General features: G+C 54.5%; 51 protein-coding genes and 3 pseudogenes. 16 read left to right on the plus strand and 38 right to left on the minus strand.

Going from position 1 to position 57,671, the window contains the following annotated elements:
- The 19 genes and pseudogenes from BAA01_06995 to BAA01_07085 all read right to left on the minus strand — a co-directional run.
- On the minus strand, positions 1-862 hold an 862-nt coding region (locus BAA01_06995; protein OUM90727.1), incomplete at its 3' end, for an isovaleryl-CoA dehydrogenase.
- Between the two features lie 49 nt (positions 863-911).
- Positions 912-2,630 (minus strand): acyl-CoA synthetase, encoded by a 1,719-nt coding sequence (locus tag BAA01_07000; GenBank protein OUM90728.1) that lies wholly within the window; start codon positions 2,628-2,630, stop codon positions 912-914.
- A gap of 6 nt (positions 2,631-2,636) precedes the next feature.
- Positions 2,637-3,050 carry a hypothetical protein gene (locus tag BAA01_07005; protein OUM90835.1) on the minus strand — a complete coding sequence of 138 codons (414 nt, stop codon included), beginning with the start codon at positions 3,048-3,050 and terminating at the stop codon, positions 2,637-2,639.
- 43 nt (positions 3,051-3,093) lie between these two features.
- The gene (locus BAA01_07010; GenBank protein OUM90729.1) at positions 3,094-4,266 is read right to left on the minus strand and encodes a thiolase; all 1,173 of its coding nucleotides are present in this window, start codon (positions 4,264-4,266) and stop codon (positions 3,094-3,096) included.
- 29 nt (positions 4,267-4,295) lie between these two features.
- Positions 4,296-5,696, minus strand: a complete 1,401-nt coding sequence (locus BAA01_07015) for a peptide ABC transporter substrate-binding protein (GenBank protein OUM90836.1) — start codon at positions 5,694-5,696, stop codon at positions 4,296-4,298.
- Positions 5,697-6,001: 305 nt separating this feature from the next.
- Positions 6,002-6,900 (minus strand): annotated as a pseudogene (locus BAA01_07020) (ABC transporter permease).
- A 20-nt stretch (positions 6,901-6,920) separates the two neighbouring features.
- A complete protein-coding gene (locus BAA01_07025; GenBank protein OUM90730.1) occupies positions 6,921-7,904 on the minus strand; it encodes a glutathione ABC transporter permease GsiC in 984 nt (327 codons plus the stop codon).
- A gap of 25 nt (positions 7,905-7,929) precedes the next feature.
- Positions 7,930-8,901: a hypothetical protein gene (locus BAA01_07030; GenBank protein ID OUM90731.1), complete on the minus strand. Its 972-nt coding sequence runs from the start codon at positions 8,899-8,901 to the stop codon at positions 7,930-7,932.
- Complete coding sequence (locus tag BAA01_07035) at positions 8,901-9,938, minus strand: peptide ABC transporter ATP-binding protein (GenBank protein OUM90732.1); 1,038 nt, start codon at positions 9,936-9,938, stop codon at positions 8,901-8,903. Before BAA01_07035 ends, BAA01_07030 begins: the two co-directional genes overlap by 1 nt.
- Positions 9,939-10,132: 194 nt before the next feature.
- Positions 10,133-11,047 (minus strand): hypothetical protein, encoded by a 915-nt coding sequence (locus tag BAA01_07040; GenBank protein ID OUM90733.1) that lies wholly within the window; start codon positions 11,045-11,047, stop codon positions 10,133-10,135.
- Between the two features lie 132 nt (positions 11,048-11,179).
- Complete coding sequence (locus BAA01_07045; protein ID OUM90734.1) at positions 11,180-12,109, minus strand: lipase; 930 nt, start codon at positions 12,107-12,109, stop codon at positions 11,180-11,182.
- Positions 12,110-12,312: 203 nt separating this feature from the next.
- The gene (locus BAA01_07050) at positions 12,313-13,383 is read right to left on the minus strand and encodes a hypothetical protein (GenBank protein OUM90837.1); all 1,071 of its coding nucleotides are present in this window, start codon (positions 13,381-13,383) and stop codon (positions 12,313-12,315) included.
- A 23-nt stretch (positions 13,384-13,406) separates the two neighbouring features.
- Positions 13,407-14,564 (minus strand): acyl-CoA dehydrogenase, encoded by a 1,158-nt coding sequence (locus tag BAA01_07055; protein ID OUM90735.1) that lies wholly within the window; start codon positions 14,562-14,564, stop codon positions 13,407-13,409.
- Positions 14,565-14,578: 14 nt separating this feature from the next.
- Entirely contained in the window at positions 14,579-15,394 is an 816-nt protein-coding gene (locus BAA01_07060; GenBank protein OUM90736.1) for an enoyl-CoA hydratase, read from the minus strand.
- Positions 15,395-15,479: 85 nt separating this feature from the next.
- Positions 15,480-16,490 carry an alcohol dehydrogenase gene (locus BAA01_07065; GenBank protein OUM90737.1) on the minus strand — a complete coding sequence of 337 codons (1,011 nt, stop codon included), beginning with the start codon at positions 16,488-16,490 and terminating at the stop codon, positions 15,480-15,482.
- Between the two features lie 28 nt (positions 16,491-16,518).
- The gene (locus tag BAA01_07070) at positions 16,519-17,259 is read right to left on the minus strand and encodes a hypothetical protein (protein ID OUM90738.1); all 741 of its coding nucleotides are present in this window, start codon (positions 17,257-17,259) and stop codon (positions 16,519-16,521) included.
- A 235-nt stretch (positions 17,260-17,494) separates the two neighbouring features.
- Positions 17,495-18,265 (minus strand): enoyl-ACP reductase, encoded by a 771-nt coding sequence (locus BAA01_07075; protein OUM90739.1) that lies wholly within the window; start codon positions 18,263-18,265, stop codon positions 17,495-17,497.
- Between the two features lie 143 nt (positions 18,266-18,408).
- A pseudogene (locus tag BAA01_07080) lies at positions 18,409-18,855 on the minus strand (enoyl-CoA hydratase).
- An 85-nt stretch (positions 18,856-18,940) separates the two neighbouring features.
- Positions 18,941-20,104 (minus strand): acyl-CoA dehydrogenase, encoded by a 1,164-nt coding sequence (locus tag BAA01_07085; protein OUM90740.1) that lies wholly within the window; start codon positions 20,102-20,104, stop codon positions 18,941-18,943.
- Between the two features lie 211 nt (positions 20,105-20,315).
- Between BAA01_07085 and BAA01_07090 the strand changes: the two genes are divergently transcribed.
- Entirely contained in the window at positions 20,316-21,233 is a 918-nt protein-coding gene (locus BAA01_07090) for a LysR family transcriptional regulator (GenBank protein OUM90741.1), read from the plus strand.
- 148 nt (positions 21,234-21,381) lie between these two features.
- On the opposite strand, the gene BAA01_07095 is transcribed toward BAA01_07090, so the two are convergent.
- From BAA01_07095 to BAA01_07105, 3 genes are all read right to left on the minus strand, one after another.
- Positions 21,382-22,383, minus strand: coding sequence for an NADP-dependent oxidoreductase (locus tag BAA01_07095; protein ID OUM90838.1), 1,002 nt, complete (start codon positions 22,381-22,383; stop codon positions 21,382-21,384).
- 25 nt (positions 22,384-22,408) lie between these two features.
- Entirely contained in the window at positions 22,409-23,536 is a 1,128-nt protein-coding gene (locus BAA01_07100; GenBank protein ID OUM90839.1) for an acyl-CoA dehydrogenase, read from the minus strand.
- Positions 23,537-23,617: 81 nt separating this feature from the next.
- Complete coding sequence (locus BAA01_07105) at positions 23,618-25,345, minus strand: acyl-CoA synthetase (protein OUM90742.1); 1,728 nt, start codon at positions 25,343-25,345, stop codon at positions 23,618-23,620.
- 402 nt (positions 25,346-25,747) lie between these two features.
- On the opposite strand from BAA01_07105, the gene BAA01_07110 reads away from it, so the two are divergent.
- Positions 25,748-26,743: a nitronate monooxygenase gene (locus tag BAA01_07110; GenBank protein OUM90743.1), complete on the plus strand. Its 996-nt coding sequence runs from the start codon at positions 25,748-25,750 to the stop codon at positions 26,741-26,743.
- 158 nt (positions 26,744-26,901) lie between these two features.
- Here the strand turns inward: BAA01_07110 and BAA01_07115 are convergent, their stop codons facing one another.
- The 6 genes from BAA01_07115 to BAA01_07140 form a co-directional block, all read right to left on the minus strand.
- Positions 26,902-28,152 carry a tyrosine--tRNA ligase gene (locus BAA01_07115; protein ID OUM90744.1) on the minus strand — a complete coding sequence of 417 codons (1,251 nt, stop codon included), beginning with the start codon at positions 28,150-28,152 and terminating at the stop codon, positions 26,902-26,904.
- A gap of 145 nt (positions 28,153-28,297) precedes the next feature.
- Entirely contained in the window at positions 28,298-28,648 is a 351-nt protein-coding gene (locus BAA01_07120) for a stage V sporulation protein AE (protein OUM90745.1), read from the minus strand.
- The gene (locus tag BAA01_07125; protein OUM90746.1) at positions 28,645-29,655 is read right to left on the minus strand and encodes a stage V sporulation protein AD; all 1,011 of its coding nucleotides are present in this window, start codon (positions 29,653-29,655) and stop codon (positions 28,645-28,647) included. The genes BAA01_07120 and BAA01_07125 overlap by 4 nt, the downstream gene beginning before the upstream one ends.
- Complete coding sequence (locus BAA01_07130; GenBank protein OUM90747.1) at positions 29,652-30,143, minus strand: stage V sporulation protein AC; 492 nt, start codon at positions 30,141-30,143, stop codon at positions 29,652-29,654. The genes BAA01_07125 and BAA01_07130 overlap by 4 nt, the downstream gene beginning before the upstream one ends.
- Positions 30,144-30,157: 14 nt before the next feature.
- Complete coding sequence (locus BAA01_07135; GenBank protein ID OUM90748.1) at positions 30,158-31,012, minus strand: hypothetical protein; 855 nt, start codon at positions 31,010-31,012, stop codon at positions 30,158-30,160.
- Positions 31,013-31,059: 47 nt separating this feature from the next.
- Positions 31,060-31,266 (minus strand): DUF1657 domain-containing protein, encoded by a 207-nt coding sequence (locus tag BAA01_07140; GenBank protein ID OUM90840.1) that lies wholly within the window; start codon positions 31,264-31,266, stop codon positions 31,060-31,062.
- Between the two features lie 246 nt (positions 31,267-31,512).
- Between BAA01_07140 and BAA01_07145 the strand changes: the two genes are divergently transcribed.
- Positions 31,513-31,956 carry a sporulation protein gene (locus BAA01_07145; GenBank protein OUM90841.1) on the plus strand — a complete coding sequence of 148 codons (444 nt, stop codon included), beginning with the start codon at positions 31,513-31,515 and terminating at the stop codon, positions 31,954-31,956.
- A 104-nt stretch (positions 31,957-32,060) separates the two neighbouring features.
- A pseudogene (locus BAA01_07150) lies at positions 32,061-33,127 on the plus strand (23S rRNA (adenine(2503)-C(2))-methyltransferase RlmN).
- A gap of 52 nt (positions 33,128-33,179) precedes the next feature.
- Here BAA01_07150 and BAA01_07155 read toward each other — a convergent pair.
- Positions 33,180-35,447 (minus strand): copper-translocating P-type ATPase, encoded by a 2,268-nt coding sequence (locus BAA01_07155; GenBank protein OUM90749.1) that lies wholly within the window; start codon positions 35,445-35,447, stop codon positions 33,180-33,182.
- 364 nt (positions 35,448-35,811) lie between these two features.
- Here BAA01_07155 and BAA01_07160 point away from each other — a divergent pair, with 364 nt between their 5' ends.
- Both BAA01_07160 and BAA01_07165 read left to right on the plus strand, forming a co-directional pair.
- Positions 35,812-36,030, plus strand: a complete 219-nt coding sequence (locus BAA01_07160; protein OUM90750.1) for a hypothetical protein — start codon at positions 35,812-35,814, stop codon at positions 36,028-36,030.
- A gap of 124 nt (positions 36,031-36,154) precedes the next feature.
- The gene (locus BAA01_07165) at positions 36,155-36,646 is read left to right on the plus strand and encodes a YajQ family cyclic di-GMP-binding protein (protein OUM90751.1); all 492 of its coding nucleotides are present in this window, start codon (positions 36,155-36,157) and stop codon (positions 36,644-36,646) included.
- Between the two features lie 33 nt (positions 36,647-36,679).
- Here BAA01_07165 and BAA01_07170 read toward each other — a convergent pair whose 3' ends face one another.
- The 4 genes from BAA01_07170 to BAA01_07185 all read right to left on the minus strand — a co-directional run bounded on the left by BAA01_07170 (position 36,680) and on the right by BAA01_07185 (position 43,814).
- Entirely contained in the window at positions 36,680-38,452 is a 1,773-nt protein-coding gene (locus tag BAA01_07170) for a hypothetical protein (protein OUM90752.1), read from the minus strand.
- A gap of 131 nt (positions 38,453-38,583) precedes the next feature.
- Positions 38,584-40,062 carry a hypothetical protein gene (locus tag BAA01_07175; GenBank protein ID OUM90753.1) on the minus strand — a complete coding sequence of 493 codons (1,479 nt, stop codon included), beginning with the start codon at positions 40,060-40,062 and terminating at the stop codon, positions 38,584-38,586.
- A complete protein-coding gene (locus BAA01_07180) occupies positions 40,059-41,249 on the minus strand; it encodes a hypothetical protein (GenBank protein ID OUM90754.1) in 1,191 nt (396 codons plus the stop codon). Before BAA01_07180 ends, BAA01_07175 begins: the two co-directional genes overlap by 4 nt.
- 189 nt (positions 41,250-41,438) lie before the next feature.
- Positions 41,439-43,814: a hypothetical protein gene (locus BAA01_07185; protein OUM90755.1), complete on the minus strand. Its 2,376-nt coding sequence runs from the start codon at positions 43,812-43,814 to the stop codon at positions 41,439-41,441.
- Between the two features lie 199 nt (positions 43,815-44,013).
- Here BAA01_07185 and BAA01_07190 point away from each other — a divergent pair, with 199 nt between their 5' ends.
- The 5 genes from BAA01_07190 to BAA01_07210 all read left to right on the plus strand — a co-directional run bounded on the left by BAA01_07190 (position 44,014) and on the right by BAA01_07210 (position 47,506).
- Positions 44,014-44,382 (plus strand): hypothetical protein, encoded by a 369-nt coding sequence (locus BAA01_07190; protein OUM90756.1) that lies wholly within the window; start codon positions 44,014-44,016, stop codon positions 44,380-44,382.
- Between the two features lie 223 nt (positions 44,383-44,605).
- A complete protein-coding gene (locus BAA01_07195; GenBank protein OUM90757.1) occupies positions 44,606-45,238 on the plus strand; it encodes a hypothetical protein in 633 nt (210 codons plus the stop codon).
- A gap of 133 nt (positions 45,239-45,371) precedes the next feature.
- Positions 45,372-46,679 (plus strand): hypothetical protein, encoded by a 1,308-nt coding sequence (locus BAA01_07200; GenBank protein OUM90758.1) that lies wholly within the window; start codon positions 45,372-45,374, stop codon positions 46,677-46,679.
- A 63-nt stretch (positions 46,680-46,742) separates the two neighbouring features.
- Positions 46,743-47,003, plus strand: coding sequence for a Z ring-associated protein (locus tag BAA01_07205; GenBank protein ID OUM90759.1), 261 nt, complete (start codon positions 46,743-46,745; stop codon positions 47,001-47,003).
- A gap of 2 nt (positions 47,004-47,005) precedes the next feature.
- Positions 47,006-47,506: a hypothetical protein gene (locus tag BAA01_07210; GenBank protein ID OUM90760.1), complete on the plus strand. Its 501-nt coding sequence runs from the start codon at positions 47,006-47,008 to the stop codon at positions 47,504-47,506.
- Here the strand turns inward: BAA01_07210 and BAA01_07215 are convergent.
- A complete protein-coding gene (locus tag BAA01_07215) occupies positions 47,503-48,237 on the minus strand; it encodes a 16S rRNA pseudouridine(516) synthase (protein ID OUM90761.1) in 735 nt (244 codons plus the stop codon). The genes BAA01_07210 and BAA01_07215 overlap by 4 nt on opposite strands.
- Before the next feature lie 138 nt (positions 48,238-48,375).
- On the opposite strand from BAA01_07215, the gene BAA01_07220 reads away from it, so the two are divergent.
- Positions 48,376-48,711 carry a hypothetical protein gene (locus BAA01_07220; GenBank protein ID OUM90762.1) on the plus strand — a complete coding sequence of 112 codons (336 nt, stop codon included), beginning with the start codon at positions 48,376-48,378 and terminating at the stop codon, positions 48,709-48,711.
- A gap of 15 nt (positions 48,712-48,726) precedes the next feature.
- On the opposite strand, the gene BAA01_07225 is transcribed toward BAA01_07220, so the two are convergent.
- Positions 48,727-49,176, minus strand: coding sequence for a hypothetical protein (locus tag BAA01_07225; GenBank protein OUM90763.1), 450 nt, complete (start codon positions 49,174-49,176; stop codon positions 48,727-48,729).
- A 112-nt stretch (positions 49,177-49,288) separates the two neighbouring features.
- On the opposite strand from BAA01_07225, the gene BAA01_07230 reads away from it, so the two are divergent.
- The 4 genes from BAA01_07230 (at position 49,289) to BAA01_07245 (ending at position 52,629) form a co-directional block, all read left to right on the plus strand.
- Complete coding sequence (locus BAA01_07230; protein OUM90764.1) at positions 49,289-49,648, plus strand: hypothetical protein; 360 nt, start codon at positions 49,289-49,291, stop codon at positions 49,646-49,648.
- A complete protein-coding gene (locus tag BAA01_07235; protein OUM90765.1) occupies positions 49,632-50,318 on the plus strand; it encodes a murein hydrolase effector protein LrgB in 687 nt (228 codons plus the stop codon). The genes BAA01_07230 and BAA01_07235 overlap by 17 nt, the downstream gene beginning before the upstream one ends.
- 707 nt (positions 50,319-51,025) lie before the next feature.
- A complete protein-coding gene (locus tag BAA01_07240) occupies positions 51,026-51,967 on the plus strand; it encodes a hypothetical protein (GenBank protein ID OUM90766.1) in 942 nt (313 codons plus the stop codon).
- 104 nt (positions 51,968-52,071) lie between these two features.
- Positions 52,072-52,629, plus strand: a complete 558-nt coding sequence (locus BAA01_07245; GenBank protein OUM90767.1) for a hypothetical protein — start codon at positions 52,072-52,074, stop codon at positions 52,627-52,629.
- Between the two features lie 84 nt (positions 52,630-52,713).
- Here the strand turns inward: BAA01_07245 and BAA01_07250 are convergent, their stop codons facing one another.
- The 3 genes from BAA01_07250 to BAA01_07260 form a co-directional block, all read right to left on the minus strand.
- A complete protein-coding gene (locus BAA01_07250) occupies positions 52,714-55,170 on the minus strand; it encodes a phenylalanine--tRNA ligase subunit beta (GenBank protein OUM90768.1) in 2,457 nt (818 codons plus the stop codon).
- 96 nt (positions 55,171-55,266) lie between these two features.
- Entirely contained in the window at positions 55,267-56,301 is a 1,035-nt protein-coding gene (locus tag BAA01_07255) for a phenylalanine--tRNA ligase subunit alpha (protein ID OUM90842.1), read from the minus strand.
- Positions 56,302-56,694: 393 nt separating this feature from the next.
- Complete coding sequence (locus BAA01_07260; GenBank protein ID OUM90769.1) at positions 56,695-57,573, minus strand: spermidine synthase; 879 nt, start codon at positions 57,571-57,573, stop codon at positions 56,695-56,697.
- Positions 57,574-57,671: the final 98 nt, after the last annotated feature.

Consider the following 57,671-nt stretch of genomic DNA (forward strand, 5'->3'; position numbering starts at 1 on the left):
AGTAGGGGTTGTCAATGGCCAGGCTCCCGTCCGGGGTCCGCTTCGTGGCGCTGACCCTGACGATTTCGTCCAGCTCCCGCTGGAAGCGCACCTGCCGCCCGAGCGCCAGCGTCCCCCGCTCAAATCCCAGCGTGCCCATCGCCACTTTCCAGCCGTTGTTGACGCCGCCAACCACATTCTCCTTCGGAATCCGGACGTTGTCGAAGAACACCTCGTTGAAGTCCCGGTTGCCGTTCAGCTGGACGAGCGGCCGGACCGTCACCCCGGGGCTGTTCATCGGCACGAGGAAGAACGTGATCCCCTTGTGCTTCGGCGCTTCGGTATCGGTACGGGCCAGAACGAAGCACCAATCGGCGTAATGGGCGCCACTGGTCCACACCTTCTGGCCGTTAATCACCCATTCATCGCCGTCCAGCACCGCCCGCGTCTGCAGGCTGGCCAGGTCGGAACCGGCGTTGGGCTCGGAGAAGCCCTGGCACCAGAATTCCTCTCCTCTCAGCAGGGGCGGCAGGAAGCGCTTTTTTTGTTCCTCCGTGCCATAAAGCAGCAGGGTCGGTCCCAGCAGCAGTTTTCCAAGCGCATTGAACCCGGACGGTGCGTTCAATTTGCCCGCCTCTTCGTTAAAAATCGTCTCTTCAACAAAGGTCATCCCCTGACCGCCGTATTCCTTCGGCCAGGACAACCCGGCAAAACCCGCTTCGTAAAGCTTGCGTTCCCACTCCTGCATCCATTTCTTGCGTTCCTCATTGCTCTCTGGCCACTTGAAATGAGGCGTGCCCCATCCCTTCGGCAGGTTCTCCTTCAGCCACTGGCGCACGCGCAAACGAAACTGTTCCTGCTCCGGCGTAAACGCCAAATCCATGTAACGCTCACCTCAACTCGTGAATTTAGATCGTGCATTTAGAACGGGTTCATCTGGCCTCCATCTCCCGAAGAACGCGCTTGAGTACCTTCCCTGCGGCACTAACCGGAATCTCATCGATAAAGGCCACTTCCCGCAACCGTTTGTACGGCACCACCTGTTCGTTAACAAATGCCATCAGCTCTTCGGCGGTGGCGGTATGCCCCTGTTTCAGCACGACGTAGGCCTTCGGAATTTCACCCGCTTCCAGATCCGGCTTGCCGATGACGGCTGCGTTGGCCACCGCCGGATGGCGGAACAGGATCTCTTCCAGTTCCCGCGGGTAGACGTTATATCCCTTGTACAACAACATATCCTTCTTCCGATCGACGATGTAGACATATCCGTCGTCGTCCATCATCCCGATATCTCCCGTGTGCAGCCAGCCGTCTTTCAGCGTCACCGCCGTCTCTTCGGGCTTGTTGTAATAACCCAGCATCACTTGCGGTCCCCGGATACAGATTTCCCCGACCGAACCGGGCGGTAGCGGGTCTTCTCCGCCTTCCAGTGAGATGATCTTGCAATCGGTGTCGAATACCGGAATGCCCACACTCCCCAGTTTTCGCAACGAACTGCGTCCCCCCGGATTGCTGATGCCGACCATGGTCATCTCCGTCATCCCGTACCCTTCACTAATGACGGCATCGGGGAAACGTTTCTTCAAGATTTCAAAAAGCTCTTTGGCCAACGGCGCCGCTCCGGAGGTGATCCGCCGCACCGAACTGAGATCCCGCTTCCAGAAGTCCGGGTGGCGGATCAATCCGACATAAATGGGGGGCGCGCCTCCCATTCCCGTCACCCGGTAGCGTTCCGCATCTTCCAGATACTTTCCTGGGTCAAAGCGAAGGTGCAAAATGGTGGTGCCGCCGCATAAAAAGGCGACGTTCAGGCTGCCAATGATCCCCATGGCGTGGAACCACGGTGTCAGATTGATCCCAACGTTTTCACCCACGGGTGAATATTCCTTGTCTTCGCCGACAAGGGAAGGATCGGCCGGTTCAAGGTATAAGCCGCCGTCTTTTACAACCGGCAAGCATCCCGTTCCCCAGCAGGCGGATTGCATAATATTGACAACCACGTTGTAATGGGTGAGCATGACCCCTTTGGAACGTCCGGTGGTTCCGCCTGTATAGGCAATGTGGGCCAGCTCCTTATTGGGGGAAATCTCCACCTCCACTGGCTCAGGCGGTTCATCGGCCAACAGCTGGGCAAAACTGTACCAGTGTTGTCCGTAACCGGAAACATCCACGGCCCGCGGCGGACTGGACAGCTCACTCTCTCCGGTGAGGAATACGTGACGCAAGCCGGTCTGTCCCTCCACCTCGCGAATCGAACGGGCCACCATCTCATGCGTGACAACCGCTTTGGCGCCGCAGTCATTCAACTGATAAACCAGATCATGGGGCGGAAGAAGGGGGTTGACCGGCGAAAACGTGGCACCGGAAAGCAAAATCCCGTAATAGGCCATGGCATATTGCGGGTTGTTGAACATATGAATGGCCACCACATCGCCTTTGCCCAGCCCCTTGGAACGAAGCACGCGGGCAAACCGCAACGCACCCTCATACAACTGCCGGTAGGTGAACGGCTGATCGTGGTAATACAACGCCACCTTTTCGCCAAACCGCTCCGCACTCCCCTTGATCACCGCGCCTACCGGAATGACCGGATAATCAATGCTTGTCGGCATCCCCTTCGGCCAATGCTTGTGCCATACTCTGCTCTCCATCTTCCATCATCCCTCCAACCGTGCTGCAAATTTGGGCAAGGTGATCTCCTCCGTGAGCTTTTCAAACACCACCTGAACCGGCATCCCGCACCTGACCTCTTCGATGGGGATGTCAACGATCGTACTCATCATTCGGACTCCTTCTTCCAATTCAATGATTGCGACAATATAAGGAACCTCTTTTTCAAACCCAGGTCCTCCCGGCCGCCTGGCCACCGTGTAGGAATAGACCCGCCCCCGCCCGCTGCTCTCCACCCACCGGAGACGATTCGACATGCAATGCGGACAGATGCTCCTGGGATAAAACACATGTTTGCCGCAATCCTCACATTGCTGGATCATCAGTTTTTCTTGCGCACACATTTCCCAGAAATAGCGGGACTCCGGGTCAATCACCGGGAGCAACTTATCTGTCATCATCCATCCCACCCTTTTCTTGTCAATGAAAAACTTCCATAGGTATTTAATCCCGGGCAAGGATGCAAGTGGCCGTCGAGGACAACACCCCTCCGGTGCCGTTGACCAGCGCCAGCTTGGCGTCAGGCACCTGGCGCGGTCCGCATTCGCCGCGCAACTGCCTGACCGCCTCGATCAGAAGAAAGATGCCATACATCCCCGGATGCAGGCAGGACAGCCCGCCGCCATTGGTGTTCATCGGAAAATCCCCGCCGGGAGCGGTTCGCTGGTTGGCCACAAAATCGCCTCCTTCTCCCGGTTTGCAAAACCCGAGCGATTCCAGCGTGAGGAGGACAGTAATGGTAAAGGAGTCGTAGATCTGCACCACATCCAGATCCTCATGCCGCACCCCGGCCATTTCAAAAGCCCTTCTTCCCGATTCTCTGGCGGTCGTGACCGTCAAATCAGGCATATTGGTTATCGTGGAATGAGAATGGGCCTCTCCGTGGCCCAGGATCCAGATCGGCCGTGTCCGGCAATCTCGCGCCCTCTCGGCGGAGGCCACTACGACCGCCCCCGCCCCATCCGTGACCAGGCAGCAGTCCAGAAGGTGCAGGGGATCACAAATCAACTCCGAATTCAGAACATCCTCCACGGTAATCGGCTCACGCATGGTGGCCGCCGGGTTCAGGCTGGCCCATTTCCGTGTCGCCACGGCAATTTCCGCCAGTTGTTCGCTGGTGGTCCCGTATTGGTACATGTGCCGGTGGGCAGCCAAGGCATAGGCGCCCACCGGTGCCGGCAAACCCCAGATACTTTCGTACTGGGCGGTCAACTCGGCGGGTCTCCCCCTGCCGAGATTGCGGCGACGGTTGGAACGTTGATCACTGCCGTAGAGAATCAGGGCAACGTTGCACAAACCGGCTTGGATGGCAGCCGCCGCATGACCCACATGGGCCTCAAAGGAGGAACCTCCAATGTTGGTCGAATCGGTAAAGCTGGGTTGAATCCCCAGATACTCCGCCATCGTAACGCTTGGAAACAGCCCGACCCCGGGAATCCCCCAAGAACCGGCCACCAGAAGGCCATCCACGTCCTCTTTGGTCAATCCCGCCTCATCCAGTGCTTTTTTGGCCACCTCAGCCTGAGCCTGGAGCACGGTTTTTTCTCCTTTGAATCTCCCTTTTTCCAGCTCCGCATCAGCCACGCCCACAATCGCTGCAGCCCGTCGCAACGACAAGAAACATTCCCCCTTTTGCTGTCCCTGTTTTATTTATCCAGCCATACATCTTTTAAATGGATATTTCCATAAGAAGCATGGGGATGATGGTCTCTTACCCAGGGCTGGTGAGGCGTCTCCACGTAATGCGTAATCAGAGGAATCGGGTTGATCACGTTTTCGAGGACATACCGCTGAATCTCATGCACCTTCTTCTTTCGCTGCTCCTCATCCATGATCAACCGCTGTTCATCCAGCATCTTGTCCAACTCGGGTATCTTGACGCCAAACCAGTTGCGGGGGGATTTGCTGTGCAACTGGCCGCGCAACCACTCATCCGGTTCCTGATAGAAGCTTTGAAATCCCACACCGATGTCATATTGCAATCCGGGCCATCGTTTCGAAAAGTAGGTGGCATACTCCACCACTTCAATCTCGGCATTGATGCCCACCTTTTTCAAATCTTCCGCAATCCACTGCGCGGTTTGGACCACCTGTTCCCCATAGGCATTGGTCACCATGATCTTGGTGGAAAACCCGTTAGGATACCCCGCCTCTTTCAACAAAGCCTTGGCCTTCTCGGGATCGTAGGGCTGCAGCGCTTCCCGTTCCTCCAACGGCAATGCCCAATCCGCGAGCGAAGGATTGACGGGCGAACTGACCTCCCCGTCGCCAAAGATCTGCTTGAGTAATCCTTTCCGGTCAATAGCCATGCTGATGGCCTTCCGCACCCGCAGATCGTCAAAAGGCGGTTTGGTCATGTTCATATAGACAATGATCTGAGTCGGAAAAAGGACTTTTGAAACGTTGATGTCCGGATTGCTCTTCCGGAGATTTTCCACCTCCCGTGGCGAAATGATCCCGATCGACTCCGTCTGACCGGTACGAAATGCGGCGATCCGCGCCCCCTGATCCGGTACCACCATGATCCTGATTTCATCCAGATAGGGTTTTCCTTTCATGTAGTAATCCGGGTTTCGCTTGAGAATGGCCTCCACGTTGTCTTCCCACTTCTCCAGGATGAACGGTCCGGAACCAATCGCCTTGGTGGCCAAGTCAAATTTCCCTTCAATGCCTTCTTTCGGCAGAATCCACATGTAATGGTTGGCCATGTAATTGAGAAAAGGAGCAAACGGTTCCTTCAGGGTAAAGACCACCGTGTGCTGATCAGGCGCCTCCATCTTTTCCACCTTCTCCAGCATATAAACCTGGTGCCCAGGAAGGCTCCGGATCCGCTCCATCGTCGCGATGACGTCCTCCGCCACGACAGGGCGGCCATTGACCGGCGGGACATTCTGCCACTTGGCGTCTTTCCGCAGATGGAATGTGTACACCTTCCCGTCCTCCGACACCTCCCAGTCTTCAGCCAAGTCCCCGGTCAGCACATAATCGGAGTAATCAACGTCCGGCCCGGTTTTGTACGTGAGCAGCTTGCTGTATACCAGGCCGATGATGTTGTGCGTATAAATGGAAGATTGTTTGTGAGGATCCAACATGTCCGGGTCTGCCGGCGAGAGAATCGTGTAAACACCTCCCGGCTTGGGTTGACCCGCCTGTTGCCCGCCTTTCTCCCCCTCTTTTCCACCGGCATCCTTGTTGTCTACCGGTTGCGACGTACCGCTGCAAGCGACAAGGAACACGGCCAGGAAAAAAGTCATCACATGGAACAGATGCATTCTTCTGTTCCTTCTGAAAGTTCGATTGCCCATTGCGCTCATGTTTTTCAACCCCCGTCATTATGAGTAAACCTGTCCGCTTATGAAGGCAGTCTCGGATCGAAATAATCCCGCAGAGCATCACCCAACAAATTAAAAGCCAGCACGGACAGGCTCAGGGCCAGCCCCGGAAACACCACTAGCCAGGGAGCATTTTCCATGTAACGGGTCGCACCGCTTAACATCAGCCCCCAAGAGGGATTGGGCGGCGGAGTTCCAATCCCCAAGAAACTCAAAGAGGCTTCGGCGATGATTGCCCCGCCAAAGGCCAGACTGGCCATAACCGTCAACGGCGCCACCATGTTCGGCACGCCATGCCGCAGCATGATGCGCCATGCGCGGGCGCCCATCGCCTTCGCCGCCTCGACAAAAGTGGCTTCGCGGATTTTCAGCATCTCCCCTCTGGCAATGCGCGCAAAGCGGGGCGTCTCCACGACGACAAGGGCCAATATCACATGTTTGGGTCCGGCCCCAGCAACGCCGCAATAAACAGAGCCAGGATCAGCGCGGGGATGGCCATGATCCCATCCATGATCCGTTGGATAACCATGTCAACGACGCCGCCAAAATACCCTGACACCACACCGAGCAAGGTGCCGAATAACACAGACAGAACAACCGTGGCCAGCCCGACGTACAGGGAAATCCTGGCGCCGTGCAGGATGCGGCTGAATACATCCCGCCCCAAGTCGTCCGTCCCCATCCAGAAGTCGGCATTGGGTCCCACCATGATTGACTCCCGAAACTGGGCATCCGGTTCATAGGGAGCAAGAACAGGTGACAATAATGCAATCAGCGTCATCAACAGAATAAACAGGAGCGACAAGGCGCCAATGGGCTGCGTCCGGACAAACCGTTTGCACTCATCCAAAAACAGGCTGCCCGGAGCGGCTCGCTGTGCCGCTGGCGACGGTAGACTAGGCCGGAAAAGTTCCGCCATCCCATTCACATCCTTCCTTTTCATGCGTTTGACGATTGATGGCGAATTCTTGGATCTATCCAACCATAGGTGATATCGACGAGGAGGTTGACCAAAATGAACATCCCTCCGTAAATCAGCACACAGGCCTGTACCACCGGATAATCCCGGTTGCTGACCGTCTCAAATATCAGACTTCCCATTCCGGGTATCGAAAAGATATACTCGAGAACAACCGTTCCCCCCAACAAAATGCCAATCTGCAGGCCAACCAAGGTAACGACGGAAATGAGCGAGTTTCTGAGCGCGTGTTTGTAGATCACGATCCGTTCGCTCGCCCCCTTGGCGCGTACGGTCCGGATAAAATCGGAGTGCAACACTTCCAGCAGCGCAGAGCGGGTCATCCGGATCGTGCTGGCGCTTAACGTAACAGCCAAAGCCAGAGCAGGCAAGATCATCTTTTGCAAATTGACCGCCGGATCTTCCAGGAAAGACCGGTAAGCGATCGGCGGAATCCAACCAAACCACAAGGACAAAAACGTGATAATCAGCAGACCCAGCCAGAAGTTGGGAATCGAGAGCCCGGTGATCGCCGTGACACGGATCAATTGGTCGGCCCATTTTCCATGCTTGACCGCTGCAATGACCCCCAAAGGAATCCCGACCAATAACGAGATGATCACCGAAAGCCCGACCAGCTCCAGGGTGACCGGCAGCCGCTTGGCAATCATGTCCATCACCGGCTGCTGGGACCAGAGTGAGGTCCCCAAATCACCCTGCAACGCATCCTTCAGCCAGATCAGCAATTGCTGCCATACCGGTTTGTCCAGCCCCATCTCCGACTTCAGCGCGGCCATTTGTTCCTCAGAGACCACCCCTGCCTGCGCCAGTTGCAGCGTAACCACATCACCGGGAACCAAGCGCATGACGACAAACGTAAAGACGGTCATCACCAGCAGAATGAGCAGCCCGTAAACGATACGACGGACGATATATTCGAACAAGCGACATCCCACCTTTGGCATTGGTTCAGCTAAACCGGGTTCCTCTTCAATACAAGTGGCAGGCAACCTGGTGGCCGGAAGCCACTTCCCTGAGCGCCGGCGCTTCCGTTTTGCATCTTTCCATGGCCTTGGGGCATCGTGGGTGGAATTTGCAACCCGATGGAAGATCAGCCGCGCTGGGAGCTTCCCCTTTCAGGAGAATGCGTTCCTTCCTGGCTATCGGATCTGGATTCGGCACGGCAGAAAACAGAGCCTGTGTGTATGGGTGCAACGGTTTCCCGAACAACGCCTCAGAATCGGCCTCCTCCACGATTTCCCCCAGATACATCACGCAAATCCGATCCGAAATGTACTTCACCACATTCAAGTCGTGGGAGATAAACAGGTATGACAAATGAAGCCTCTCCTGCAGCTCCTTCAATAAATTGAGCACCTGTGCCTGTACCGAAACATCCAGCGCGGATACCGCCTCATCACAAACCACCAGTTCCGGATTGGTGGCCAGCGCCCTGGCAATGCCGATACGCTGGCGTTGGCCGCCCGAAAATTGATGGGGGTATTTTCCCATGTCGCGCTTTGACAGACCCACCAGCTCCAGGAGTTCGGCAATTCGCTCCTTTTTCTCGCGGCCACTGGACAGACGGTGAATGGCAAGCGGTTCCCCGATGATCTCCGTCACGGTCATCCGGGGATTGAGCGAACTGAACGGATCCTGGAAGATCATTTGCATGCGCTTGCGGATCTCCCGCATCTGTTGGGCACCCATCTGTCCCAGATCCTGTCCCTTATACAACACGGTCCCTTCCGTAGGCCGGATCAAATGCAGAACCATTCGCCCCGTCGTCGATTTCCCGCATCCCGATTCCCCGACCAGACCGAGGGTCTCTCCCGGGCGGATCCGGAATGAAACGCCATCCACCGCCTTCACGTAACCTGCCGGCCGCGAAAAAATCCCTTTGGTTATCGGAAAATATTTTTTCAGCCCGTTCGCCTCAAGCAACCAAGATGCTTCCGCCATCAATGGATCCCTCCCATCCCCATCCCGTCACCGGTCGCAAGCGCCACTTCCGCGGAAGATTCCCGCAACCAGCAACGGCTCTGTCTTCCGGGAGCCAATTCAAGCAGCGGCGGTTCTTCCATGGCACACCGCTCCATCGCATAGGGACACCGGGTGCTGAACCGGCACCCGGAAGGCATCTCCATCAGTGTCGGAACCGACCCGGGAATGGCCTGCAAGCGCTTACTTTTTGGCGTAGTCAACTTGGGAATGCTGCGGAGCAATCCTTCGGTATATGGATGTTGAGGATTTCGAAACACCTCAGCCACCTTCCCTTGCTCCACCACCTTGCCGGCATACATCACCACCACCCGGTCCGCCATTTCCGCGACCACGCCCAAATCATGTGTCACCAACAGCACCGCTGAACCAAACTCCGCCTGCAACCTTTTCATCAGATCCAGGATCTGGGCCTGAACCGTCACATCCAGCGCCGTCGTCGGCTCATCCGCAATCAACAGTTTTGGATTGCAAGCCAGCGCAATGGCAATCATCACGCGCTGCCGCTGGCCTCCGGACAATTGATGGGGATAACTGTTCATGCGCATTTCCGGGTCGGGGAGACCGACCAATCGAAGCAATTCCACCGCTCGCTGAAATGCTTCCTTTTTGTTGACAGTTTCGTGTATACGCAATACTTCGATAATTTGATCGCCAATCCGGTAAACCGGATCAAGGGAGGTCATCGGATCCTGAAACACCATCGCCATCTCTTTGCCGCGCATCCTGCGCATTTGATCCTCAGTGGCATGGACAATATCCCGGCCAGCAAAGAGAATCTGCCCGCCTGCGATCCACCCTGTATTTCCAAGCAATCGCATGATGGACAAGACGGTCACGCTCTTTCCTGAGCCGGATTCACCGACCAGCGCGACCGTTTCACCGGCATCCACATCGAACGATACATCGCTGACTGCTTCTACCACACCGTAGCGGGTGCGAAATGATGTTTTCAAGTGTTCGACACGTAACAGCGGCGACGCTCTCCCTGAGGACATGAGGTACCACCTTTCCATTGAGATGGGCAACGTTTTCTGAAAAAGAGACAGTTTATGAAAAGAAATAAAGTTGTTTATGATAAATAACTATACAAGATGATCGCGGATTATTCAAGCAATATTTTTAGAAAAATTTTATCATTGCAACGTCGATCATGGTATTTTATTGTTTAATATATTGGGAATCCATAGGATCACGAAAATTTCTGCGTCATCTCTGCCTCACGTGATGCCGCCGGGGAGGAACGCCGGTTGACCAGGTAAATCCCCGTAAGGATCAAACCGCCACCCAGGAGGAGAAAAAGGCTCACCGGCTCTTTCAAAAACAGACTTCCCATCAATACCGACATGAGCGGAACGACAAACATATTGGCCGACATCCGGCTCGCTTCACCCTGCTGAAGCAGCGCGAGGTACAACACCCAGGCCAGGGAAATGCCAAACAAGGCGGTGTACAGGATACTGGACCAGAAAGTGACATTCCACGTTGCTTCTGTCCAGTTTTCAAAAACCAGGCTCAAAACAAGTATCCACAACCCGCCGATGACAAACTGACCGGCAATCAGCCACAGCAAAGAAACCCGTTCCTGAATCCGTTTAAAATAGACCGTTCCAATGGCCCAACTCAAGGCAGCCCCCACCCCCAGCAACACCCCGATCAGCGAAAGCGAACCGAACACTCCTTCCGAACTGACGAAAAACACGCCGGTAAACCCGAGAATCAGTCCGATACTCTTGCTCCATGTCAGTGATTCCTTCAGCCAAATGCGCGCAAACAGCCCGACCAGAATGGGTTGCAGATAAATCAACACGGCCGTCAATCCCGACGGCAAATAGTACACGGCATATGTCTGCAGTATGAAAAAAAGGAACACAAAAAAAAGCGCCGACCACAACCAATACGGCCAAATCTGTGACACCCTGAACTTTCCTCCCCATAACCAGGCAGGCAGCAGCAGAAACAGACCGCCCAAAAAGGTGCGCAGTCCCGCAAAAAGAAGAGGTGGCGATTGGCTCAAGCCAATCTTCACCACCGGAAAAGCGGAACTCCAGGAGAGGACCAGCAGGATAAATATCGGGATGAAGTAGCGAGATATCCATGCTTGCATCTGCCGTTCGACCCCTTTTTTATTTGAACTCGCATGACTCCTTTGTAATACGGGTCATTCCAAACACCCTCACCTCCAGTATACTTGGGTTCAGCAAATCTGCTCAAGAAGATTGGCATCTTCGTCCTTCATTCAACGCCAAGCTTTTCGCAAAGCGTCGGCCAGCTCCCGGATCGCCTCCTCACTGGCGTCAATCACCCCGATCATGGAGAAAAACCCGTGGATCATGCCATCATAACACGAACACGTCACAGGAACGCCCGCTTGCCGCAACAATTCTGCATACGCTTCGCCCTCATCGCGCAGCGGATCATATTCGGCTGTGATCACGAGGGCAGGCGGCAGATTCCGGAAGTCCCCTGCGAGCGCCGGAGAGGCCAGAGGGTTCGTCTTGTCCTCTTCCGTTCGCAAATAATGATCGCGAAACCAGTACATCATCTCCCGGGTAAGAAAATACCCCGATCCGTTTTCCTGGTGTGAGCGGGTATTCATGGCAAAATCTGTGGCGGGATAGATCAAAGCTTGAAAACGCAGTTCCAGTCCACCCTGATCCCGCGCCATCAGGGCGACGACGGCGGCCAGGTTGCCGCCGGCACTGTCGCCGCCCACGGCAATCCGCTCCGGGTCGCCATTGAATTCTTGCGCATGCTCTGCCACCCAGCAAGTTGCCGCGTAGGCGTCTTCTACCGCCGCCGGAAATTTATGCTCCGGAGCCAGGCGATAATCCACCGACACCACAATGCACCCCGCCGCATTGGCAATTTTACGACACGGCGCGTCATGGGTGTCGGGGCTGCCGATCACCCAGCCGCCTCCATGAAAATAAACCAGTACGGGGAACGGTCCCGAACCTTCCGGATAATAAAATCGTGCCGGGATGGAACCGGCGGGTCCAGGAATCTGCCTATCCTCCACTTTGGCCACCGGCTCCAAATTTTCCGGACGGGTACGCATCATGGCATACGCCGCCCGCGCCGCTTCCGGAGACAGTGTATGAAGGGATGGCATGCCAGAGTTTTTCAATTGGTCTAAAACCATCTGCGCCTGGGGATGAACAGGCATCTTTATCTCCTCCTGCCACCGTTACTTCTGAATTTTCAATAGAGTTAAGTCCAGTATATCACATCGCATCATCCATAACCATCAAAATTTTCCTTCTAGAAACAAAGAATTCCCTTCGGGTATCACCCTTAGGGGACACAAACGAGAAAACCAAACCGATGATTCCATATTTTATTATATTTTAATAGCGATGGATGAGGAATTTATAATGACGTGACGAGCGGCCAAAGTTGTTCCGCTCCCCGCTCGAGCACGTGCTGGCCCAGCCGTTCTGCCCATTCACTTTCTGTCCCGAACTCATCCCGCCAGGACCACAACCGGCGGGTACTGTAATGGAGCACATGCTCATCGGTAAAGCCGATTGCCCCATGCACCTGATGGGCGATCGCCGTCGCGATTCCGACTGCCTCTCCCACTCGGATCTTGGCCATCATCGTCGCCAACCGGGCCGCTTCATTGGCATCGTACTGCATATCGGCCCGTTCTACCGCAGCCATGGCGCTCTCGACAGCCATTCCCGCCGCAGTGACCTCGCCCGCCAGGATGGCCAGCTGCTGCTGGATCGCCTGAAACCGGGCAATCGGACGGCCGAACTGGATACGTTCCTTGGAATAGTTCACGGACAACTCCAGGACCCGCTCCAGTGCCCCGGCCATCTGCGCCGCCCGCATCAGGGCACCCCGGTACAATACTTCCAATTTACTTACGCCGGCTGCAGCCTGCGCCACCTGGTCCTCCCCGACAAGCACACCATCAAAGCACACCTCGTCGCGTGCCTCGTTCGCCAAGTCCTGCCCGGGCCGGATGGAACAGGCTTTTGGATCGACAACCGCCACCATTTCTCCTTGTTCGGAATCGCCGATGAGAACGATGGATTTGGCCTGGCGCGCCCAGGGCACATGCCGCGCGGTCCCGGAAAGGAGCCAGCCTCCCTCCGTTTTTTGCATCCTTACTTTCTCTTCCGGAATGACAGGCGCAACCGTGGCCGCATCCGTCACGACGGGAAGACGAACCATGGCCAACAACCAATTGGCCAACAACGTCTCGGCAAGCGGGACGGGCGCGGCAAATCTTCCAGCCACTCGCAAGATGGCGAGCGCGTCGCCAAAACTGCCACCCACTCCACCTGCTTCTTCGGGAACAGGAACCAGCGTCATCCCGGCCTCTTCCATCGTCTTCCAGAGATCCTGGGCCCACTCGCCCCGCTCTGTGGCTTCCAGCAACTCTTTCGTACACAAATCTTTCATCATCCGGCTTGCCGTCTCGACAAACATTTCCCGGAGCTCATGATGTTCATTCATCTGACGCCCAGCCCCCTCGCTATAATCCCGCGTAAGATCTCCGTCGTCCCACCACGCAATGTAAATCCCGGGGCATGCAGAATCGCCTGCGCCATGAGGACCTCAAAGCGGTTGGGTGACGTCACAGATGGCGCACAGGCCACCAGCATCCGGGCCACTTCCGCCACTTCCCGTTCATACCGCGTCCCCAGATCCTTGACCAGCGCGGCGGCAATATCCGGTGTCACGCCACGTTCCAGAAGCCCGGCCACGCCAAGAGACATCTGGCGCAGGGTCCAGAGCCGGGAGACCAGCTGCCCCACCGCAATCCGCGAACGGGCGTCATGGCCAGCCTGCAACACTTTCACCAGTTCAGCCAGCAAGGGATAGGTACTGAGAAACCGCTCCGGCCCGCTGCGTTCATACGCCAATTCCGCCATTCCCTGCTTCCAGCCGTTGCCCACCTCGCCCACCACCATCTCATCGGGAACAAACACATCCTCAAAAATCACTTCATTGAAGTGATGTTCCCCCGTGATCAAGCGGATCGGCCGAACCGTCACGCCTTTTGCTGACAGGTCCACGATCAGCTGGCTCATCCCGGCATGGCGGTTCTCCGGATCAAGGGGCGAGGTCCGGCAAAGGGCGATCATGTAATGCGAGCGATGCGCGCCGCTGGTCCAGACCTTGCTTCCGTTTAGGATCCACCCGCCATCCACTTTTTTGGCCATACTGGATACAGAAGCCAAATCGGAGCCAGAATTGGGCTCGCTCAAGCCAATCACAAAGTAGATCTCGCCACGGGCAATGCCCGGCAGGAAACGCTGTCTCTGTTCCTCCGTACCATAACGGAGCAGAAGGGGTCCCGACTGACGGTCGGCAATCCAGTGCGCCGCCACTGGCGCTCCGGCTGCCAGCAACTCTTCCGTCACCACAAAACGCTCCAGCGCCGAACGCTCATGACCGCCATACTTCTTCGGCCAAGTGAGGCCTATCCATCCCTTTTCGCCCAGCTTGCGGCTGAACTCCGGCGAAAACCCGCCCAGCCAGGCGTCACACTGCGGCGTAAAACTCCCCTTTTCCAGTTCTTCGGCAAGAAACTGCCTTACTTCCCGCCGCAATTGTTCTGCTGCTTCCGGTAGTCTGACACTTGGCAGTTGCAAATCCTTAAACACAGAAAATCCTCTCCTTATTCAAACCTTGGCTTTCTCTTTTCGACGATCGACTTCAATCCCTCCTGATAATCCGGCAGCTCCGTCACCAATCCCATGAAAGAGGATACCATATCCAATGAGGTTCTAAGATCCGTCTTCAGCCCCTGGTACACGGTGCGTTTAATCATGCGAATCGCCTGCTGCGGCCCCCGTGCCAGCCGCTCCGCCAGCGCATACGTCTCATCCAACAGCTGTTCATGGGGAACGACACGGGTAACCAGCCCCAGCTCAAACGCCTCTTTCGCATCCAACATCCGTCCGGTCCAGAGCAGCTCCAGGGCGTGATCGAGCCGGATAATCCGGGGCAGATAATACCCGCCGCCATCGCCTGGGACAATCCCCACATTGACATATCCTTCCGCAAACCGCGCCTGATCCGAGGCAAACCGCAGGTCGCACTGCAACGCCATATCCAGCCCGGCACCGATCGCATCGCCGTTGATGGCGGCCAATGTCGGCTTGTCAATCTCCTCCATCAGGAGAGGAATGCGCTGAATATGCTTCCAGAGGGCATTTTTCCGCTGCAGCCCGGTCGACACGAAATCCTCTTCCTCTCCCACACCGCCAATGAATCCCTTGCCGTTCAGCATCGCTTTCACGTCGCCCCCGGCACAAAACGCTTTCCCATTGCCTGTCAGGACCATGACACGGATCGCGTCATTGTCCCGCACCTCTTCCAAGGCCTCCCGCCAGAGCCGGATCATCTCGGCGCTGAACGCGTTGCGCGCCTCCGGACGATTGAGCGTCAGGGTCGCAATTCCTTCTTTGACTTCAAACAACAGATCAGCCATGAATGATTCCTCCTCTTCTGAATGGAAAAAATTCTAAAAACGAGACATGCATTTTTCCGCTTGCCGCATCGGCCGGCACTTGGCGCTACGAATCCACGATTTTCAACGTGATTTTGCCAAAATTCAATCCCTGTTCCATGCGCAGCATTGCCTCAGCGGCCTCTTCCAGCGGATAGCGGCGATCGATCACCGGCCGCAGCTGGTGTTTTGCATACAACTCAAGCATGTTCGCAAAGTCGCGCGGACTGCCCATCGTCGTGCCCCGGATATCCATCTGGCGGGAAAACACGCCACGCATGATCAGCTCGGGAACCGATCCATTGGTCGCCCCATAACTGACAATGCGGCCGCCCGGATTGGTCACTTCAATCAACTGGGTGAACCCGGGCCCGGCAACGCCATCCACAATCAGATCTGCACCGCCGATCATCTCGCGAAGCCGTTTCACCCAGCCTTCCTTCCGGTAATTCACTCCGCCAGCCGCTCCCAGCCGGATGGCCCTTTCGATTTTTTCGTCACTTCCGGATGTCACATAAACGTTCGCCCCTTTGGCAAGGGCCATCTGCAAGGCATACAGGGCCACTCCGCTGCCAATCCCGGAAATCAGTACCGTCTCCCCTGCCTGTACCTGGCCCCTCGTCACCACGGCACGGTAAGCCGTCACACCGGCCAGCGGCAACGCCGCCGCCTCTTCCCAGGTGAGATGTTCCGGTTTGGGATAAACTTGTGCGGCCGGGACGACGACATACTCCGCAAAGGTCCCGTCAACCGGCATGCCTAGAATATGAAAATTCGGACCGGGATGCGCTTCCTGATCACCCCAGGCCAAGCCGGGATTGATCACCACGCGGCTTCCCTCTTCGACGTTTTTCACATTTTCCCCACGGGCCACCACCTCACCAGCTCCATCGGAGCCGAGGATGGAAGGCAATTTGGTCCGGGGATACCTTCCATAGGAAATAAACACATCCCTGCGGTTCAAAGCAGCGTAATGGAGTTTGATGAGGACTTCATCCGCTTTTGGTTTTGGAATTTCCACCTCCTCATAGCGAAGGTTTTTTGGTCCTTCCGGTTCTCTCAATACAATCGCCTTCATCGTCTTCGCCTCCAATCCCAATCGATTTTCAGCAGCGACTCTCCAACAACAATCGCAATTGCCCATCCTTTACCTCCACGACGGTAGAGGCATCCCCCACAGAACCGACAAACTGAAGCAACTCACGCAATCCATTCTCCATAAAATACCGTCCCACCCGTCCCCGCCTCAGCGCATCGAACACCTCTCCCGGGCGGTTTTGGGCCGAATCATAGGCAAATTGCGCCGCATCATTCATTTTTACTCCTGTCAAATCGAGCCTCGAGACAATTTCACTGGCACACAAAAAATCTTCATAGGAAAAATGCCCCTTGGAACCGGCACAGATGATAAACACATCCTCCACAGCGGCACGATTGAGATAATCCGCTACTGCAGGTGCATTGCGCAAGCAACCGAGGAGCAACTGTCCGGCCGGTTGGGCGTAACGAACCGCCCGCGTTCCGTTGGTTGTCAGAAAAATGATGTCTTTGCCCCTGACAACCTCTTCCGTAAACTCATCGGGAAGCGGACCCAGATCAAACTCTTCCACCTTAAACCCGTCTTCTTCCCCCCCTGTAATCAGGTTTGGCGAGGCCAACTCCCGCCTCAACCGCCGCGCCTCCTCCAGGCTCCCTACCGGAAAAACCCGCTGCGCCCCCCGTTCCATCATCGTCACCATGGTGGTGGTTGCCAGCAGCACATCGATCACCACAGCGGCGGCACCCACGAGGCGCTCCGGAACGATTTCCTCTTTTGTCAACCAGACATGCAACCGCTTCATGCCCAACTCTCCGTCACTCCCTTAAAAATCGCATTCATTTAAACTGCGCAAATGCTATAAAACCAATTATATCAGTAATTGACAGGAATATCTAAACTGAGTGAACCTGTGCATGTCAGACACATGCATACGGGGATGTACAAAAAAAGCAGAAACCCTTTGATGGTAGGGTTTTCTGCCTAAGGGATAATTTGCTTGACCGGTTAGGCGTGTCCACCGTTTGACCAGATTCCAATATGGACTACATCCCAATGATGTGGTACCCGCTGTCCACGTGGATCACTTCGCCGGTCACCCCTCGGGACATGTCGCTGAGCAAAAACACCGCCGTGTCTGCCACCTCAGCCGGATCAGTGCCCCTGCGCAGCGGTGCCTTCTCCTGCATGGTATGCAGCGACGTGTTAAAATCTTTCACACCCTTGGCCGCCAGCGTGCGGATCGGACCGGCAGAAATAGCGTTGACGCGGATGTTCTCAGGTCCCAGATCATTGGCCAGATAGCGGACGCTCATGTCCAAAGCCGCCTTGGCCACGCCCATCACGTTGTAATTGGGCACCACCCGCTCCCCGCCAAGGTAGGTCATGGTCATGATGCTCCCGCCTTCCGTCATCAACGGCCTGGCAGCCCGCGCTACGGCGACCAGTGAATAGGCGCTGATCTCCTGGGCCAGCAGATATCCGTCCCGTGACGTGTCCAAAAAGGCACCTTCCAGATCTTCGGTTTTCGCATAGGCCAGACTGTGCACCACACCGTGAAGCACCCCGAAGTGTTCCTTCAGACGGGAAAACACCTGCTGGATTTCTTCTTCTTTGGTCACGTCACACGGCAGGAGCAGGGAGCCAGGCATGCTTTCGTCGGTCAGTTCCTTGACGCTTTTGCCAAAGCGCTCGCCCTGATAGGTAAAAGCCAGCTTCGCCCCTTCCCGATGCAAAGCCTGGGCGATGGCCCAAGCAATGCTGCGCTTGTTGGCCACTCCCATGATCAGGATGTTCTTATCTTGAACCAATCCCATTTCAACACCTCATTTTTCAAAAAAATGGTCAATTCCACTTGGAAATCCCTGCATGTTCGCCAAGGTTGTACCATCATTAACATACCACAATGAACCATCAACGCCAATTTTTAAAACCTGAACAACGAACTTGAGCTGATGCATTAATTTCCGGTGAAATGGGGTGTTCTTTTGTCTAACATTGCAGCCAACGCTTCTTTATGATCTTCCGTATCTCTCACGATAGAAAAATGGGAAGAAATAAGATCCAATGCCGTTCGCAGGTCAAGATTCACAGACTGATAAACGGCCCTTTTTATCATCCGGATGGCGATGGTAGGTGAATGGACGATCCTTTCTGCAAATTCCAATGTCTTGGGCATCAAATCCTCGGCGGAATATACGCGATTGACAATCCCTAATTCTTTTGCTTCATTTGCAGAAATGAAATCGCCCGTCCACAACAGTTCCAACGCTTTGGAAATACCGACCATTCTTGGAAGAAAGTATGCCCCGCCATCTCCAGGAACAAGCCCCACACGGATATATCCTTCGGAAAATCTGGCGTTTTCTGAAGCAGACCGGATATCGCACATCAAAGCCATATCCATTTCTTGGAAGAGCTGCTCTCCACCCATTCGCCACCGATAAAAAGTTTGTCGTAAATCTCCATCTTGGCTACCCTCCTTCTCATCTTCAGTATGACTTCGGAAGTCCAAGGACATGGGTGGACAAATAGTTGAGAACCATTTGTTGTGATATCGGAGCAATCTTGTACAAACGCACTTCCCGCCACAATCTCTCGATGTGATATTCCTTGGAATATCCGAAACCTCCCAGCGTCTGCAATGCCTGGTCACAGGCAAAAAATCCCACTTCCGCCGCCAGGAACTTCGCGGCGTTGGCCTCTTTTCCACAAGGCAGCCCATGATCAAATAGCCACGCTGCCTTCATGGCCAACAGCTCGGCGCTCTCAAGTTGTGCCCAGGCCTGGGCCAAGGGATGTGCAATTGCCTGGTTTTGACCTATGGGACGGTCAAAGACAATTCTTTCAGTTGCATACTGCGCTGCCCGGTTAAGAGCAAACCGGCCTATCCCGATGGCTTCCATCGCAATGACAATCCGTTCAGGATTCAGTCCGTCGATAAGATGATAAAACCCTTTTCCAACCTCTCCCACAATATCGTCATCCGTAGCTTCCAGGTCGGAGATAAAAACCTCATTCGAATCGACAGCCGCTCTCCCAAGTTTATCGATTTTTCGAATGGTACAGTGCGTTCTGTCCAAATCTACAAAAAACAATGTCATGCCATCAAAAGGCCTTTTATCATCGCGGGGCGACGTGCGAGTAAGCAACAACATCTTCTGAGCATTCTGGGCATTCGTCGACCACACTTTTTGTCCGTTGATCACCCACTTTTGCCCCCGCTTCTCCGCCCGTGTGCTGATTCGCGATGTATCCGAACCGGCATTTGGTTCCGTGACACCGAAGGCCATCAGCAGTTCCCCGCGCGCAATGGCCGGGAGATACTTACGTTTCATTTGTTCCGATCCGTACTTGATGATTGGCATCGGAGGAAACATGTAAAAATGAACAGCTGATGCGCCACTCGTTCCCGCACCGGAAGCGGCCACCTCGTGCAAAATCAGTGACGCTTCCATAATTCCCATCCCTTGACCACCATACTCCTCAGGAATAATCGCCCCCAGCCAACCGCCCTCCGCCAATTCCTTGACAAACTCCCACGGATACTCCCCTGTACGATCTTTTTCGCGCCAATATTCCAAATCGTACTTGCTCGACAACGCACGTACCGTCTCTTGAATCTGTTTCTGAAAAACGGTCAACGAAAAGTCCACGTCATATCCCCCCATGGGAAACTACGCATTCAATACATTTAAAATCATCGTTTTTAGTTTTTATATTTTGTTTATAAACTTAACCATCAATAACTCTTACTTTCAAGAAAAATATTGTATTTTCTTGCTTATAATACTAACATTCGTTAATATTATTGTCTAAAATATAATTACTATGGATCCCATAGGCATTATCTATGAGGTGATGGTCATGGAAATGCGCCTGTTTGAGTACGCGGTTGAAGTGGCCCGACAACGAAGTTTCACCAAGGCGGCAGCCAATCTGCACATAGCCCAACCGTCTTTAAGCCAACAAATTGCTAAATTGGAGGATGAACTGGGGGTACGTTTGTTTTACCGAGGGCCTAAAGGGACCTCTCTGACACCAGAAGGCATGCTGTTTTTGAAACGCGCCGAACAAATCGTACAATTGAAAGAAGACCTTAAAAGGGAGATGTTTGAGAGAACGGTCGGCATGGGACACACGCTGACGATCGGTGCAACACCGATCACCGTCAGGCATCTACTTCCTTCATTGCTCGAACAATATCAGTTGCGCTACCCAAATGTTCGGATCGATCTGATTGAGGAATCCACCGGCGCGCTTCACCATCTGACTGCACAAGGCTCGGTGGATATTGCCATTCTGTCCTTGCCCGTAGAAGACGCTTGCATTGCTACCAGACCAATGTTTACAGAACCTATTTATGCTGCCCTGCCGACCGAATGCAAGCCATGGATGTCCGACAGGTTGGCATTCTTCGTCGAAAAACGGGTGCCTCGGATTTCTCTGGCTGAATTGGCAGATTGCCCATTCATTTTACTCAAAAAAGAATATAAACTTCGTTACTCCATGCTTGAACTGTGCGCCAAAGCGGGCTTTCAACCACGTATTGCATATGAGACAAACAACATTGAAACGGCACAAGCTTTTGCTGCGTACGGACTAGGCGTGACATTGATTCCCGATTTAATCCAAAAATCCTCGATTGTGGACAAGAAGCAACCGTTGTACATGGAACTTGAAGAGCAACCGACCCGGACCGTCGTGTTTGCTTATCGGAAAGACCGCTATCTCGGCCAGGCCGCTCGTGCTCTAATGGATATTTACTACGAAATCGCCAATTAAATTTTGACGAAGGACCCACTCATCGGAAACGGATTCGGACATTTGAGAGGCGCTTGTAAAAACCGCAAGGGCTGTCCCCCAGGTCTGTGACCAGGGTCAGCCCCGTACGGCATCACGAACATCCTATCTATATCTATTGTTTCACCTGTTAGTCGGCCACCTTGACCAGTTGCTTGCCGAGATTTTCTCCCGTAAACAGCCCCAGGAAGGCTTTGATCGTGTTTTCAAATCCTTCCACAATGTTCTCTTTGTACTTCAGCCGTCCTTCCCGGACCCACTGCGCCAGCTGGGAGATGCCTTCCTCAAACCTGCTGGCATAATCCCTGACAATAAATCCCTTCATCAAGGAACTGGTAATCAGAAGCTGGGTTTGCATGCGCGGACCGACATCCGGCTTCTCCAGGTTGTAGAGCGCGATTTGTCCGCACAGCGGAATGCGGGCCTGGTAATTGAGCATTGTCATGACGGCATCGGAAATCGTTCCGCCGACATTGTCAAAGTAGATGTCGACACCGTTCGGACAGGCAGCCTTGAGATCTTCGCGGAGATCGGTCGCCGTTTTGTAGTTGATGGCCGCATCAAACCCCAGTTCCTGAACCAAGTAAGCGGTTTTTTCGTCTGACCCAGCAATACCGACCACACGGCAGCCTTTGATTTTGGCGATCTGTCCAACCGTCATGCCCACAGCGCCAGCCGCGCCGGATACCACAACCGTTTCCCCTTCTTTCGGCTGGCCGATGTCGAGCAGCCCGAAATAGGCGGTCAATCCCGGCATGCCCAGAACGCCTAGCGCGGTGGTGATCGGCGCCAGTTCAGGGTTGACCTTCTGCAATTGATCGGCGGAAGCCACCGCATAACGCTGCCAGCCGTAATTGCCGAGGACGATATCCCCTTCCCGGTAAGAAGGCGACTTGGATTGCAGCACCCGTCCAACGGCACCTCCACCGACCACGCCATTCAGCTCATAGGGCGGAACGTACGACTTCCGATCGCTCATTCTGCCGCGCATGTACGGATCGACGGACAAATACAGGGTCTGAATGAGCACTTCCCCTTCTTTCGGTTGCGGAATGGGCGTTTCAACGATGGCAAAGTTTTCATCCGTCGGCATTCCCTTTGGCCGGCTCACTAAAATGATCTGCTGATTCATATGCGCATCCAACAACGTTCACTCCCTACAATCCCAATTGTCTCGCAATAATCACCTTCATGATCTCATTGGTCCCGGCGAAGATGGTGTCCACTCGCACATTCTGGTAATGACGGCAGATGGGGAATTCCTCCATGTACCCGTATCCGCCGTGAAGTTGCAGAACGTCCGCCGCCACCCGGTTGGCCATTTCAGAAATCCACCACTTGGCCATCGACACCTTGGTGACCAAATCCTTTCCTTCCAGATGCTCTGCGATGAGCCGCTCCACAAAGGTGCGGGCAATCTCGATTTCAGTGGCCATTTCGGCCAGTTTGAAGCTGTTGTACTGGAATTTGCCGATGGGCCGGCCAAACGCCTTTCTCGTCTTGGCATATTCAAGGCCTTCGGCAAACATCTTCTCGGCGGCGCACAGGGAGCCGATGGCCGCCACCAAACGTTCCTGTTGCAGCTTTTCCATCAGATAATAAAAGCCTTTTCCTTCTTCGCCGAGGAGATTGCTGCGCGGCACCCGGCAGTTGTCAAAGACCAGCTCGGCCGTCCCTTCGGTGTGACGGCCCATTTTTTCCATCTTCTTCGCCTTGATGAATCCCGGCGTGCCGTCTTCGACAACAAAGAGGCTGATGTTTTTGTGCGGCTTCTCGTGATGGCCGGTCTTGGCGACGACAATCACCAGATCGCAATCCCAGCCATTGGTAATGAACACCTTTTCACCGTTGATGATGTAGTCATCCCCGTCCCGGACCGCCGTCGTCTCCACGGCGGCCAGGTCGGAGCCGGTACCGGGTTCGGTCATCGCAATGGCCGTCAGAATTTCCCCGGAAGCGCAACCGGGCAGCCAGCGGCGCCGTTGTTCCTCATTGCCGTAGGAATAAAGGTAAGGCACCACCACATCCGAATGCAGGACAAAAGGAATATCTACATCGGCCCGTGACATTTCTTCCATGATGATGACAGAATAATCAAATCCCAGCCCGCTGCCGCCGTACTCTTCCGGCAGCCAGGGACAGAGAAACCCCTGGCTCCCGAACGATTTCCAGATCTCCTTCGGCACCTGACGTTCCTTGTACCACTGGGGAAAATGCGGCACGATTTCCTTTTGCAGATACTTGCGCAGCGACTGGCGAAACAGTTCATGTTCCGGTGTATCCATGATGCCCATCTCGTTTCCCCTCTCACGCGTTCATAAATGGTCAAAGCCGAAAACGGCCAGCTAATGGTCAGCGAATGGCCACTACGCACTGCCCTTCATTTCCATCTCCCGCAACACCCGCTTGAGCACCTTTCCTGCGGCACTGACAGGAATTTCGTCGACAAACGCCACTTCCCGCAGTTTCTTGTACGGAACCACCTGTTCATTGACAAAGGACATCAACTCTTCGGCCGTCACCTGGCTGTCCGGCTTGAGAACCACAAAAGCTTTTGGAATCTCGCCCACTTCCGGGTCCGGCTTGCCGATCACGGCCGCATTGGCCACCGCAGGATGACGGAAGAGGATCTCCTCCAGCTCACGCGGATACACATTGTACCCCTTGTAGATCATCATGTCTTTCTTGCGGTCGACGATAAAAACATACCCGTCCTCATCCATGTACCCCACGTCACCCGTGTACATCCAACCGTCTTTCAACACTTTGGCCGTCTCTTCCGGATTGTTGTAATATCCGGCCATCACCTGCGGGCCGCGGACACAGATCTCTCCCACTTCACCGGGCGGCAGCGGCTCTTCCCCGCCTTCCAGCGGCACGATCTTGCATTCCGTATCAAATACGGGGATGCCGATGCTCCCCACTTTGCGCAGGCCGCTGCGGCCGCTCGGATTGGAAATGGCGCCCATCGTCAATTCCGTCATCCCGTACGCCTCCACAATCGTGGCCTCCGGAAAACGCTGCTGCAACAGGTGGATCAGCTCCTGCGGCAACGGGGCTGCCCCAGAGGCGATGCTTCGCACGGAACTCAGATCCCGTTTCGCCAGATCAGGGTGCCGCAGCAGCGCGACAAAGACGGGCGGGGCCCCGCCGATGGTGGTTACCCGGTACTTCTCCGCATCCTCCAGATACTTGGTCGGGTCAAACCGGCTGTGAAGGATCAATTTTGTTCCCGTCAAGATCGGGTTGTTCAGGTACCCGACCGTTCCCATCGCATGGAACCACGGGGTAATGTTCACGAGAACCCCTTCCCCGAGCGGCACGCGGTACTCCGCATCCTCACCGATGAGGGACGGATCGACCGGTTCCAGCCAGAGCCGCTCTCCATCGGTCACCGGTCGGCTGGCCGTTCCCCAACAGGCAAACTGAATCGTATTGACTACCACATTATAGTGGGGCAACATCACCCCTTTGGAGCGGCCTGTCGTCCCGCCGGTATAGGCCAAGTGGGCCAGATCGCGCCGCGGATCGATGGGCACCTCGAACGGTTCCGGTTGTTCTTTTGACAAAAGGTCAAGAAAACTGTGCCAGTTCTCCCCATAACCGGAGGGATCGACAGGTTGGGTGCCGGACGCTTCCGACTCGCCCGTCAGCACCACAAATTGCACCCTCGTATTCGACTGGACGGCCTGAATCGCCTTGGCCATCAACTCATGGGTGACCACGGCCTTTGCCCCGCAATCATTCAGCTGATACGCCAGGTCGTGAGGCGGAAGCAACGGATTGACGGGTGAAAACGTGGCGCCGGAAAGCATGATTCCATAGTAGGCAACGGCATATTGCGGCGTGTTAAGCATATGAATGGCCACCACGTCACCTTTGCCGATCCCCTTCCTCCTCAGGGCGTTGGCAAACCGCAGCGATTGCTCATATAGCTGGCGGAAGGTCAGCGAATGGCCTTCATACACTAACACCACCTTGTCTCCATACCGCTCGGCGCTTCCCTTCAAAATGGATCCAACAGGCAATTCCGGATATTGGATATTTTTCGGCAATCCTTTTGGCCAAAATTGATGCCAGACTTTTTCTGCCAAGAATAGGCACCTCCTGTAACCCAAAAATGATGACGGACAGCATATGATTGAACATTCATTCATCAAAAAACAGATTGAATGCGGTTTCAAACCTTGCCAAAAGTATATCACATCATATGACATTACGGAACAGTCTTTGATGCATTTTCTTTGCGATTTTTGTGATCAATACGCTCAATTCTAACTAAAGGGATTGCGTTTTCCTCTCTATTAAGTTTTCCTCTCTAAAAACTGGGTTGAACTCGTAGTTTATTTATAAGATAATGAACAACAGAGTGGCCAAATGACGTGTTTTGCCATGGAGATTCGCAACCGTCATCATCTCTGATCTATTTTTATTTAATAAAACAAATAAAAAATAAAGAAAACAAAAAACAATCACGAGACAAGGATGTGAAGACGATGATCAAGACACGCTTTACAGAATTGGTCGGCATCGAATATCCGATCATGCTGGGAGGAATGTTTCAGGTAGGACGGGCGGAACTGGCGGCGGCGGTCTCGGAAGCAGGAGGACTGGGAACAATCACCTCCGTCACCCAAGGCGAACCGGAAAACCTGCGCCGCGAAATCCGGCGGGTAAAATCACTGACCAAAAAACCTTTTGCCGTCAACCTCAGTCTCTTTCCCAGCAGCCGGCCGATCCCCAATGAAGCCTATATCGAAGTTCTGCTGGAAGAAGGAGTCCGGATCGTCGAAACCAGCGGCCGCAGCCCTGAACCCATCATGAAACCGCTTAAAGATGGCGGTTGTATTGTGATCCACAAGGTTCCGGGGGTCAAATACGCGCGTACGGCAGAGCGGGTCGGTGTCGATGCGGTCAGCGTGGTCGGCTTTGAAACGGGCGGGCACCCGGGCATGGAAGATATCGGCGCGGTCGTCCTCATTCCGCGGACGGTCCAGTCCGTCAAGATTCCGGTGCTCGCCGGCGGCGGTTTTGCCACGGGTCAAGGTGTGGCGGCGGCACTGGCATTAGGCGCGGAAGGCGTGGTGATGGGCACCCGCTTCATGGCCGTCAAGGAATCCATCGTCCACGAAAAGGTGAAGCAGTGGATGATCGAGGCAGATGAAACACAAACCACCATCATACAGAAAAATATCAAATCGCCCTCGCGCGTGGCGCTCAACGAAGTCAGCCGCAAGGTGATGGAACTGGAACAGGAAGGCAAAGGCCTGGAGGAACTCCTCCCCTACATCACCGGACAACGGAGCAAGGCGGTGTACTTTGATGGGGATATTGACGGCGGCGTCTGGTCCTGCGGACAATCGGTCGGCCTGATTCAAGACGTTCCCACCGCCAAAGAACTGATGGAACGGATTATCAAGGAAGCGGAAGAAACCGTCCGCCGACTGGGTGAAGTGTTCAACCTGGCACGTCAATTCGCCCAGGAAGGATAATAGCCAGACGTAATCATCACGCAATCACGCGATAAAAGCCACGCAATAAAGCAAAAAGCTGCTCGCAAGGCGTTTGCCGCCTTGCAAAAGCAGCTTTTTTTATGTTTTATCGCCTTTCCCATGGCATTTCTCATGGCATTTGCCGAGATCAGCACGCTTCAGTCCAGCTTTACCCGGGCAAACTTGCGTTTCCCGACCTGCACGATCATGCCGTCACGGACGACAACCTGGCGATTCACATCATCCACCCTTTCACCGTCAATCCGAACCCCGCCCTGTTGAATCATCCGGCGAGCTTCCGCATTGGAGGGCACCAGGTTCAAGGCCGTCAGCAATTGGACAATCCAGATGCTTCCATCTCGTGCGATTTCCCGGGAAATGGAAACATCCGGAATTTCATCCGGCAAAGCACCTTGTTGAAACACGGTGACAAAATGACGCTCAGCCTCATCTGCCGCCGCATCACCGTGATACATACGAACAAGCGTTCTCGCCAAGCGCATCTTGGCATCGCGGGGATGAAGCCGCCCGTTTTCCAGCTGCGTTCGAATCTGCGCCACTTCTTCCAGGGGGAGGTCGGTCAACAGCTCGTAATATTTCGGCATCAACTCATCGGGCACCGACATGGTTTTTCCGTACATCTCCTGCGGCGCATCATTCACACCGATGTAGTTGCCAAGGCTTTTGCTCATCTTCTGTACGCCATCCAGCCCCTCGATGAGCGGCATCATCACCGCCACCTGGGGCTCCTGTCCGTATTCGCGCTGCAACATGCGGCCCATCAACAGATTGAACTTCTGATCGGTTCCTCCCAGCTCCACATCGGCCTTCAAAGCGACTGAATCATACCCTTGCATCAACGGATAGAAAAACTCATGGACGCTGATCGGCTGCTCCATCTGCATTCGCTTGGCAAAATCTTCCCTCTCCAGCATCCGGGCCACCGTAATTTTTGCCGCCAGCTCAATCACTTGCGCGAAGGTGAGAGGGGCCAGCCACTGGCTGTTGTAATGCAAAACCGCTTTGGACGTATCCAGCACCTTGGCAAACTGCTCCACATAGGTTCGCGCATTTCGCTTGACATCCTCTTCCGTCAGCTGTTTGCGCGTCTCCGATTTTCCCGTCGGATCGCCGATGCGCCCCGTAAAGTCGCCGATCACAAGGTGAACTTCGTGCCCCAGTTCCTGAAACTGGCGCAACTTATGTAAAACAACGGTATGCCCCAGATGAATATCCGGCGCAGAAGGGTCCAGGCCCAACTTGACGCGCAGCGGTTGGCCTGTCCTGATGCTGCGGGCCAGTTTCCGCCACAACTCCTCCTCCGGCACGATCTCGGCCACGCCGCGCCGCAAAAGGGCATACTGCCGCTCAACCTCCTGCTTTTCTGCGGGGCTCAGTTCAAATTCCATCGCGTCATCCGTCCTTTCTTTCTCCACTCACGACGCTAAAAGAAGAAAGCCCATCCCCGGCGGAACGGGCTCCCAGTGCTATTCCCACTTTACCAGTAGTGGATTGGCTGCGTCAATACATCTCTTGTCATGAGATTCATCCGGCTCATCCCTTCGAACGGAAGATCAACGCCATCAAAAAGCCAAAAATGATGGCGGCCGAAATCCCTGCGCTGGTCACTTCAAAAATCCCGGTCAGCACGCCCACCAGGCCGCTCCGTTCGGCCTCCGCCATGGCGCCGTGAACCAGCGAATTCCCGAAGCTGGTAATCGGTACCGTGGCTCCCGCTCCGGCAAAATCAATCAAGGGTTCATATAACTCCAGCCCTCCCAGAATCGCGCCGGCGACCACCAGCGCACTGGTGGTATGCGCAGGAGTCAGCTTGAGCACATCAAACATCAACTGGCCTATGACACAGATAAGACCCCCGACGACAAAAGCCCAGAAATAAATCAACCCTCATTCACCCTTTCCACCGCAACAGCATGCGCAATACAAGGAATGCTCTCCTTTTGCTGAAAGGAAATCGGGGAAAGGAGGGCCCCCGTCGCCACCATCAGCACGCGGTTGAGATTTCCCCGTTCCATCTCCCGCAAAATATGTCCGTAAAAAACAGTCGCGGAACAGGCGGCGCCGCTTGCTCCTGCAAACACTTGCTGGTCCTCACGGTAGATCATCAGGCCGCAATCGGCAAAACGGTCCTGCGGTATGGCCATGCCATGTTCCGAGAGCAAATCGATACAGATCCGATGGCCGACACGGGCCAGGTCCCCCGTCAGGATGAGATCATAATAATCGGCGTCCAGCTGCAAATCACGCAAGTGGGTCTCAATCGTGTCCACTGCTGCCGGTGCCATCGCCGCGCCCATATTGAACGGATCCTGAATTCCCATGTCCACTACCCGGCCGATGGTCGCTGCGGTGATCCGGGGCCCTTTTCCTTCTTTGACCACCACTCCTGCTCCCGCCCCGGTGACGGTCCACTGCGCGGTGTCAGGCTTTTGCGCACCGTATTCTGTGGGATAGCGATACTGCCGCTCCGAGGCGGCATTGTGACTGGCCGCTCCGGTCAGCACCCGTTCCGCCTTCCCCGCATCCACGATCAAGGCGGCCAGCGCCAACCCTTCCATAGACGTGGAACAGGCGCCAAACAGCCCGAGGTAAGGCGCGGCCAACGTCCGGGCAGTAAAATTGGAGGTGATGATCTGGTTCATCAAATCGCCGGCCAAAAAAACCTGGATATCCTCTTTTTTCATCCCGGCCTTGGCAATGGCTTTTTCACAAGCTTGTTCCAACAATTTTCGCTCCGCCTTTTCGAAACTGTCCTGGCCAAGCCAGAAATCCTCGTGCAACACATCGAAATCTCGGGCGAGCGGTCCCCGTGCCTCCATGGGCCCCCCGACTGCCGCGGAGGCAAGGATCGCCGGCTTGCCGGGAAAAAGCCATGTTCGGCCCTTCCTCATCCGCCCGCACCCCCAACCACCCATGTCAGCCAAATCGTCTTCAGCATCGCGACGACAAAGGCGGAAAAGACACCAAAGACAATCACCGAGCCGGCCAGTTTGAACATGTTGCCGCCGACCCCCAGGACAAACCCCTCCGTCCGATAGTCAATCGCGGCCGAGGCAATGGTGTTGGCAAACCCGGTCACCGGAATGGCAGAACCGGCCCCTGACCATTGGCCAAGCCGGTCATATACTCCCAACCCCGTCAATAATGCAGAGAGAAAGATCAAGGTGGCCACGGTCGGATCGCCGGCCGTCCTTTCCGTGAAGTTGAAAAAGGTCATATAAAAGGTGGAGATCCCCTGACCGATCAAAGAAATGGTGCCACCGACAACAAACGCTTTGACACAGTTGAGGAAAACCGGCCGGTGAGGTTCTCTCCCCTTCGCAAAAACGTGATATTTTTGCTGGGTAGGAGTCATTTTTTTCTTTTTCTTGTGGGACATGGCTCATCCTCCCTTCAACGAAGCAATGGTTCCAATTCCTGGCGGACTTGCCTCATTTTATCGGAACACTCTTGAAACATCGCCTGAACGGCCGGATCCTTTACCTCCAGAGAATAGCTCCGCAAATCGGCTTCTGCCTGTTCAAGCTGCGCCTCCAGCAATTGTCGCGTTGAAGGCGGTGGCACCTGCAAGGCATCGTCAAACAGGTCCACGTACAAGTCGCCATGTGAATCCACCTGTCCGATCAACACGTTTTCAGCGGAAATCCCTTTTTTTTCCAGTTCATTGAGAAGCCAGCCCCGGTTCAATCCCAAATTCCGCAATCCTTCATCGAGAATGTTTCCATCAAGAATCACGGTCTGCGGCGCGTCCTCAGGGGCGGCCACGCGTCCAAAATCAGCCGGGGTCAGGGGCTTTTGATCCGACTTCAGCAGCACATTGACCTCCCCGTCCGACTCGATCACGGCAAAATCCACATCCGCCACCTGAAAAATTTGTTTGCTCCTGAGCTGGCGCAAGAAATCTTCCGGGTTCATCCGCGCCTCCCAGAGGTTGTCTTCCAATACCTTCCCATGCTGAATGGCGACAATTTCCCGCCCCTCCAGCAAATCCCGCACGGCCTTGCTCTTGAGCATCATATAGTTGACAAGCACAGCCAGGCCCGTCCACATGGCAAGTGCCAAGAGCCCCTCCCTGAGCGGAATCAGGTTGACCGCCAAACCAGCGACAAAAAAAGCGAATATCATCATCCAAACGCGTTCCCAGCCTGTTCTTGCCGCCAGCCAGCGGCGGCCCACCAGGCGGCTGATGAGTATGACGGCAAAGAACAGAAGAAAAGTTTTGATGAGTACGGCTGCATACTCTGGCACGATCGTCTTCCTCTCTGCTTCAATCTTATCCTTATCTCATCCTTGTCCTAATATCCCTTATACTGCGGTTCCTCTCTCTCCAATGTCTGAACCCGTTTTTCCAGCTGATCAATCACCTCTTCCACGCGCGGAATTTGTCTGGACCAGATTTCCTTGGCTTCGGGATGCTGGGTGGTCTCCGCGTAGGCGCGAATCGTCGCCTCAATCCCTTTGAGCAGGACAGCCGTCTTTTTGACCTGGGTTCCGACAGTCATTTTTGCATGCCTCCTGATCAGATGTTCCTTGCTTCTTTCCTTGCTTCTCTCGTGAATAAATCCCCATGAAATGGGAAGCATTTCCTCATGTAAACCGAAACATGTTACAACCGATACAAGACGCCTCGAACGGATCCGTTCCTTACTTAAACAGGTCAATATGCGAGAAGCATTGATTCTTTCTTAAGTATGTCTCAGAATCAGCCAAGATATATCCCTGTCTGCAGAGGAGGAATGACGATGCCCATGCGCCTGCTGGTTTGCTTGCTGTCAGCTTTCATATTGGTCAGCGCCTGTTCTCCCCAGCCCAATCAAAAACCGCAAGGTGGATCAGAAGACAAAAAGTGTCAGGAGGTGCCCGTGCGGCACTTTGATCAAGAACAACAGGCCATTCAGCTGGCCCGCAAGACGAAAGGCGTGGATGATGCGGTGGCCGTCCAAATCGACGATCAACTGAATGTGGCGTTAAAGGTCAGCAATTTTAACCGCCTGCGCCTGAAATCCATCCGAAAGGAAACATTTGAGAGGCTTGAAAAGCAATTTCCAGAAGCCGAGCTTCATGTCACGACGGATAACAAGTTGTATAAGGAACTGCAAGAAATGAATCAGAAAGCATGGACAAACGACAAGAAAAAAGCGTGTGAGGAAAAGAAAAAGTTGAAGCAAATCGAGGAAATGATGAAAGGATAAGCAATGGAGAGCATGGCCTGCAGCAATCCTGCCAGACGAGCAAAAACAAGATATGGTATGATAAGCGGAAGATTGTCCCTGATGAAAAAAGGGAGGGGAGAGCCATGAAACCATCCATCTACGGAATCACCTTCGAACAACTGTCGGATTGGCTGAGGGAACGTGGACAGAAAACGTTTCGGACCAAACAAGTCTGGGATTGGCTGTATAAGCATCGGTCCATGACTGGCCGGAGATGAAAAATGTCAATCGTGAATGCTTGCAAATATTGCAGGAGCACTTTTGCATGCAATCCATGAGCGAACAACTGAATCAACGGGCAGCCGACGGAACGATTAAGTTTCTGTTCAAATTGGCGGACAGCCATCTGATCGAAACGGTTTTGATGAGACACCGGTATGGTTTGTCTGTCTGTGTGACCACGCAGGTGGGGTGCAATATCGGCTGTTCGTTTTGTGCCAGTGGCTTGCTGTCCAAAAACCGCGATCTGTCAAGCGGAGAGATGGTTGAGCAAGTGGTGAAGGTTCAACAGTACCTTGACCGCCATGAACCGGGGCAACGGGTCAGTCATCTTGTGGTGATGGGGATCGGAGAGCCTTTTGACAATTATGACAATTTAATGCAGTTCCTGCGCATCGTCAACGCACCGCAGGGTCTGGCTATCGGGGCCAGGCACATCACCGTGTCCACCAGCGGGATCGTTCCCAAAATCTATGCCTTCGCCGACGCCAATTTGCAAGTCAATTTGGCGGTATCGCTGCACGCGCCCAATGACAAACTGCGCACGGAAATCATGAAAATCAACAAGGCCTATCCCTTAAAAGAATTGATGGAAGCTTGCCGGTATTATTTGGCCAAAACCAACCGCCGCATCACATTTGAGTACATCTTGCTGAAGGATGTCAATGATCATCCAGAAGAGGCGCTCCAGCTGGCCGAACTGGTTCGCCCGATGCGCCATCTGGTCTATGTGAACCTCATTCCCTATAATCCTGTAAACGAATTCCAGCAATACCAGCGCAGTTCTCCCCAAGCCATTCAGACATTTTATGAAACGCTCAAGAAAAAAGGCATCAACTGCGGCATCCGCCGGGAGCACGGCACCGATATTGATGCGGCATGCGGGCAATTGCGCAGCAAACACCTCACGAACAAAGCGTCTGTTCGTTAAAAACGGGGAAAGCCTCTCCCGTCTTTATGGGCGGAGAGGCTTCACTTCTATCCTATGCTGCCTGATGCGTCCGGATAAGTGGTTTGCTTTTTACTTTAGGTCTCCAGCGGTTCAGAAGAAGGGCATTGGTGACGACGGAAACGGAACTGAAGGCCATGGCCGCGCCGGCCAGAATCGGGTTCAACAAGCCGACTGCAGCCACCGGAATCAACAAAATGTTGTAACCGAACGCCCAACCAAGATTTTGCTTGATCTTGCGCATGGTGGCTTGAGAGAGCTGAATGCAGGCCACGAGGGACAACAGGTCACCGCGCATCAGCGTGATATCCGCCGCCTCCATCGCCACATCTGTTCCGGTACCGATGGCAATCCCCACATCAGCCGTTGCCAGGGCGGGAGCATCATTGATTCCGTCACCTACCATGGCTACCCGTTTTCCTTGCTGCTGCAGCTTTTTCACCCAGGCCGCCTTTTCTTCCGGCAGAACTTCCGCAAACACCTGATCGATCCCCACTTGGGCGGCGATCGCCTCGGCTGTCCGGCGGTTGTCACCAGTCAGCATGTACACTTCTATCCCCATTTGATGCAGCTCGGCAACAGCCTGCGCCGATGTTTCCTTAACGGTATCGGCTACGGCCAGATAACCCAATAATCTGCCGCGTTTGGCGGCCAACATCACCGTCTTCCCCTGCCCTTCCAGCGCATCGATGGCCGGCAGATAGGGTTCGAGGTTGACGGCTTGCATCGCGATCCATGTTTTGTTCCCCACAAAAAGCGTCTCATCGCCCACCCTGGCACGAATGCCGTGGCCCGGCACCGCCTCAAACTGACTGACTTCTTGCAGCTTCAGCCCGCGCTGGCGGGCACCCCGGACGATGGCCTGAGCCAGGGGATGCTCGGAAGCCTGTTCGGCACTGGCCACCATTTGCAACAACTGCTCCTTACGGAGATTGCCCAGCGCCACCACATCAGTCAGTTCCGGTTCTCCCTTGGTGATCGTCCCGGTCTTGTCCAGGATCACCGCGTTTACATCCTGCAACGCCTGCAGGTGTTCCGCGCCTTTGATCAACACCCCGTTTTCAGCGCCTTTCCCGGTTCCGACCATGATCGCGGTCGGCGTGGCCAGGCCGAGCGCGCAAGGACAAGCAATCACCAGCACGGCCACAGCATGGATGAGCGCCGGGGTAAACCCTGCAAACCACCATGTCAACAGGAAGGTAACAAGGGCGAGACTGACCACAATCGGGACAAAGATCCCGGAAATCCGGTCCGCCAAATCCTGGATGGGCGCTTTTGACCCTTGCGCCTCTTCCACCATCCGGATGATCTGGGAGAGAACCGTATCCTTGCCCACTTTCGTCGCCCGCATCCGGATGGCGCCGTGTTTGTTCAGCGTGGCACCCACGACCCTGTCGCCGGGACTTTTGGACACGGGCAGGCTTTCCCCAGTCAGCATGGACTCATCCACCGTCGTCTGTCCTTCCACCACCACACCGTCCACCGGGATCTTTTCGCCTGACTTGACAAGCAACTGGTCGCCCACCTGCACCTCCTCAACAGGCACATCCACCACCTGGCCGTCGCGAATCACGTGTGCCATCTTGGCCTGAAGACCCATCAACTTCTTCATCGCCTCTGAGGTGCGTCCCTTGGCGCGCGATTCCATGAACTTCCCGAGCAGGATTAACGTGATGATGATCACACTGGCCTCAAAATAAAATCCTTCATGCGCCCCCATGAAAAAGAGCACACTGCTGTAACTGTAAGCCGCCAGCGTCCCCATCGCCACCAGCACGTCCATGTTGGCGCTGCCTCCCCGCAGCGCATGGTAGGCGCCGCGAATAAACCGCCAGCCAATCGTGAATTGGACGACGGAAGCAAGGACAAACTGCAACCATGGCGGCATCATCCATGGCAAACCGGTCAGATCCCCCACCATCTGAACGAGAAAGGGGAGGGAAACCAATGCGCCAAGGAGAAAAGCGGTCAATTGCCGGCGTTCCCGACGCTGCCGCGCTTCTTTTTTCGCCACTTCGTCGACCGCAACCGATTCCCTGGCTTGGTAACCGGCTTTTTCCACGGCAGCGATCAACGCATCCACCCCAATCATGCCAGATACGTATCGCACGGTGGCTTTCTCGCTGGCCAGGTTGACATTGGCCTGAACCACACCCTCCACCTTGTTCAACGCCCGTTCCACCCTGTTGGCACAGGCTGCACATGTCATTCCGGTAATCTCCAATATCGCTTTGCGATGTGACGGGTTCTGCCGGTTTTGCCGGTTTTGTCCGGAGGCTTCCCTTGTCAAATCGGCTGACATTCCTGCTCCCTCCTAAATATGTGTCGCCTCTCTCTTTAAAACGGCTGCTTCAATGGCCGCTTCGACGACCCGAAAAAGGGTCGAAGCGGGTCGAATCGCATCGAATACCATTACCCCGTATCCATATTATAAGTTCAGGGCGCCTGTTTCTCAATATCCGATACAGGCCCGTGTATCTGCAGTGTGCCTCATCGTTACCGTTCGCATGCTTTTTGCATGCATTTTATGCTCGTTTCCGTCCCAGGTTGCCGGAATTGACCGGAGACGCAAAAGTTTGGTAAGATCAAAGCGATAAATCTTATACCCCATACATGTATCAGATCCCATACGTGGTTTGATTCTTCAGCGTAAGGAGGCAAATGAAATGGCGGCGCATGTTGTGCTCAAAGTAGAAGGAATGACCTGTGGCCATTGCAAGGCTGCCGTGGAAAAAGCGGTTCGCGGACTTAACGGCGTTTCGTCCGCCACAGTGGATCTGGACAAAAAAACCGTCGCGGTGGATTATGAGCCAGGGAAAGTGTCCACTGAAGAGATGAAAAAAGCCATCGCCGAGGAAGGCTACGAAGTGGTCGGCATGGCCTAAATTGCCCAATCCCCTTTCACCCAGACGCCCCTTTCAGGCGGCGTCTTTTTTGTTTTGACCCTTGGTGATATCCTTGCGGCTTGTTCATGGTATACTGGAAAAAAAGCCTAACAGGAGGAACGAAATGGCAAAAGAAAACTCCTTTGACATCGTGTCCAAAGTCAACCTGGCCGAGGTGACCAACGCCATCCAACAAGCGATGAAGGAAATCGAAACCCGCTATGATTTCAAAGGCAGCAAAAGCCGTATCACCCTGGAAGGGGAAGAGATCGTCATTCTCTCCGATGACGAATTTAAATTGGAACAGGTAAAAGACGTTCTTGCCAGCAAGCTGATCCGGCGTGGGGTCTCCCTGAAAAGCCTGGATTACCAAAAAGTAGAACCCGCTGCCGGTGGCAACGTACGGCAACGGGCTGTGATTAAACAGGGGATCCAGCAGGATCAAGCCAAACAAATCAGCAAGTTGATCCGGGATTCCGGGATCAAAGTGAAGTGCCAGATCCAGGGAGATCAGCTGCGCGTCTCCGGAAAAAGCCGCGACGATCTGCAAAAGGTGATTCACATGCTGAAAGAAGCCGATCTGCCGGTGGATCTCCAGTTTGTCAACTATCGTTAAAGCCCTGCGAACATAAAAGCCATACGAACAAGACTACACCTGGAACCGGCCGATCAACCGTTCCAGCTCCTGAGCCATACGGCTCAGCCGTTCGGCAGAAGCATGCATTTCATCCATCGTGGCCAGTTGCTCTTCGGAAGCGGCGGCCACAGACTGGGCATGGGCGGCAAGCTGCTTGGTGTTTTGGACCGCATCGGCCATCGAAGCGGCAATCTGTTCAGAGATGGCTGACATTTCCTGTGTGGAAGCCGAGATGTCCTGAACCTCCCCGGACACCCGCTTCGCCTCCTGAAGGATTTTCTCGAAGGCCTGCCCCGCCTCGTGGACCATGGTCATCCCCGAATCCACCTCTTTCATTACCTCGTCCATCGCCTTCATCGACGTGCTGATGCCCTGCTGGATGTTCTGGATCACTTCGGCAATTTGCTGCGCCGAGCTGGCCGATTGATCGGAGAGCTTGCGAACCTCCTCGGCTACCACCGTAAAGCCTCTGCCGTATTCTCCCGCCCGGGCAGCCTCAATTGCCGCATTGAGAGCCAGGAGATTGGTCTGGGAGGCAATGTCGGTGATGGCCTCAATGATCTGGCCAATTTCCGCGGAGCGTTCCTTCCAGTCGTTCAGCACGCGGGACAGTTCACGGGCGGACTGCTGGATCGTGCGCATCTGATCCACCGCCTGCTGCACGGATTGATTCCCTTGACTGGCCTCTTCCGCCATGTTCACTGCCACCTCGGAGACAACAGAAGAGGTTTCGGCAATCCGGCTCACACCGCCAGCCATCTCATCCATCGCGCGCGCTGTCTCTTCCGCAATCGTCTCCTGGCTTTCTGTTCCGGCGGCCACCTCCTGAATTGCCTTGACCACCTGTTCATTGGCCTTGAGCGACTGTTCCACGCTGGTTGATACCCCTTCTGACGCTCGCGAAAGCTCCTGTCCCGCCTGGCCGATTTCCCCGACCAGCAGGCGAAGATTTTCCACCATCTGATTCATCCCGCGCGACAGGTGGCTGAACTCATTTTTGAAAGGCACCCCGCTGGCCTCAACCCGCAAATTGCCGGCCGCCACTTGTTGCGCCATATGCGTGATTTCGCTGATGGGCCGCACCGCCATGCGGGTAAAGTAAGCGATGATCACGCTGCAAAGGATGGCCAGGCCGAGCGTCAAAAACAGAATCAGGTTGGAATGGTTCAGATGGGACTGCCCCTGTTGCTGTTGCTTATGGACCGACTGGTTCAAGAGGGCGTTGAGCTGCTGCAAAGAACCGTTGATGGCGGTATAGTGGTTGGTCATCGCCTCGTTGATCTGAACCAGCTGTACCAGCGGATCAGGGTCGTCTTGCCGCTCAGAGTCCTCAGAGTCCCCCATCCCAGCCCCATTTGCCCTGACTTTAGCGCTTTGCTCCGCAAACCACTGGTTCAGCTTCTGGTCCTCTGCCCGCACCGCGGCCAGCAGCTGTTTTTCCGCCGGTGAAGACAGCAAGGAAGGGATCCTGTCCCACAGCGGTTCCAGTTCCTTGACCTTGGACTGATAGGCCTGATAGATCCCCTCACCCGGCTTCAGGAAATACAAATTGAGCATCATCATCTTTTCCTGAATCAGGCTTTGCATGCGGAACACCTCATCCGCCGCCTGAGCCGTCTGGCCGATCTGGTTGAAATCTTCCGAGACACTCTGAATCCGCAACCCGTTGAACACCACCCCCGCCGTAAAGATCGCGATGACCAGCAAGAAGCCGACCACAACCTGCGTCCCGATTCGCCAGTCCATCCAGAACAGCCATTTCTCAAACCAGTTCTTCTCCACCATAGTGCCTCTCCCTTCCTCCAGCCCTGATGATCCTCATTGATGGAATTTCATGCCATAATTACCATAATTATATCAATCAGGCCGACGGAGGGACAATCTTCAATTTCGTGAATTTCGTGACACGAACACGCTTAGCGATCCAAGCGATCCGGATCCTGGGGAGAAATGGCGCTGGGACGTTTCCGTTTGCTGGGGACGGGAGCGCGAACCAGGATGTCCAGCAGCGCCGGCCCGTTGAATGGAATCAGCGGCCACAAATAAGGTGTATTCAAAGAACGCGTGGTGGCCAGCAGGAGAAAGAGGAAAATCAGAGCCGCCACCAATCCCGGAAGGCGAAAGAGAACCACCACGACAAGCAAAAACAGCCGTACCAGCCGGTTGGCCAGGCTCAGTTCGTAACTCGGCGTGGCAAAGGTGCCGATGGCCGCAATGGATAAGTAAAGAATCACCTCGTTGGAAAACAACCCCACATCCACAGCCACCTGACCGATCAGAATGGCCGCCACAATCCCGATGGCCGCAGCAAGGGAAGACGGCGTGTGGATGGCCGCCATCCGCAAAATGTCTACTTCCAGGTCGGCGAGGAAGAACTGCCAAAAAACGGAAATCGGTTTTCCCGTTTCCGGACGGATGAAGTCCCACTTCTCTCCCGTCATCTCCGGTTCCATCACCAGGAGCAACCACAAGGGTGGGATGAAGACAGAGGCGAACATCGCCAAAAACCGCACCCAGCGCAAAAAAGCCCCCACGATCGGTTTCTGCCGGTACTCTTCGGCATGCTGGACATGATGAAACAGGGTGGTCGGCGTGATCATGACACTGGGAGAGGTATCCGTATAGATGAGCACATGGCCTTCCAGGAGATGGACGGCCGCCACGTCGGGACGTTCCGTGTAACGGACCAGCGGAAAAGGGTTCCAATTCTTGCGGAAAATAAACTCTTCCAACGTCTTTTCGGCCATCGGCAACCCGTCAAGATGGAACTGGTTCAACCGCTTCCGCAACATTTCCACCAGCTCGGGGTCGGCCACATCCTCCAGGTAGGCCAGGCAGATATCCGTTTTGGAACGGCGCCCGATCTGAAGGTATTCCATTCGCAAGGAAGGATCGCGCACCCGCCGGCGAGTGAGGGCCGTGTTGAAAATCAGCGTCTCCGTAAATCCGTCCCGTGCCCCGCGCACCACCCGCTCAATATCCGGTTCCTCAGGTTGCCGGGACGGATAGGTCCGGGCGTCAATGACCAGAGCCCGCTCCTCCCCGTCAACAAACAGCGCCAGCGGGCCCGACAGCACGGCGGTGACGATCTCCTCGAGCGCATCCAGCGTCTCCACTTCCAGATACCCCAAATGGGTATGGAGCAGTTTCTGCATCGCATCCGGAGCCAGATCCTCGCGCTTAAGCGTTGCCAGGCGCTGCATGATGAGCTGCATGATCTCATCCTTGGCCAGGCCATCGACAAAATACAGGGCCAACCGCCTGCCTGCAAGCTGATAATGGCGGCAGATCACATCAAAACTCTTGCCCACGCCGAGAATGTGGTTCATCCGCTGCACGTTCTCGTCCAATTTTCTCGAAACCTTTTCCCGCATCAATTCCGCCGCTGTCGTCATCGGTCCTGCACCCCATCCGCTTTTTTCATGAAAAACCAGGAAAAACACTGCAGCAGGCTGAGGATAAAGATCAAAAGGAGCAAGTGACCTGTCTTCTGCGTCAGCTGGACCCAGACGAGAAAGGCGACAATCCCCAGCAGGCGCCCGACGCTGAGGGCCAGCTCGCGCATGACGACATGTTCAACGCGTGTCTTGACGCGCCAACGGTTGGCTCCAATGAGGTCAAACACCGTCGAGGTCAAGGGGATGAGAAAAAACGGCGCAAACAGGCTGAGGCCAATCCCGAAAAGGATAATCGTCCAAAAATGGGTTTGAAAAAGACTGGGAATGACCGCAATGGACATCATCAACGCGCCCAGGAGGATAAACGCATTCCGCCAGCTCCGCCTGATGAACCGCCCGACCAGGAAGTATGCCACCAGCGATACCCCGGCTGTGACAAAGAAAAACAGCCCCAATTTCCATTCGCTTCCGGTCACCACATACACCAGCAAACCAATGAGAAACACAAACACCGCGTCGGGAAGTCCCTGGCCAATGGAGGCCAGCATGGCATAATGCCACTTCGTCTTCTGCCGGGACTGGCGGTAAACGGCACAAAGGGCGTACCTGCCCTTCAAAGGCCGTTTGGGGAGAAAAAAAGTCATGAAGATCGCAAGCAAAAAAATCCCCAGTGAAATCCCGAAGATCACGTAGTAACCCCACAAGTCGGACAACGTCATGATCAGCCAACCCGACAACAGCGGCGCAATGATTTCGGAAAGAGAGGTGAACAGACCATCGGCTCCATTGTACCGATCCCGGTTGTCAGGTTCCGTAATTTCAAAATACAGGACATTGTAGCCCAGCCAGTAAAAGCCGTTCCCAACGCCCAACAAGGCCCCCAGCCACAACACATGATCCACCGAGCGCTTGCCGAGCAACAACACGGAAAGGTAAAACAAGGCCAATACGACAACCCCGATGCGCAGGGTAACCACGCGGTCCCGGCGCTTGACCAGCCATCCTGCAAGGACGAAGGTCATGGCAATCATGAGGTATTGGAACAGGTTGAACAGGCCGATCATGGTGTAATCGCTTTTCACTTTCCATAGGTAGACATTGACAAAGGTGCTGGACAAAGCGACAGAAACGGCAAATGAAGCGTTGATCGTCAGGAGCCATTTGGCAGAACGATCCAGGAACATGCTTCCTCCTCTGAGGCAGTTACCCTTGGTATCCAGGGACAGGTGATTGGCTTGTCTGCCGTATCCCTTTATCCTTGTTTTTCCCCATTCAGCGGAAAAAACACAAAATCATGGGCAAAATCATGGCGATAAAAAAGCAACATCCCGCCCACCCATCATGGTGGTCGGGATGTTGCGGGGAACCGCCCCTTATTTCAACTGGACGACGGTGACGCCGCTGCCGCCTTCGTTGTAATTGCCAAGCCGGTACGAGCCGACCTGCGGATGCTTCCGCAAGTATTCCTGAATCCCCTGGCGCAGACTGCCCGTTCCCTTACCGTGGATGAGAACCACCTGTTTCAGTCCGGCCAGGCTCACCTCATCCAGATACTTGTCCAATTTCGCGAGCGCCTCATCCACACGGTGGCCGCGCAGGTCCAGTTCCGGCCGAACGGCCCGCTCCTGGGTCACCACCCGTACCATAGGAGGCGCCGGCGGCTGCTTTTTCTCGGCCTGAACCGGCTTGAGCTGATCCTTGCCCAGGCTGAGTTTAATTTGGCCCATCTGAACCAGCGCCTGTTCGCCCTGCAGTTCCACCACGGTGCCGCGCTGCCCAAAGGGAAGCACCAACACCTCGCTGCCGGGAAGAATCGGCTCGGCAGGCGCATCCCCACTCTCGCCCCGCTCAGTGTCGGACCGTTTTCTGGACTGTTCATGGCTTGAGGAAATTTGTTCCAGCTTTTTCTCCCATTCGATGATCTGGTGCGGCTTGACGGCAGCGCCTTGTTTCACCAATTCCTTCAGTTCGTCAAGCAATCCGGCCGCCTCCTTGCGCGCGGCCTCAACCACATCATGCACCTTCTGGGACATCTCCGCCTGCAGCCGCTGCCGCTCTCTCGCGAGCTCCCTCTCGCGGCGCGCCAGTTGCTGCTCTTTTTCCGCAAGCTCCCTGCGCAGGGCGGCCACTTCCTCCAACTGCTCTTCCATCTGCTGATGGCGCTGCTCCAAGGAACTGACCATCGCTTCCAATTGCCGGCTGTCTTCATCCACCTGCTCCCGCGCCATTTCCAGCACGTGTTTGGGCAGACCCAAGCGCTCGGCAATAGCAAAGGCGTTGCTTCTGCCAGGCACCCCCATCATCAGGCGATACGTGGGCCGCAGCGATTCCACGTCAAATTCAACACTGGCATTGGAAACGCCTTCCCGGTTGTAGGCATAGGCCTTCAGTTCGCTGTAATGCGTCGTCGCCACCACCCGGCAGCCGCGCCGGTGCACTTCTTCCAGAATGGCAATCGCCAGGGCTGCCCCTTCTTGCGGGTCGGTTCCCGCTCCCAATTCATCAAAAAGAAGCAAGGCTTTTCCGTCCGCCTTTTCCAACATCCCAATGATATTCCGCATGTGGCTGGAAAAGGTGCTCAGGTTTTGCTCGATGCTTTGTTCATCCCCGATATCCACATAGATTCCGGAGAACACAGCCAGTTCCGTTCCCTCTGCAGCGGGGACAAACAGGCCGGCCATCGCCATGCATGACAGCAGGCCGATGGTCTTGAGCGTCACCGTCTTCCCGCCCGTGTTCGGCCCGGTGATCACGAGGGTGCGAAAAGCGGCCCCCAGTTCCACGTCAATCGGCACAACCGTCGCCGGATCGATCAGAGGGTGCTTCGCTTTTCGCAGCCGAATCAGCCCCTGATCGTTGAGCTTTGGGCGGCAGGCTCCCATTTCCCTTGCAAGGCGCGCCTTGGCCATGACCAGATCCAGTTCCGCCAACTTTTCCACCAACCGGAGCAGCGGCTCGCGAACCTCTCCCACCATGGCAGACAAGCGGCGAAGGATGCGCTCCTCTTCCTTCTGCTCCTGTACGCGCAGCTCCTGCAGCTTGAGGTTATCGCGGGCCACCGCATCCGGTTCGATAAACAGGGTTGAACCGCTGGCTGACTGGTCATACACCACCCCGCCAAACACATTCCGGAAATGCGCTTTCACAGGCAGCACCAAATGATCATGCCGTACAGTGACGAGCGGCTCCTGCAGCATCCGGATCACATTCGGATCGCGGATCATCGCCTCCAGCCTTTCCCTCATCCGGTTTTCCAGGTTCCTCATCTGGCGGCGGATCCGCGCCAGTTCCGGACTGGCTTCATCGCGGATGGCGGCCTGTTCATCGACAGCAGCCGCAATCGCATTTTCGACAGCCGGAAATTCCTCGATCTCCTCCGCCTGCGTGCGCAGATAAGGAAAAACGGGCGCCTCCTTTTCCGTGTGTTTGAGGAGAAACCGTTTCAATTTCCGCGACCCCTCCAGCGTCAGCTGCACTGCCAGCAATTCTTCCGGCAAAAGCAGCCCGCCTCTTCCCGCGCGGTCCACACTGGATGATATATCCCGAATCCCCCCGAACGGCGGATCGCCAAACTTGACGAGCAGGCGGTACCCTTCATCTGTCTGACTGAGCCACTGCTTTGCCTCTTCAGGAACAGTGGTGGGCCAAAGGGAAAAGGCCATTTCCCGCGAACGGGAAAAACGGGCATGTTTTTGCAACATCTGGCATACCTTGTCAAATTCCAGCCGCTTTAACGTGTCTTGTTCCAAGCCATTCCCTCCTGCTTCACCTTCAGTATACCTCAATCCTGCCGGACAATGGCAATGAATTGCTCCATTTCAAGCGTATAAGGGGATTTCCAATCAGCCACAATAAAACCGTAAAGATGAATACAGCAGGTTTGTGTCGATTCTATTGATGGATTTCCATTTTGATGATTTTACATTCGATTTAAGGAGGAATATTGAGATGACGATTGTCCGCCATCTTATCCGATTTGTCGTTGCCGCGATTGTGTTGATGGTGGTCGGCTTCATCGTCCCGGGCTTTTCCGTTCAGGGATTTTGGAGCGCCCTTCTGGCCGCCGTCGTCATCGCCGCCCTCGGCTGGGTTGTGGAAACCTTTTTCGGGGACGATATCTCTCCCTATGCCCGGGGCATCGTCGGCTTTCTGGTCAGCGCGGTGATCATCTATATTGCCCAATTTATCGTCCCCGACATGCGAGTGACGGTTTTAGGCGCCCTGTTGGCGGCCCTGGTCATCGGCGTGGTGGATATGTTCGTGCCGACCAGAATCCGTCTCGGGAATGCGGGAGGCGGAGACAGGGAAAACGAATAAGCCTCAAACGGCATGCGATCACTCATCGTGATCAAAATCAAAGCAGGACAATGCGCCTGCTTTTTTCTTTACCGAACATTGTCGAAATCCCTTTCCCCCGTTGTCAGGTTTTCAGAACATTTGCGGCTTCATTGGAACCTTTGTCAACGCGGCAGGATTTCTTCCCTTCCCCGCGAAACGATTAAAGTAACTGGTACCATATTGCAAGGGAAGGAGGAACCGCATGATGGAACAACAAGCCAGAACCCTGAAAACGGAGTACGGAACACGCGACTTGTCCGAAGCGTTCAACATGAACCCGCGAAAAGTAAGAGCCTGGCTGGATTATTTTCACGAATACATCCAGCCATCCACCAATGATAAGGGGCACTGGGTCGTGGATCAGGACGGTTATCAACGTTTTGCGGAAGTGGTCAAGGCGATGGAACAACCGGGCGCCTCGATGAACGAAGTCCGCAAGAACCTGCTTCGTCAGGAATCCGCTTCCGGCCTTGCCGCGACAAGCCAGGATCCGGATGGCGAGAAGGTAGTTCCCATCCGCCAGGATGTTTCCTATCAAGTGCTCAAGCAAACGCTGGATATGGTTACCTTGCTTGAAGAACGCGTCTCCAATATGGAAATGTATCAGAAAGACATGCTGCAAAAATACGATGAAGTGCTGCAACGGCAAAAAGAGGAACACAGGCAAGCCATTACGATCCATGAAGACATCCGTAATTTGAAAGAAGAAATGACGGATCTCCGGGAAAAAGTCTCCAACAATTTCAGAGAAATGCAGTTTACCATTGAGATGCTGGAGTTGGCTACCCGGGGACACCGGCGAAAAAAAGAACGGCGTTTCAAATTGTTCAGTTGAACGCGCTTCACGCGCTTTTTTTTTGCCCGTCAAAAGCAACGATGGAGACCTGTCCCGCCTTATGATAAAATCAAGGGTGTACAAATTGTGCGACACGTTGTCGTTTGCGGGAAGTTCGAGGTGAAAAAGGTTCATGCCGGATTTGTCTTCACAACAGGATGCACTTTTTGCAAAAACAGGTTTCCTGCTTTGTTTGTGTCTCCTCGCCTGGCTGCTGTCTGCATCCGGCGCCCAGGCCCAACCCGAACAGGTTCCGCCGGACATCGAACCGCCCGATTTGACATCGGCGGCAGCCATTCTGATCGATGCAAACACCGGCCAGGTTTTATACGAAAAACAGGCGGATCAAAGATTTTACCCGGCCAGCATCACCAAAATTCTCACGGCGATCGTAGCGATCGAAAACGGCAATCTGGACGAGCCGGTATCCGTTTCGGAGGCAGCCACCCGGGTGGACGGAACACGCGTTTACTTGGTGCCGGGGGAACTGAAAAGCCTGCGTGAGTTGTTGTACGCGATGATGCTCAACTCCGGCAACGACGCGGCAGTGGCGATTGCTGAGCATATCGGGGGTTCCGTGGAGGCCTTTGCCCGAATGATGAACCAGAAGGCCAAAGAGCTCGGTGCGACCCACTCCCACTTTGTCAACCCATCCGGATTGCATGACGAAAATCATTACACCACCGCGCGGGATATGGCCAAAATTGCGCAATATGCGATGCGCAGCCCCATTTTCAGGGAAATCGTCGCCACCAAGACGATGCCCTGGAACGGGAAAGAGTGGGAATCGCAACTTGTCAATCACAACAAACTTCTCTGGCAATACGAAGGAGCAACGGGCATCAAAAACGGCTATACCTCCATCGCCAAACAAACCTTTGTCGCCACGGCAAAAAAAGGGGAAAGCGAGCTCATCGCCGTCTGCCTCTCAGCCCCTTCCCAGCCACAAATGTACCGCGACTTGAAACTGCTCATGGATTACGGATTTGAGGCGTTTGAACCAATCCCTGTCGTCTCTGAAAAAGAACGTTTTTTCGAAAGAGACCGCTCGCGGGAAATCGCGCTGCGCACCAGCAGGGAGATTCATGTCCAACGCCCCGTCGCACACGCATCCATGAAAGAGGAGCCCATCACCAGACAGGTGATACTGGAACCTCTCCGCTATCCGATACATAAAGGGCAACAGGTTGGTCTTTTGAAGATTCAATGGGGCAACCAGCCGGCCATACAGGTGCCCCTTTATGCAGCGGAAGCCGTCCCGCTGCCGGAAGAAAAGCAGAATGAAAACACCCCTTCCCTTTCCCTTTTCTTCTGGCCGGGCATCGCCATGGCGGCCTTCGGCATTTTGTGCTTCATCCTGTACCGGAAATATCGATTGCCCCGAAGGTGGCGGGACTATGTCCAGGGCAGCGTTCAGGCAAAGCGTTCATCCAGCTCTTGACAGAATATCCAGGATGGACTAAGATGTCTGGAACAACTGGGAGGACCATGAGGAGGAAATGTTGTGGCCGATGGGGAAAAAAACCGTGTAACTGTAGAGATTTTGGGAAAAACATACACGATTCGCGGCGACGCTTCTGCAGAATGGATCCATGGAGTGGCGGAGTATGTCGATCAAAAGATGCGTGCCATCGCGGATAAACATCTTTACCTGGATACGACGAAAATCGCCGTCCTCACCGCACTCAATCTGGCCGACGAATACTTCCGCCTGAAAGAGGAATATGAAGAACTGCTCCAGCTCATCGATGAGGAAGGGAAATGACCATGCCTCATTGGATTGATCTTGTCCTGTTTTTTCTGCTGCTTTCCGCTGCCTGGATTGGATACCGGCAGGGGTTTCTTCGGCAATTATTCAACCTGTTGTCCCTGGTGATCGCTTTGGTTGCGGCATGGGCAGGATATCAGGATCTGGCTCACCAGCTGGCCTCCCTTTTCTCCATTCCCGTGCTGAAGATTTCGGTTGGATCACTGGAGCTGGGCATGCTGCCGCTGAAGATCCTTTCCTTTCTCTTGCTCTTTTTCGCCGTGCGCCTTCTGATTCGCTGGCTGGGCTCGTTGTTGGGAATCGTCCATGCGATACCGGTTCTCTCCACGGTCAATCGCTGGCTGGGATTGTGCCTGTCCGTGATGAAAACCGCCCTGATTCTTTTTCTCCTGTTCTCTCTCATCTCCCTGTTTCCCGGCCTGGAAAACACCATTTCCGGCTCCTGGGTGGCCTCGAAAATCCTGGAGTGGTCTCCGGAATTCATTCAATTGGCACTTTAATCCCCTTGCCCGACAGTTTTTTTCAGCATCTGCACCTCATCCGCCGTCAAATGCCGGTACTGTCCCGGAGACAGGGCGGGGTCAAGCACCAGGGGCCCCATCGACAGGCGCTTTAACTCCACGACCTGCTTCCCCACTGCTCGAAACATCCGTTTCACCTGGTGGAATTTCCCTTCATAGATCGTCACTTCCACGCGTGAATGCGCCCCCGGTTCTAAAACCTTCAGAATGGCCGGCTGCGTCTGTGTGCCATCCTCAAGCACGATTCCCGCGGCAAATTGCGCGACATCCTGCTCCGTCACATGCCCCCGGATCAATGCCGCATACGTTTTGGGAACCCGGTACTTGGGCGAAAGGAGGCGATGCGCCAGGGAACCATCGTTGGTCAGCAGGAGAAGGCCTTCCGTATACCGATCCAGCCGCCCGACGGGAAAGGGAGAATGGGCAGCATATGCTCCATCCAGCAGATCCAAAACGGTCGGCAGTACAGGGTCTACAGTGGCTGTGATCACGCCCTTGGGCTTGTACATCATCAGGTAAATCCATTCCCTGTAGACAATGGGACGATCATTCACCTCGATCTTGTCCACATCCGGATCGACATGTTGGCCGCCGTCAGTTGCGATGCTGCCGTTGACGCTAACGCGCCCCGCTTTGACAAGCCTTTTCACCTCTTTTCGGCTGCCCAGTCCTGCCCGGGATAACACTTTATCCAGCCGCTGTTTGGCCATTTTTCCGTCGGCTACCTCCCTGATGCCCCTTGCGAGCTTTCTGAATCATGTATAATGGTGGAAGAAATAAGGATGATTGTAGTTGTCCGATGCTGATTCTGACATCTACATCCATCGTTCGACGAGGAGTGTGACAGCATGTTTTACAGTCAAATGCGCCGCGACGAACTGCTCCGGGAAGTGGATCGGTTGCGGAAGGAAATGGAAATCCGAAAAGACCAAGGTCTCTGGAATGCGGTTGCTGTCCTGGAACAAAAGATGAACATGGCGCTATCCTATCTTCAGAAAGATCACCAGTCGATCCAGGTCGGCCAGACATACACCGTAAAAGGATACCCGGGCGTGTTTCGGGTCACGCGCATCAAGGGCGTGATGGCTTGGGGCACATTTGCCGAGGATGAATCCCGGGAAGAACGCGCCTTTCCGTTTAACCTCCTGACGCCGCATCAGGCCCGGCCTACGGATACCGCTTAAGCGGAAAAGGGGACCTTAGTCCTGGTCCGCCTCTTCATCATCCTGATCTTTCTCCGAATCCAGGAATCGCTGATACGCCTCCTGCCATTCGGGATGCTGCTTGCTGAACCGGATAAATTTCATGATTTGATGCAAGGTTTCTGTGCTGATGTGGTGTTCGATCCCTTCCACATCCCGGTAGATGACCTCTTCATCCTCGACACCGAGCAACTGCAGAAACACTTCCAGCACCTGGTGGCGGTCATGCAGAAATTGGCCCAATTCATGTCCCTTGTCCGTCAGGACAATGCCGCCGTACTTCTCATAGTTGACGAGATCTTTATCCCCCATTTTCTGAATCATGCGGGAGACGGACGGCAACTGTAGACCCAGCGCCTGCGCCACATCACTCACACGGGCATAGCCTTTTTTCTGACTGATTTGATAAATTTTTTCAAGATAATCTTCCATGCTGGGGGTGGGCACGGGTCACTCCTCCTTGCAAGTAAAGCTACCTCAACATCATGTCTTTTTAGTATATGTTATCTTTCCGGCGCCGATCAAGTAAACCCAAAAAGGAGAGCATAGGAGGAACAAAATGAGAGGTTTAGCCATTTTGCTCGCGTTTCAGTTGGCCGGTTGGGCATTGCATGAATTTGCCCGCATTCCCTTGCCAGCCAATGTGCTGGGCTTTTTTCTTTTGACGGCGGCACTGTTGAGCGGTTTGGTAAAGATGGTCTGGATCGAGGAGACTGCCGAGTGGCTGCTAAGCCACATGACGCTCTTTTTCGTGCCTTTTGTCGTCAGTACGATGACCTTTTTTCCGGTGTTGATCAATCAGGCGCTGCCCATTTTGGCCAGCATGGTTCTCAGCACGTGGGTTGTCCTGTGGGCCACCGCCCGGACCACCCAGCATCTCAACCGAAAGGAGCGAATCCGGCGTGGAACCGTGGAATAATCCCCTCTTCGGGGTCAGCCTGACTGTCGGCTTGTATACGGCAATGAGCCTGTTAAACAGGCGGTGGAAATGGGTCAATCCGCTCTTTTTTTCTGCCGGACTGATCATTCTCATCCTGCTCGTGACCGGGATCGATCACGAGGCTTATCAAGCGGGCGGGCAGTTGGTCAGCTTCTTCCTCGGACCGGCCACCGTGGCGCTGGCCGTCCCCTTCGTCAAACAAATGCACGCTTTCCGCAAGCACCGCCTGGGCATCCTGACAGGTGTGATCGCCGGCAGTGTGCTGGGCATCCTGTCCGCCGGCGGGATCGCCTGGCTGTGCGGAGGGCAGATGGAGGTGATCCTGAGCATGATTCCAAAGTCGGTCACCTCTCCCATCTCGGCCGAACTGTCGCGCGAATTGGGAGGCATCCCCGGCCTGACCGTGGTCGTCACCGTCCTGGCCGGGCTTTTGGGCAACCTGTTCGGCTATTCGCTGCTGAAGAAGATGAACATTGATGATCCGGTGGCCAGGGGTGTGGCCATGGGCACCGCCGCCCACGGCATCGGCACGGCCCGCGCCCTGCAGGAATCGCCGGTTGACGGCGGGATGAGCAGTTTCGCCATGGCGCTCGCCGGCGTGGTGACCTCCATCCTGGTGATCCCCTTATACGGTTGGCTGGGTCCGTGACATTCTCTACCTAATAAATTTAAATTGTGGGGCAAATTGCGCTGGGTTCATCCTGTCTTTTTATAACGTTATATAACGTTTGAAGCGTATATTCAAGTATGTTAGGTTCTTGCGTTGACCGCAATTATAGCCAAAATGATAATCCACCGTAGACTTCGACTTTTTTAACCTAACCAAGGCAGTATAGATATACAGACTGATATGATGAGTACAGATAGTAATTTTTCCTCTAAGGCACTACCGATGCTAAAAGGAATCAAGTTTGTTTCAAAAAGGTGCTATCCTTACAATAGTTCTTGTTTTATATTATAAAAACAATATTCTCTATATGTTTTTTATAATTACAATTCGACAAAAATAGACAGAAATATCTGTTGACATATTCAAAATTATTATTAATACTAATGCTAATAATAGTTAGTAATAATATAACAATGGCAAAACACTAGAGAGTATCTGTTCCAGATATCATCCATACTGTCACATGAGTTTCTATTGTATGCGAACACTCTTTCCTGAAACTATAACTCGCACTAATTAGGGGGGTGAACAGATTAATTTGAAGTGGAAATCTCGTCTGGATACATCAATACCATCCTCAAGAAAAAGGTCTAAGAGATATTACTGCACCATTACTGGGAAGTCACACTTTTAAACCATTTAAGTTTATCTTAAAAATTATCTTAAATACTGGGAGGTGCTACAAGTTGAAACGTTTATTTAATTTAGTTCTCACAATTTTCGCTTTCGCCAGTTTACTATTCACCAGCACAATAACTACAGCAAATACTGGTGAACCTATTGAACCTATGACAATCAACGGTAAAGATCTTTACCGATATGATGTAACAAACACTCCGTTGGGAAAGAAAATAGCTGAGGAAGCTACAAAGCGTCTTGAATCGCGGTATGCTCTCCGCGTTAACTCCGATGATTTGAAAGTTTACGACTTATCTACGAAACCGGGTGAACGCGATCTATTAATAATCCCCCATGAAATGGAGGTCGTTTCAGTAACGCGTAATTGGAATTCCAATGGACCTGTTAGAATGAGCGTTATTACAGCCACGACTGCTACCCCTTCCGAAGTGACATCCGATGGCGACTTAGATATCCAGGCGGCTACGTACAATCAAGTGGCTGGAAGCTGCTTTAATCGATATTACGAATACGCTGGCAGCTCACTTCAAGGTTGGATGGATAGCTGCTACAAACTATATAAGTATTCGCAGAGCATTTGGGATGGTAGCAGCTACAAAGACCTATATGCTATGTTTCATTATGGATCTGCAAAAAGTAGCCTAGATTGGATGTTGACACGGGCTTCTCTGTGGAGCCGCCAGCACCCGAATAGTTCCCCTATGCAGTGGTCAGATTGGAATCCCCGTTCCGATAGTAGTAGGAATTGTGGAACTGTAACACTCGGTTTCACATACGGTGTTGCCTCTGTTAACATGAATTTCACGCAATGTGATACCTGGGATATTACAAAGTACAGTACTCCTGGAGAATTTAGGAATGACTGGAAGGGAGCATCTATAAATTCGGAACGGGAAGTGGCCTATGCCGTACAGGTTACCGTGCCTCAGAACGGGTGGCCACAGTGGTATCTCTACCAAGACCTTGACTTTGTACTTAACCGGCCATAGGCTTGAAAATGCACCGGGCCGAGATAGGATCCGGTGCATTTCCTATTTTCCCGTTAATGATAAGATAAGGAGGATTTATTCAGAACACGTAGGGAGTGGTTATATTGCGAAACATAAGTCGCGCTATCCTTATTGTAATTTTTCTCTTTACCCTGGCTGCCTGTAATCCCCAGGACCGTACATCGATAGGTGAGGTTACCGTAACGCCAGAGGAAGCACGCCAGTTTTTTATGGAAATTATAAATGATACGATGCATGGAAGGTTCGATCGATTGTGCCAGAAAGCTGTAAGCCAAACCCGATGCCAAAACGAGTTGCGGGACACGGTCAACGTGGCACCTAACGAGCTGCGTGACATGGCCAGCCTGGCACCTTTCGAATCGCCGCGTATCCGTAACATCTATCCGGCTGAAATCGCCTATCATCTCCCTTCAGGGAAAAGCCCCTTAGGACAGGTGGTCGTCGTGGAAGGACAGGACAGATTGGGCCGGTCCTTTGCCACAGAGGTTTTCGTATTTCGAGACGAAGGTCGGCTCGTGGCGAAAAACATCATTTGGTGGTCAGGAGCAAGCTATTCAACGGAGCTCCCACATACCACTGCCCCCAAGCCTAACGGTGCGAGAGAGCCAAGTTCAAGTAAGGATGAACCAATGAAAAATTGAGAAATGAACTAAAAAGCATAAAGCCTGTAGACCTGCTCCATTCGGAACTTGTCTACAGGCTGATACCCTTTTGACGTAAGTGTGTCAGCGCAAACGGGCACCCAGGCGGGAAGCCAGGGCCGCAATCACCTGTTCGTGCACCTGATTCACTTCATCATCGGTCAAGGTGCGCTCCGGATGGCGGAAGAGCAGGGAGTAGGCTAGGCTCTTTTCCTGTTCCGCCAGCGGCTGGCCACGGTAGAGGTCAAACAGCTGCACCCGCTCCAGCCAGGGGCCGGCCGCCTCCCGAATGACCGATTCCACCTCGCTGGCCTGCACCGCTTCCGGGACCACCACGGCCAGATCCCGCTGAATGGCCGGAAAAGCGGGCACGGGACGGTAATCGATTTCTGCCCCGGTAGCCAACCGGGACAGCTCGTCCAGGTCCAGTTGAAACAGGAAGGTCTCCTTGAGATGGTGCCGTTCCGCCAGGGACGGGTGCAGCTGACCCAGCATCCCGACGGGTTGTTCTCCCACACGGCAGAGGGCCGTGCGGCCGGGATGAAATCCCTTCGCCTCCGTCCAGGGTTCAAATGTCACCGGAGCCGACGCTTGTCCCAGTCCCATCCACGCAAAGAGATCTTCAAGCATTCCCTTGAGGAGGTAAAAGTCCGCCTGTTCTTGCTCACCACTCCAGTGGCTGCGCCAGGTGCCGGTGAGAAGTCCGGCCAGTCCCCACCGTTCTTCAGGCAGCTGCCGCATCGGCCACTCCAGGGCGTGGAAGGTTTTCCCCATCTCGAAAATGGCCAGCGACTCCGTTTTCCGGTTGCGGTTGTATTCGGCCACTTCGATGAGGTGCGGAAGCAGCCCCGTGCGCAAGATACTGCGCTCCTCGCTCATCGGCATTTGGAGGGCAACGGCATGCCCTGATTCATGCAATGATTGCATTTGCTCAAGGGACTGGGAACCCGTAAACGTATAGGTAATCACTTCGGTCCACCCGCGCTGCACCAGCCAATGACGGATCTTCCGCCGCAGGCGCTGTTCAAAGGTCAGATGGCCCGGTGTCAGAACGCCTTCCGGCATGCTGGTGGGTATCCGGTCATACCCGTACAGGCGGGCCACTTCCTCTGCGAGGTCCGCCTCGATCGCCAGGTCGCCGCGGCGCGAAGGAACATGAACCGTCCAGCCTTGCTCTGAAGAATCCGCCGTTGCCGAAGGCATAAAAGAGGTAAAAGGCAAACGCAACCGTCGCAGGATGTCCTCCACCGTCTTGGCCTCCAGCTTGGTGCCGAGCAACCGGTTCAGCCGTTCAAGGTGCAGCCGCACTTGGACCGACTTTTCCTCCTCCGCGATCACCTCCACGTAACCCGCGTCCGCCACGCCGCCGGCCAGCTCCACCATCAGCTGGGCCGCCCGATCCAGCGCCGGCAAGAGATGTTCCGCGGCAACCCCTTTTTCAAAGCGCAGGCTGGCCTCCGAACGCAGGCCCAGTTTCTGTGCTGTCCGGCGGACGCTGACCGGAGAAAACTTGGCCGCCTCCAGGAACACCGTGGTGGTGGTTTCCGTCACTTCCGAATTGGCCCCGCCCATCACCCCTGCCAGGCCGATCGGTTCCTTTCCGTCGGTAATCAGCAGCATCTCCTCATCCAATTGCCGCAAGGTGTCATCCAGCGTCACCAGCTCCTCCCCGGGCCTCGCCTTGCGCACCACAATCTCGCCGGTCGCAATCCGGTCGGCGTCAAATGCATGCAGGGGCTGGCCATACTCGAGCATGACATAATTGGTGATGTCCACCACATTGTTGATGGGCCGCATCCCCGCGGCAATCAGCCGGTTCTGCAGCCATTGCGGCGAAGGTCCGATGCGCACATTGCGGATCATCCGCCCGGCATACCGCTTGCAGGCTTCCGGCGCCTCGATGCGCACGGGAAAACGGATCGGAGGCCCTTCCTCCTTCACCTGAACGCTCGGCAGCTTCAGTTCCCGATCGAGGATGGCCGCCACTTCGTAGGCCACGCCGATCATGCTCAAGCAATCCCCGCGGTTCGGCGTGAGGGACAGCTCAAGCACCACGTCGTCCAGGCCAAGAAAAGATTGAATCGGCTGGCCCACCTCCGCTTCATCAGGCAGGACAAGGATTCCCTCGGTCTGCTCCTTTCGCAGCAGGCGCTCCGGCAAGCCAAGCTCCTGCGCCGAACAGATCATCCCCTGCGATTCCACACCTCTCAGCTTGCTCTTCTTGATCTTGACGCCTCCGGGCAGTTTTGCCCCAACCAGCGCCACCGGCACTTTCTGCCCCGCCGCCACATTGGCGGCGCCGCAGACAATCTGCAAGATCTCGCCCGTCCCGGCGTCCACCCGGCAGACACTGAGCCGATCGGCGTCGGGATGCTTCTCTCTCTCCTGCACATAACCGATCACGACACCCTCGATCTCCTGGCCAAGGCGCTCCACCGCTTCCACTTCAATCCCTGAACGGGTCAGGCGCTCGGCCAGCTCTTCCGGTGTCACGCCGGTCAAATCCACATACTCCTGCAGCCACTTGTACGAAACCCTCATACTCGCTTCCCTCCCGGGCAAACATCCTTGAAATACAGCTTAAATACTGCGAATGGACGATGGCTGTGAAAAAAAACGAACGCTTCGCCGCACGGACTACAACCGTGCAAACTGGTGTAAAAACCGCATGTCATTGGTGTAGAAATGGCGAATATCCTCAATCCCGTACTTCAGCATGGCGATCCGCTCCACGCCCATGCCGAAGGCAAAACCGGTGTACCGCTCGGGATCATACCCTGCCACTTCCAACACCCGCGGGTGAACCATCCCCGAACCCAGGATTTCCAGCCAGCCCGTATCCTTGCACACCCGGCACCCCTGGCCCTTGCAGATCACGCAAGAAATGTCCACCTCGGCGCTGGGCTCCGTAAACGGAAAGAAACTGGGCCGCAGGCGGATATCCACCCCCGGGCCAAACATCTCGCGGGCGAATGTCAACAGAATTCCCTTCAGATCGCTCATGCGGATGCCTTCATCCACCACCAGCCCTTCCACCTGCGTAAACAGATGGGAGTGGGTGGCGTCATCATCATCGCGCCGGTACACCTTCCCCGGACAGATGATCCGCACCGGCACCTGCCCCTGCTTGCGCTCCATCGTGCGTATCTGTACCGGTGAGGTATGCGTGCGCATCAGGAAGGTTTCCGTGATATAAAACGAATCCTGCATGTCCCTGGCCGGATGATTGGGCGGAATATTCAGGGCCTCAAAGTTGTAATAATCGGTTTCCACTTCCGGCCCCTCCGCGATTTCAAACCCCAGGCCTACAAAAATATCCTCAATCTGTTCAATGACGAGCGACAACGGGTGCTTGCTGCTCGCCATGCCGCGCTTGCCGGGCAGGGTGACGTCGATCCGTTCCCGCTCCAGTTGTTCCTTGAGCGCGGCTTCCCTCAACCGTTCCTCCTGTTCACGCAGCGCCTTTTCCCATTCATCCCGGATTTGGTTGGCCAACTGGCCGATCACCGGCCTCTCCTCAGGCGAAAGCTGGCCCATTCCCCGCAGGATCTGTGTCAGCGCCCCCTTTTTTCCCAGATACTGTACCCGCAACTGCTGCAATTGCGCAACCGAATCGGCACGCTCCATCTCTTGCGCAAACTGCCGGCGCAACTGGGCCAGTTCATCGCGCATCTTCTTTCCGTCAGCCATTCGCTTCGCTCCTTTCCCCTGAAATCAAAAAGTCCCCTCATCCACGCAAAGGGACGAGAGGACCGCGGTACCACCCTTCTTAGGCCAATAACAGCCTCACTCATTCAGGATAACGGCTTGACGCCGCACCTCCCTACCCAGGCCTAAAAGCCCTTCAGGAGGAAAACTCCGGAACGAACTTCACCGGCAGGCTTCCGTAGGGTGCTTCCAGTCCCCGGCAACCCATTCCCTGGCACGTCTACCTGGCGGCTACTCCTTTCCTTCATCGTCTTTTTCTTATGATGCACTTGTCCCTGTCTTTCATTTCCACTGCTTCACGAGTCATTATATGAAACCGCCCTGTTCTTTGCAACATGCCCGAATTTCCCGGGTTAATCAGCCATCCGTCTCTTCCAGGAGCCTGCGGACGAATGTAGGCAACTGGAAAGCGGCCCGGAAGACATCCGGATTGACGTACTGGGTGTCCTGCGCCTGCAAGCGTCCCAACTCTGCCGTCAGGGGATCCCATTTCTTGGATGCCAGCGTAAAGCTCCACCAGCCCCCAGGGTATGTGGGAATGGTAGCTAGATAGGTGCGGACGATGGGAAACAGCCGGCGCAAGGAAGTAGTGATCCGTTTGAGCACTTGCGCATGAAAAAAAGGAGATTCCGACTGGCAGACCATCAGCCCATCCTCTTTCAGCGCACGATAAACCTGCTCGTAAAAAGGCGTTTCAAACAACACAGTGGCAGGTCCCACGGGATCGGATGAGTCGACAATGATGACATCCCATTGTCCTTCTTGTTCCTTTATCCACTGATTGCCATCCCGGTAAGCGGGTTTGACCCGCGGATTCAATTCCCGGCCGAAAACCTCCGCCAGCCACTGCCGGCTCAATTCAACGACCCGCTCATCAATTTCCACCAGCGTCACCTGTTCCACTTCCGGGTACTTGACCGTTTCACGTGCCGCGCCCCCGTCGCCGCCGCCGATAATCGCCACGTGACGAGGATTGGGATGGGTCGTCAGCGGAACATGGACGATCATTTCGTTGTAAATGAAACCGTCACCGGAAGAGGTCTGAGGGATCCCATCCAGCGCCAATACCCGTCCAAACGCATCATTTTCAAATACGGTGATTTCCTGAAAGGGGGTCTTTTCGTGGTGCAGCAACCGGTTGACCTTCCAGCTGGCGCGGAATCCCAATTCTTCCTCGTCCACCAGCCACAACTGGCCATTTTCGCTTACATACCCTTTCGGCAAATGGTTGTTCATTTCCGCCTCCTCTTTAACACAATCGTTACAGGTTTAATCATAACAAATCCGGCGGAAAATACAAATCCTGTAAGCCATGCCCGCAAGCATACATTCCC

The organism is Bacillus thermozeamaize (genome assembly GCA_002159075.1).
GTDB classification, from domain to species: Bacteria; Bacillota; Bacilli; order ZCTH02-B2; family ZCTH02-B2; genus Bacillus_BB; species Bacillus_BB thermozeamaize.

Coding starts and splice junctions, on each gene's coding strand:
- BAA01_07000 (OUM90728.1), bottom strand. CDS start 2,630: ATGGAGAGCAGAGTATGGCACAAGCATTGGCCGAAGGGGATGCCGACA.
- BAA01_07005 (OUM90835.1), bottom strand. CDS start 3,050: ATGATGACAGATAAGTTGCTCCCGGTGATTGACCCGGAGTCCCGCTAT.
- BAA01_07025 (OUM90730.1), bottom strand. CDS start 7,904: ATGCCAAAGGTGGGATGTCGCTTGTTCGAATATATCGTCCGTCGTATC.
- BAA01_07030 (OUM90731.1), bottom strand. CDS start 8,901: ATGGCGGAAGCATCTTGGTTGCTTGAGGCGAACGGGCTGAAAAAATAT.
- BAA01_07035 (OUM90732.1), bottom strand. CDS start 9,938: ATGTCCTCAGGGAGAGCGTCGCCGCTGTTACGTGTCGAACACTTGAAA.
- BAA01_07040 (OUM90733.1), bottom strand. CDS start 11,047: ATGCAAGCATGGATATCTCGCTACTTCATCCCGATATTTATCCTGCTG.
- BAA01_07045 (OUM90734.1), bottom strand. CDS start 12,109: ATGCCTGTTCATCCCCAGGCGCAGATGGTTTTAGACCAATTGAAAAAC.
- BAA01_07050 (OUM90837.1), bottom strand. CDS start 13,383: ATGTTTGTCGAGACGGCAAGCCGGATGATGAAAGATTTGTGTACGAAA.
- BAA01_07060 (OUM90736.1), bottom strand. CDS start 15,394: ATGGCTGATCTGTTGTTTGAAGTCAAAGAAGGAATTGCGACCCTGACG.
- BAA01_07065 (OUM90737.1), bottom strand. CDS start 16,490: ATGAAGGCGATTGTATTGAGAGAACCGGAAGGACCAAAAAACCTTCGC.
- BAA01_07075 (OUM90739.1), bottom strand. CDS start 18,265: ATGGGATTGGTTCAAGATAAGAACATCCTGATCATGGGAGTGGCCAAC.
- BAA01_07090 (OUM90741.1), top strand. CDS start 20,316: ATGGAAATGCGCCTGTTTGAGTACGCGGTTGAAGTGGCCCGACAACGA.
- BAA01_07095 (OUM90838.1), bottom strand. CDS start 22,383: ATGAATCAGCAGATCATTTTAGTGAGCCGGCCAAAGGGAATGCCGACG.
- BAA01_07100 (OUM90839.1), bottom strand. CDS start 23,536: ATGGATACACCGGAACATGAACTGTTTCGCCAGTCGCTGCGCAAGTAT.
- BAA01_07110 (OUM90743.1), top strand. CDS start 25,748: ATGATCAAGACACGCTTTACAGAATTGGTCGGCATCGAATATCCGATC.
- BAA01_07115 (OUM90744.1), bottom strand. CDS start 28,152: ATGGAATTTGAACTGAGCCCCGCAGAAAAGCAGGAGGTTGAGCGGCAG.
- BAA01_07125 (OUM90746.1), bottom strand. CDS start 29,655: ATGAGGAAGGGCCGAACATGGCTTTTTCCCGGCAAGCCGGCGATCCTT.
- BAA01_07130 (OUM90747.1), bottom strand. CDS start 30,143: ATGTCCCACAAGAAAAAGAAAAAAATGACTCCTACCCAGCAAAAATAT.
- BAA01_07140 (OUM90840.1), bottom strand. CDS start 31,266: ATGACTGTCGGAACCCAGGTCAAAAAGACGGCTGTCCTGCTCAAAGGG.
- BAA01_07145 (OUM90841.1), top strand. CDS start 31,513: ATGCGCCTGCTGGTTTGCTTGCTGTCAGCTTTCATATTGGTCAGCGCC.
- BAA01_07155 (OUM90749.1), bottom strand. CDS start 35,447: ATGTCAGCCGATTTGACAAGGGAAGCCTCCGGACAAAACCGGCAAAAC.
- BAA01_07160 (OUM90750.1), top strand. CDS start 35,812: ATGGCGGCGCATGTTGTGCTCAAAGTAGAAGGAATGACCTGTGGCCAT.
- BAA01_07165 (OUM90751.1), top strand. CDS start 36,155: ATGGCAAAAGAAAACTCCTTTGACATCGTGTCCAAAGTCAACCTGGCC.
- BAA01_07170 (OUM90752.1), bottom strand. CDS start 38,452: ATGGTGGAGAAGAACTGGTTTGAGAAATGGCTGTTCTGGATGGACTGG.
- BAA01_07175 (OUM90753.1), bottom strand. CDS start 40,062: ATGACGACAGCGGCGGAATTGATGCGGGAAAAGGTTTCGAGAAAATTG.
- BAA01_07180 (OUM90754.1), bottom strand. CDS start 41,249: ATGTTCCTGGATCGTTCTGCCAAATGGCTCCTGACGATCAACGCTTCA.
- BAA01_07190 (OUM90756.1), top strand. CDS start 44,014: ATGACGATTGTCCGCCATCTTATCCGATTTGTCGTTGCCGCGATTGTG.
- BAA01_07195 (OUM90757.1), top strand. CDS start 44,606: ATGATGGAACAACAAGCCAGAACCCTGAAAACGGAGTACGGAACACGC.
- BAA01_07200 (OUM90758.1), top strand. CDS start 45,372: ATGCCGGATTTGTCTTCACAACAGGATGCACTTTTTGCAAAAACAGGT.
- BAA01_07210 (OUM90760.1), top strand. CDS start 47,006: ATGCCTCATTGGATTGATCTTGTCCTGTTTTTTCTGCTGCTTTCCGCT.
- BAA01_07215 (OUM90761.1), bottom strand. CDS start 48,237: ATGGCCAAACAGCGGCTGGATAAAGTGTTATCCCGGGCAGGACTGGGC.
- BAA01_07220 (OUM90762.1), top strand. CDS start 48,376: ATGTTTTACAGTCAAATGCGCCGCGACGAACTGCTCCGGGAAGTGGAT.
- BAA01_07230 (OUM90764.1), top strand. CDS start 49,289: ATGAGAGGTTTAGCCATTTTGCTCGCGTTTCAGTTGGCCGGTTGGGCA.
- BAA01_07250 (OUM90768.1), bottom strand. CDS start 55,170: ATGAGGGTTTCGTACAAGTGGCTGCAGGAGTATGTGGATTTGACCGGC.
- BAA01_07255 (OUM90842.1), bottom strand. CDS start 56,301: ATGCGCGATGAACTGGCCCAGTTGCGCCGGCAGTTTGCGCAAGAGATG.
- BAA01_07260 (OUM90769.1), bottom strand. CDS start 57,573: ATGAACAACCATTTGCCGAAAGGGTATGTAAGCGAAAATGGCCAGTTG.